The 56,286-nt window shown below is 67.6% G+C and carries 54 protein-coding genes, 1 tRNA gene and 4 pseudogenes (1 of these 59 only partly in view); 25 read left to right on the top strand and 34 right to left on the bottom strand.

Features of this window, described 5'->3' with window-relative positions; all coding sequences use genetic code 11:
- The 3 genes in view from ABFT43_RS17295 to nth are tightly spaced (each overlapping or abutting the next) and all read right to left on the bottom strand, a layout consistent with a single transcriptional unit that may run on beyond the window.
- Positions 1 to 748, bottom strand: the 5' portion of a protein-coding gene (locus tag ABFT43_RS17295; RefSeq protein WP_347961550.1) for an NUDIX hydrolase. It extends 92 nt beyond the left edge of the window; 748 of the gene's 840 nt are visible here — the first part of the coding sequence; its start codon is at positions 746 to 748; its stop codon lies off the left edge, out of view.
- A complete protein-coding gene (locus ABFT43_RS17290; RefSeq protein ID WP_347961549.1) occupies positions 745 to 1,491 on the bottom strand; it encodes a TlpA family protein disulfide reductase in 747 nt (248 codons plus the stop codon). Before ABFT43_RS17290 ends, ABFT43_RS17295 begins: the two co-directional genes overlap by 4 nt.
- The gene (gene nth / locus ABFT43_RS17285; protein ID WP_347961548.1) at positions 1,488 to 2,264 is read right to left on the bottom strand and encodes an endonuclease III; all 777 of its coding nucleotides are present in this window, start codon (positions 2,262 to 2,264) and stop codon (positions 1,488 to 1,490) included. Before nth ends, ABFT43_RS17290 begins: the two co-directional genes overlap by 4 nt.
- 237 nt (positions 2,265 to 2,501) lie before the next feature.
- Here nth and ABFT43_RS17280 point away from each other — a divergent pair, with 237 nt between their 5' ends.
- A complete protein-coding gene (locus tag ABFT43_RS17280; RefSeq protein WP_347961547.1) occupies positions 2,502 to 2,738 on the top strand; it encodes a hypothetical protein in 237 nt (78 codons plus the stop codon).
- Positions 2,739 to 3,005: 267 nt separating this feature from the next.
- A complete protein-coding gene (locus tag ABFT43_RS17275) occupies positions 3,006 to 3,680 on the top strand; it encodes a Crp/Fnr family transcriptional regulator (protein ID WP_005171581.1) in 675 nt (224 codons plus the stop codon).
- 172 nt (positions 3,681 to 3,852) lie between these two features.
- Here ABFT43_RS17275 and ABFT43_RS17270 read toward each other — a convergent pair whose 3' ends face one another.
- Positions 3,853 to 4,674, bottom strand: coding sequence for an MBL fold metallo-hydrolase (locus ABFT43_RS17270; protein ID WP_347961546.1), 822 nt, complete (start codon positions 4,672 to 4,674; stop codon positions 3,853 to 3,855).
- 132 nt (positions 4,675 to 4,806) lie between these two features.
- Between ABFT43_RS17270 and ABFT43_RS17265 the strand changes: the two genes are divergently transcribed.
- Positions 4,807 to 5,319: a nitroreductase/quinone reductase family protein gene (locus ABFT43_RS17265; protein WP_347961545.1), complete on the top strand. Its 513-nt coding sequence runs from the start codon at positions 4,807 to 4,809 to the stop codon at positions 5,317 to 5,319.
- On the opposite strand, the gene ABFT43_RS17260 is transcribed toward ABFT43_RS17265, so the two are convergent.
- The 7 genes from ABFT43_RS17260 to ABFT43_RS17230 form a co-directional block, all read right to left on the bottom strand.
- The gene (locus ABFT43_RS17260; protein ID WP_347961664.1) at positions 5,306 to 6,448 is read right to left on the bottom strand and encodes a flotillin family protein; all 1,143 of its coding nucleotides are present in this window, start codon (positions 6,446 to 6,448) and stop codon (positions 5,306 to 5,308) included. The two genes, ABFT43_RS17265 and ABFT43_RS17260, sit on opposite strands and share 14 nt — an antisense overlap.
- A gap of 115 nt (positions 6,449 to 6,563) precedes the next feature.
- The gene (locus ABFT43_RS17255) at positions 6,564 to 6,782 is read right to left on the bottom strand and encodes a hypothetical protein (protein ID WP_347961544.1); all 219 of its coding nucleotides are present in this window, start codon (positions 6,780 to 6,782) and stop codon (positions 6,564 to 6,566) included.
- 69 nt (positions 6,783 to 6,851) lie between these two features.
- Complete coding sequence (locus ABFT43_RS17250) at positions 6,852 to 7,049, bottom strand: hypothetical protein (RefSeq protein WP_347961543.1); 198 nt, start codon at positions 7,047 to 7,049, stop codon at positions 6,852 to 6,854.
- A gap of 235 nt (positions 7,050 to 7,284) precedes the next feature.
- Entirely contained in the window at positions 7,285 to 7,608 is a 324-nt protein-coding gene (locus tag ABFT43_RS17245; RefSeq protein ID WP_347961542.1) for a hypothetical protein, read from the bottom strand.
- Positions 7,609 to 7,773: 165 nt separating this feature from the next.
- Positions 7,774 to 8,535, bottom strand: a complete 762-nt coding sequence (locus ABFT43_RS17240) for a TSUP family transporter (protein WP_347961663.1) — start codon at positions 8,533 to 8,535, stop codon at positions 7,774 to 7,776.
- Between the two features lie 4 nt (positions 8,536 to 8,539).
- Positions 8,540 to 9,013, bottom strand: a complete 474-nt coding sequence (locus tag ABFT43_RS17235; RefSeq protein WP_347961541.1) for a RidA family protein — start codon at positions 9,011 to 9,013, stop codon at positions 8,540 to 8,542.
- A 2-nt stretch (positions 9,014 to 9,015) separates the two neighbouring features.
- Positions 9,016 to 9,180: a DUF4177 domain-containing protein gene (locus ABFT43_RS17230; RefSeq protein WP_006901589.1), complete on the bottom strand. Its 165-nt coding sequence runs from the start codon at positions 9,178 to 9,180 to the stop codon at positions 9,016 to 9,018.
- A gap of 43 nt (positions 9,181 to 9,223) precedes the next feature.
- Here ABFT43_RS17230 and ABFT43_RS17225 point away from each other — a divergent pair, with 43 nt between their 5' ends.
- Together ABFT43_RS17225 and ABFT43_RS17220 are read left to right on the top strand one after the other, a co-directional pair.
- A complete protein-coding gene (locus tag ABFT43_RS17225; RefSeq protein ID WP_347961540.1) occupies positions 9,224 to 10,294 on the top strand; it encodes an ArsA family ATPase in 1,071 nt (356 codons plus the stop codon).
- Positions 10,294 to 11,388 (top strand): ArsA family ATPase, encoded by a 1,095-nt coding sequence (locus tag ABFT43_RS17220; protein WP_347961539.1) that lies wholly within the window; start codon positions 10,294 to 10,296, stop codon positions 11,386 to 11,388. Before ABFT43_RS17225 ends, ABFT43_RS17220 begins: the two co-directional genes overlap by 1 nt.
- 158 nt (positions 11,389 to 11,546) lie before the next feature.
- Here ABFT43_RS17220 and ABFT43_RS17215 read toward each other — a convergent pair whose 3' ends face one another.
- The gene (locus ABFT43_RS17215) at positions 11,547 to 11,858 is read right to left on the bottom strand and encodes a WhiB family transcriptional regulator (RefSeq protein WP_040527269.1); all 312 of its coding nucleotides are present in this window, start codon (positions 11,856 to 11,858) and stop codon (positions 11,547 to 11,549) included.
- Positions 11,859 to 12,198: 340 nt separating this feature from the next.
- Here ABFT43_RS17215 and ABFT43_RS17210 point away from each other — a divergent pair, with 340 nt between their 5' ends.
- From ABFT43_RS17210 to ABFT43_RS17195, 4 genes are all read left to right on the top strand, one after another.
- On the top strand, positions 12,199 to 14,649 hold the full coding sequence (locus tag ABFT43_RS17210; protein ID WP_347961538.1) for a penicillin-binding protein: 2,451 nt from the start codon (positions 12,199 to 12,201) through the stop codon (positions 14,647 to 14,649).
- A gap of 126 nt (positions 14,650 to 14,775) precedes the next feature.
- On the top strand, positions 14,776 to 15,783 hold the full coding sequence (locus ABFT43_RS17205; protein ID WP_347961537.1) for a metallophosphoesterase: 1,008 nt from the start codon (positions 14,776 to 14,778) through the stop codon (positions 15,781 to 15,783).
- Between the two features lie 76 nt (positions 15,784 to 15,859).
- Positions 15,860 to 16,570, top strand: a complete 711-nt coding sequence (locus tag ABFT43_RS17200; RefSeq protein ID WP_457590174.1) for a haloacid dehalogenase type II — start codon at positions 15,860 to 15,862, stop codon at positions 16,568 to 16,570.
- 30 nt (positions 16,571 to 16,600) lie between these two features.
- Complete coding sequence (locus ABFT43_RS17195) at positions 16,601 to 16,792, top strand: hypothetical protein (RefSeq protein ID WP_347961536.1); 192 nt, start codon at positions 16,601 to 16,603, stop codon at positions 16,790 to 16,792.
- Between the two features lie 101 nt (positions 16,793 to 16,893).
- Here ABFT43_RS17195 and ABFT43_RS17190 read toward each other — a convergent pair.
- Positions 16,894 to 16,967 (bottom strand) — tRNA-Pro (locus ABFT43_RS17190).
- A gap of 207 nt (positions 16,968 to 17,174) precedes the next feature.
- Between ABFT43_RS17190 and ABFT43_RS17185 the strand changes: the two genes are divergently transcribed.
- Positions 17,175 to 17,600 (top strand): DUF7144 family membrane protein, encoded by a 426-nt coding sequence (locus tag ABFT43_RS17185; RefSeq protein WP_347961535.1) that lies wholly within the window; start codon positions 17,175 to 17,177, stop codon positions 17,598 to 17,600.
- A 106-nt stretch (positions 17,601 to 17,706) separates the two neighbouring features.
- A complete protein-coding gene (locus tag ABFT43_RS17180; protein WP_347961534.1) occupies positions 17,707 to 18,321 on the top strand; it encodes a lipocalin family protein in 615 nt (204 codons plus the stop codon).
- 72 nt (positions 18,322 to 18,393) lie between these two features.
- On the opposite strand, the gene ABFT43_RS17175 is transcribed toward ABFT43_RS17180, so the two are convergent.
- Positions 18,394 to 18,822, bottom strand: a complete 429-nt coding sequence (locus ABFT43_RS17175; protein WP_457590173.1) for a helix-turn-helix domain-containing protein — start codon at positions 18,820 to 18,822, stop codon at positions 18,394 to 18,396.
- A 230-nt stretch (positions 18,823 to 19,052) separates the two neighbouring features.
- On the opposite strand from ABFT43_RS17175, the gene ABFT43_RS17170 reads away from it, so the two are divergent.
- Entirely contained in the window at positions 19,053 to 20,120 is a 1,068-nt protein-coding gene (locus ABFT43_RS17170; protein WP_347961533.1) for an acyl-CoA dehydrogenase family protein, read from the top strand.
- A 20-nt stretch (positions 20,121 to 20,140) separates the two neighbouring features.
- Here the strand turns inward: ABFT43_RS17170 and ABFT43_RS17165 are convergent, their stop codons facing one another.
- The 4 genes and pseudogenes from ABFT43_RS17165 to ABFT43_RS17150 form a co-directional block, all read right to left on the bottom strand.
- Positions 20,141 to 21,502 carry a dipeptidase gene (locus ABFT43_RS17165; protein WP_347961532.1) on the bottom strand — a complete coding sequence of 454 codons (1,362 nt, stop codon included), beginning with the start codon at positions 21,500 to 21,502 and terminating at the stop codon, positions 20,141 to 20,143.
- A 97-nt stretch (positions 21,503 to 21,599) separates the two neighbouring features.
- On the bottom strand, positions 21,600 to 22,664 hold the full coding sequence (locus ABFT43_RS17160; protein WP_347961660.1) for a DUF2252 family protein: 1,065 nt from the start codon (positions 22,662 to 22,664) through the stop codon (positions 21,600 to 21,602).
- On the bottom strand, positions 22,546 to 22,938 hold the full coding sequence (locus tag ABFT43_RS17155) for a DUF2252 family protein (RefSeq protein ID WP_347961531.1): 393 nt from the start codon (positions 22,936 to 22,938) through the stop codon (positions 22,546 to 22,548). Before ABFT43_RS17155 ends, ABFT43_RS17160 begins: the two co-directional genes overlap by 119 nt.
- Before the next feature lie 43 nt (positions 22,939 to 22,981).
- A pseudogene (locus ABFT43_RS17150) lies at positions 22,982 to 23,872 on the bottom strand (hypothetical protein); the annotation flags it as partial.
- A 231-nt stretch (positions 23,873 to 24,103) separates the two neighbouring features.
- Here ABFT43_RS17150 and ABFT43_RS17145 point away from each other — a divergent pair.
- Entirely contained in the window at positions 24,104 to 24,697 is a 594-nt protein-coding gene (locus ABFT43_RS17145; protein WP_347961530.1) for a hypothetical protein, read from the top strand.
- Between the two features lie 83 nt (positions 24,698 to 24,780).
- Here the strand turns inward: ABFT43_RS17145 and ABFT43_RS17140 are convergent, their stop codons facing one another.
- The 7 genes from ABFT43_RS17140 to ABFT43_RS17110 form a co-directional block, all read right to left on the bottom strand.
- Positions 24,781 to 25,257 (bottom strand): Dps family protein, encoded by a 477-nt coding sequence (locus ABFT43_RS17140; RefSeq protein ID WP_347961529.1) that lies wholly within the window; start codon positions 25,255 to 25,257, stop codon positions 24,781 to 24,783.
- 102 nt (positions 25,258 to 25,359) lie between these two features.
- Entirely contained in the window at positions 25,360 to 25,791 is a 432-nt protein-coding gene (locus ABFT43_RS17135) for an organic hydroperoxide resistance protein (RefSeq protein ID WP_347961528.1), read from the bottom strand.
- 168 nt (positions 25,792 to 25,959) lie between these two features.
- Positions 25,960 to 26,649 (bottom strand): hypothetical protein, encoded by a 690-nt coding sequence (locus tag ABFT43_RS17130; protein WP_347961527.1) that lies wholly within the window; start codon positions 26,647 to 26,649, stop codon positions 25,960 to 25,962.
- An 87-nt stretch (positions 26,650 to 26,736) separates the two neighbouring features.
- Entirely contained in the window at positions 26,737 to 28,029 is a 1,293-nt protein-coding gene (locus tag ABFT43_RS17125) for a lipase family protein (protein ID WP_347961526.1), read from the bottom strand.
- Positions 28,030 to 28,148: 119 nt separating this feature from the next.
- Positions 28,149 to 29,567 carry a two-component regulator propeller domain-containing protein gene (locus tag ABFT43_RS17120; protein ID WP_347961525.1) on the bottom strand — a complete coding sequence of 473 codons (1,419 nt, stop codon included), beginning with the start codon at positions 29,565 to 29,567 and terminating at the stop codon, positions 28,149 to 28,151.
- A 124-nt stretch (positions 29,568 to 29,691) separates the two neighbouring features.
- Positions 29,692 to 31,083: a GntP family permease gene (locus tag ABFT43_RS17115; protein WP_457590172.1), complete on the bottom strand. Its 1,392-nt coding sequence runs from the start codon at positions 31,081 to 31,083 to the stop codon at positions 29,692 to 29,694.
- Positions 31,077 to 31,589, bottom strand: a complete 513-nt coding sequence (locus ABFT43_RS17110; protein ID WP_347961524.1) for a gluconokinase — start codon at positions 31,587 to 31,589, stop codon at positions 31,077 to 31,079. Before ABFT43_RS17110 ends, ABFT43_RS17115 begins: the two co-directional genes overlap by 7 nt.
- A gap of 125 nt (positions 31,590 to 31,714) precedes the next feature.
- Between ABFT43_RS17110 and ABFT43_RS17105 the strand changes: the two genes are divergently transcribed.
- Positions 31,715 to 32,455: a FadR/GntR family transcriptional regulator gene (locus ABFT43_RS17105; RefSeq protein WP_347961523.1), complete on the top strand. Its 741-nt coding sequence runs from the start codon at positions 31,715 to 31,717 to the stop codon at positions 32,453 to 32,455.
- Here the strand turns inward: ABFT43_RS17105 and ABFT43_RS17100 are convergent.
- Positions 32,452 to 33,477, bottom strand: a complete 1,026-nt coding sequence (locus ABFT43_RS17100) for an aspartate-semialdehyde dehydrogenase (protein WP_347961522.1) — start codon at positions 33,475 to 33,477, stop codon at positions 32,452 to 32,454. The genes ABFT43_RS17105 and ABFT43_RS17100 overlap by 4 nt on opposite strands.
- Positions 33,478 to 33,479: 2 nt before the next feature.
- Positions 33,480 to 34,745, bottom strand: coding sequence for an aspartate kinase (locus ABFT43_RS17095; RefSeq protein ID WP_347961521.1), 1,266 nt, complete (start codon positions 34,743 to 34,745; stop codon positions 33,480 to 33,482).
- Positions 34,746 to 34,914: 169 nt separating this feature from the next.
- Here ABFT43_RS17095 and ABFT43_RS17090 point away from each other — a divergent pair, with 169 nt between their 5' ends.
- On the top strand, positions 34,915 to 36,243 hold the full coding sequence (locus ABFT43_RS17090) for a hypothetical protein (RefSeq protein ID WP_347961520.1): 1,329 nt from the start codon (positions 34,915 to 34,917) through the stop codon (positions 36,241 to 36,243).
- Positions 36,244 to 36,268: 25 nt separating this feature from the next.
- On the opposite strand, the gene ABFT43_RS17085 is transcribed toward ABFT43_RS17090, so the two are convergent.
- On the bottom strand, positions 36,269 to 36,943 hold the full coding sequence (locus ABFT43_RS17085) for a TetR/AcrR family transcriptional regulator (protein ID WP_347961519.1): 675 nt from the start codon (positions 36,941 to 36,943) through the stop codon (positions 36,269 to 36,271).
- A 126-nt stretch (positions 36,944 to 37,069) separates the two neighbouring features.
- Here ABFT43_RS17085 and ABFT43_RS17080 point away from each other — a divergent pair, with 126 nt between their 5' ends.
- Entirely contained in the window at positions 37,070 to 38,566 is a 1,497-nt protein-coding gene (locus ABFT43_RS17080) for an MFS transporter (RefSeq protein ID WP_347961518.1), read from the top strand.
- A gap of 10 nt (positions 38,567 to 38,576) precedes the next feature.
- Here ABFT43_RS17080 and ABFT43_RS17075 read toward each other — a convergent pair whose 3' ends face one another.
- The gene (locus ABFT43_RS17075) at positions 38,577 to 38,993 is read right to left on the bottom strand and encodes a DUF2628 domain-containing protein (protein ID WP_347961517.1); all 417 of its coding nucleotides are present in this window, start codon (positions 38,991 to 38,993) and stop codon (positions 38,577 to 38,579) included.
- Positions 38,994 to 39,133: 140 nt separating this feature from the next.
- On the opposite strand from ABFT43_RS17075, the gene ABFT43_RS17070 reads away from it, so the two are divergent.
- Complete coding sequence (locus tag ABFT43_RS17070; protein ID WP_347961516.1) at positions 39,134 to 39,706, top strand: nitroreductase family protein; 573 nt, start codon at positions 39,134 to 39,136, stop codon at positions 39,704 to 39,706.
- A gap of 258 nt (positions 39,707 to 39,964) precedes the next feature.
- Here the strand turns inward: ABFT43_RS17070 and ABFT43_RS17065 are convergent, their stop codons facing one another.
- On the bottom strand, positions 39,965 to 41,395 hold the full coding sequence (locus ABFT43_RS17065) for an MFS transporter (protein WP_347961515.1): 1,431 nt from the start codon (positions 41,393 to 41,395) through the stop codon (positions 39,965 to 39,967).
- A gap of 398 nt (positions 41,396 to 41,793) precedes the next feature.
- Between ABFT43_RS17065 and leuA the strand changes: the two genes are divergently transcribed.
- Entirely contained in the window at positions 41,794 to 43,644 is a 1,851-nt protein-coding gene (leuA, locus tag ABFT43_RS17060; protein ID WP_347961514.1) for a 2-isopropylmalate synthase, read from the top strand.
- A 160-nt stretch (positions 43,645 to 43,804) separates the two neighbouring features.
- The gene (locus ABFT43_RS17055; protein ID WP_347961513.1) at positions 43,805 to 44,416 is read left to right on the top strand and encodes a TetR/AcrR family transcriptional regulator; all 612 of its coding nucleotides are present in this window, start codon (positions 43,805 to 43,807) and stop codon (positions 44,414 to 44,416) included.
- A gap of 48 nt (positions 44,417 to 44,464) precedes the next feature.
- Here ABFT43_RS17055 and ABFT43_RS17050 read toward each other — a convergent pair whose 3' ends face one another.
- Positions 44,465 to 45,544, bottom strand: coding sequence for an ABC transporter ATP-binding protein (locus ABFT43_RS17050; protein ID WP_347961512.1), 1,080 nt, complete (start codon positions 45,542 to 45,544; stop codon positions 44,465 to 44,467).
- A 258-nt stretch (positions 45,545 to 45,802) separates the two neighbouring features.
- Between ABFT43_RS17050 and ABFT43_RS17045 the strand changes: the two genes are divergently transcribed.
- The 5 genes from ABFT43_RS17045 (at position 45,803) to ABFT43_RS17025 (ending at position 52,146) form a co-directional block, all read left to right on the top strand.
- A complete protein-coding gene (locus ABFT43_RS17045; protein ID WP_457590177.1) occupies positions 45,803 to 46,987 on the top strand; it encodes an acyl-CoA dehydrogenase family protein in 1,185 nt (394 codons plus the stop codon).
- A 20-nt stretch (positions 46,988 to 47,007) separates the two neighbouring features.
- Positions 47,008 to 48,219 (top strand): acetyl-CoA C-acetyltransferase, encoded by a 1,212-nt coding sequence (locus tag ABFT43_RS17040; RefSeq protein WP_347961511.1) that lies wholly within the window; start codon positions 47,008 to 47,010, stop codon positions 48,217 to 48,219.
- Between the two features lie 33 nt (positions 48,220 to 48,252).
- Positions 48,253 to 50,409: a 3-hydroxyacyl-CoA dehydrogenase NAD-binding domain-containing protein gene (locus ABFT43_RS17035; protein ID WP_347961510.1), complete on the top strand. Its 2,157-nt coding sequence runs from the start codon at positions 48,253 to 48,255 to the stop codon at positions 50,407 to 50,409.
- Positions 50,410 to 50,800: 391 nt separating this feature from the next.
- Positions 50,801 to 50,944: a hypothetical protein gene (locus ABFT43_RS17030; RefSeq protein ID WP_347961509.1), complete on the top strand. Its 144-nt coding sequence runs from the start codon at positions 50,801 to 50,803 to the stop codon at positions 50,942 to 50,944.
- Positions 50,945 to 51,327: 383 nt separating this feature from the next.
- Positions 51,328 to 52,146: a hypothetical protein gene (locus ABFT43_RS17025; RefSeq protein ID WP_347961508.1), complete on the top strand. Its 819-nt coding sequence runs from the start codon at positions 51,328 to 51,330 to the stop codon at positions 52,144 to 52,146.
- Positions 52,147 to 52,929: 783 nt separating this feature from the next.
- Here ABFT43_RS17025 and ABFT43_RS17020 read toward each other — a convergent pair.
- A pseudogene (locus ABFT43_RS17020) lies at positions 52,930 to 54,636 on the bottom strand (FAD-dependent oxidoreductase).
- A gap of 86 nt (positions 54,637 to 54,722) precedes the next feature.
- Between ABFT43_RS17020 and ABFT43_RS17015 the strand changes: the two are divergent.
- Positions 54,723 to 55,052 (top strand): annotated as a pseudogene (locus tag ABFT43_RS17015) (transposase); the annotation flags it as partial.
- Here ABFT43_RS17015 and istB read toward each other — a convergent pair.
- The gene (istB, locus tag ABFT43_RS17010) at positions 55,050 to 55,886 is read right to left on the bottom strand and encodes an IS21-like element helper ATPase IstB (RefSeq protein ID WP_168702525.1); all 837 of its coding nucleotides are present in this window, start codon (positions 55,884 to 55,886) and stop codon (positions 55,050 to 55,052) included. The pseudogene ABFT43_RS17015 and the gene istB sit on opposite strands and share 3 nt — an antisense overlap.
- Positions 55,883 to 56,286 (bottom strand): annotated as a pseudogene (locus tag ABFT43_RS17005) (hypothetical protein); the annotation flags it as partial. The gene istB and the pseudogene ABFT43_RS17005, both read right to left, overlap by 4 nt.

Raw genomic sequence — 56,286 nt, 5'->3', positions numbered from 1 at the left:
GGCGGCTGCCGGCGAGTTCGATCATCTCGTCGAGCGGCCGGATGTCGTCCTTGTCCCACGGCCGGTCCCAGCCCGACGCCTCGCTGATCGCGGCGATGAGTCCGCCGGTGAAACCCCACACGAGCAGGCCGTCGACGAAGAAGGCCGGTCCCTGGTAGAGCCGGCCGCCGAGTACCGAGCGGCGCACCTGGAAACGGTTCTCCGGGGCGAGGAGGTCGCGCAGGCGGATGCGGTCGACGCGGGCCGTCTCGCCCGGATCGACCGCGCGGACCTCGCTCGGCTCGTGCCACCAGCCGATGACCGGCACCACGTCGAATCCCGAGGGCGGCACCGGGAAACTGGGCAGGTTGGCCAGGATGTGCACGCCCGACGCGTCGAGCCCGGTCTCCTCCGTCGCCTCGCGGAGCGCGGTGCCGACCGGGAAGTCGTCACCGGGGTCGGCGGCGCCACCGGGGAATGCGACCTGCCCGCTGTGCTGGCGCAGGGTCGCGGCACGTTCGGTGAGCAGCACCTCGGCGTCGTCGGGGACACCGCCGGGATGGTCGTCGGCGGCGTCCCACGAGCCGGCGAACAAGACCAGCACCGCGGCCGACCGGCGGTCGCGGCGGAACATCTGCGCCCAGCGGGTGCGGTCGCCGCCCCGGTTGTTGACCGCCTCGGTCACCGCGGTGACGTCACGGGTCAGCGTCCGCAGCCAGGGCGGGATCGAATCCTCCTCGACGAGGGGCCCGATGTGCGGCTCGGTCATACGGCCACCTTGACGCCCAGGTACTCGTCGACCTTCTCGGCGATCTCCTGCGGGCTGTCGAAGACCCCGGGGTAGACCTTCGCCACCGTGCCGTCTGGGCGGAGGAAGACGGTGGACGGAAAGACGCGCGGCGCCTGGATGGCGGCGGCGACGCGGCCGTCGGGATCGAGCACTGCCGGCAACTGGACTCCGATCTCGGTCAGCAGGGTCAGCGGGAAGAACGGGTTGGTGCCGCCCTCCTTGGCATGCAGTGCCAGCACCGTCACGCGGTCGCCGGCCGCGGCGGCGAACTCCTCGAAGTACGGCAGCTCGGTCTTGCAGGGTGCGCACCATTGTGCCCACACGTTGACGACCAGTGGTCTGCCCGCGGTCGCCGTACCGAGATCGTAAGGCGCGCCGGTACCCAGGCAGGGTTCGACGATGCCCTTCAGCACCGACTCCGGGCTCTCCGGCAGTCCGGTGACCGGGCAGTCGGGCAGCGCGGCGTCGGCGCGGGCCTTGGCGACCCGTTCGGGGTCCTCCGGGGCGTCGAACGGACGCTGGCCGCTCACCGACGGCGGTGCACCGGTCATCGGGGTCGTGTCGTCGCCGCCCCGCGGCCAGATCGCGACGATGAACGCGATCATCACGACGATGAAGACCAGCGTCCACCGGGCAGCAGGCGGGAACCGCCCGCCCTGCGGCACGGCCGGTGTGGTCGGATCGGGCTCGCCGTCCGCCGGACGGTCGTCGGCGTCGGTCACGGCTCGGCCAGTCCCGCCAGGTTCAGGAGATGTTCGCGCTCCGGCCCCTTGACCAGCGCCGCGGCCTCGATCTTGTCGGTCGGCCCGATCCCGTACGACGGGCAGTCCTTGGCGAGGATGCACACGCCGCACGCGGGCTTGCGTGCGTGGCAGACACGCCGGCCGTGGAAGATCACGCGGTGCGAGAGGTCGGTCCACTCCTTGGGCTCGAACAGCTCGCCGATCGCACGCTCGACCTTGACCGGATCCTCCTCGTCGGTCCACTGCCAGCGGCGGACGAGGCGGCCGAAGTGGGTGTCGACGGTGATGCCGGGGACGCCGAACGCGTTGCCCAGCACGACGTTCGCGGTCTTACGGCCGAAGCCGGGCAGCGTGACCAGCTCTTCCAGCGTGTCGGGCACCTCGCCGTCGAAACGGGCGACGAGTTCCTGGCCGAGGCGGATGATCGAGTTCGCCTTGTTGCGGTAGAAGCCGGTCGGGCGGATCAGCTCCTCGAGTTCGGTGCGGTCGGCCTCGGCGTAGTCGCGGGCCGTGCGGTACCTGGCGAACAACGCCGGGGTGGTCTGGTTGACCCGCACGTCGGTGCACTGCGCGGACAGGATCGTGGCCACCGACAACTCGAGCGGGTTGGTGAAGTCGAGTTCGCAGTAGACGTGCGGAAACGCGACCTCGAGGGCGCGGTTCATGCGGCGCGCGCGTCGAACCAATCCCAGACGGGTCTCCTGCTTGCGCGCCGGGGCCTTGCCCACGGCCGCAGCCTTGCGTGCGCTCACGGGATTCAGGTTAGCGATGTGACCGGCGATCCCGGCCCACCCGGCCGACGGCCCGGGATGTCGAGCGTCCGCCCTGAGCAGCATCTACGCAGGTCAGGGCAGGATCAGGCGGATCGTCATGGTCCGGTCTCGCCCGGTTTCGCAGGACCGTGTGCCAACCTACGGTCAGGTAACAAGTCAGTGACGGCGGCCATTCCGATGCGGAATCTACGGGGCCGATTGTGTTTACTTGTCCCCATGCATGGTCTCGCAGCGCTGCTGTTTCCGGCCGTACTCATGCTCTTCGCCATGGGCATGGACAAGTTGCAGGCCCGGGTCGACCGCGTTTCGGTCTCCAACGACGAGGTCGACGATTACATCGACCGGGCCGGCGCGCAGAACGCCGGTGCCCCGTCCCGCTCCACGAGCGATCTGCACGAACTGCGCCCGCACCGCTTCCAGCCGTCGTCGGACGCCCGCCGCGCCGCGTCCTGACGCGTCGCCGCCGGCCGGTCAACCGGTCCGCGACACCATTCTCTGCTGGGACGGCCCCGGTTCGGCAAACCTACGCTTCCGTAACTACACTGGTGTGGTGTCCAGATCGCCCGTTGTTTGCGAGATCAAGCCGCAGCGTTACGCAGACACACGCCGCAATGCGCTCTCAGTGACCCATTCAACACATATGCTGGTGCGCGGGGTAGCGTATCCAAGGGCGCGATCTCACACGTGGCTGTAGCAGAGTTTTCGAGAAAGGTTCCCTAGGTGGAAGAAGTACTGGCGCGGGCAGGCATTTTTCAGGGCGTCGAGCCTTCTGCCGTCGCGGCGCTGACCAAGCAGCTTCAGCCCGTGGATTTCCCTCGTGGACATGTGATCTTCCATGAAGGCGAACCCGGTGATCGTCTCTACATCATCCTGTCCGGCAAGGTGAAGGTCGGCCGCCGTTCACCCGACGGCCGCGAGAACCTGCTGACGATCATGGGTCCGTCGGACATGTTCGGCGAGCTCTCCATCTTCGACCCGGGCCCCCGCACCTCGTCGGCGACGACGGTGACCGAGGTCCGCGCGGTGTCGATGGACCGCGACGCGCTGCGTGCCTGGATCAAGGACCGCCCGGAGATCGCCGAGCAGCTCCTGCGCGTGCTCGCACGCCGCCTGCGTCGTACCAACAACAACCTCGCCGACCTGATCTTCACCGACGTGCCCGGCCGCGTTGCCAAGCAGCTGCTGCAGCTCGCGCAGCGCTTCGGCACGCAGGAGGGCGGCGCCCTGCGCGTCACCCACGACCTGACCCAGGAAGAGATCGCCCAGCTCGTCGGCGCCTCCCGCGAGACCGTGAACAAGGCCTTGGCCGACTTCGCGCAGCGCGGCTGGCTGCGACTCGAGGGCAAGAGCGTGCTGATCGCCGACTCCGAGCGTCTGGCGCGCCGCGCACGCTGAGCACCGAATCCACAAACAGCGAGAGAGCCGCTCGTCCTCCGGGACGGGCGGCTCTCTCGTCGGCACGGCTCGTCGTCGACGTCTGCGGAGTCGGGGGCGGAGTCGCAGGTACCGACCCAGATGCGCGAGCCACAAGTCGCGAGTGTGACGTGAACCCGCGATTCTGCGGGCGTCAGTAGACCTCGCGCAAGTACTCCAGCTGCGCCTTCACCGACATCCGCGCCGCCGGCCACAGCTTCTTGTCGACATCGCGGTACACCTTGCGCACGACCTTCATCGGCTTCGCCTCGTGCGGGCTCATCTTCATCTCGTCGAGCGCCGCGACGATCTGGTCTATGCGCTCCTCGCGATGCGACTTGTAGTACCGGGCGACGGGCCCGAGGTCGGGATGATCGGGACCGTGTGCCGGAAGCAGCCGCGCCCCTTCACCTTCGACGATGAGCCGGTTCAACGAGTTCAGGTAGTCACGCAGGCCGCCGTCCTCGGGGTCCAGGACGGTCGTGCCACTCCCGAGGATGGTGTCGCCGGTGAGCACCGCACGCTCGTCCTCGTGCTCGACGAGGAAGCTGACCGAGTCGCCCGTGTGGCCGGGCGTGTGCAGCACGGTGATCTTCAGGCCGGCGGCCTCGATGACCTCGCGGTCCTTCAGCGGCGGCGCGTCACGGCAGTACTCGTCCAGTCGCGCGCGCACGGGAACGCCGGTGCGCTTGTGGAGCCGCTTGATCCCGCCGGTGTGGTCGAAGTGCCGATGGGTGACGAGCGTGAGCGCGACGCCCGGGAGCTCCGCGAGGCGCCGCGCGTGGTGCTTGTACTTGGGTGGACCCGGATCGACGACCACGCACTCGTCGCTACCCGGTGCCCGCAAGATGTAAGTGTTGGTGCCGTCGAGCTCCATCATCCCGGAGTTGTCGCACAACAGAACCGAGGCGAAGGGCGTGACCTCGCGCAACACCCCGTAGGCGGGATGGGCGGGGGCGTCGTTCGGTGCGCTCATGCCCCCGAGCCTATCGACTGATCGCGCCGGGAACAGGTCGCCACGACCTTCCCGGCCGTCATGGGCTGATCTCGCGGGCGCCGATGCCTCGAGGGCCTTGCGCGGATACTGAAGGTTCCTACAATCGCGACCGTGGCATCCGCAAAGCGAAGAGCGGCCGATGCCGCCGGCCGACTCAAACGGTTCCTCTACCGCGACGGCAGACCGGGGCGCATCATGCGCTGGGCCAACCGGTTCGACGCCTGGCTCTACGCCCGCGGGGTCTCATCCGTGCCGCAGGCGGCGGTGCTGCGGGTGCCGGGACGACGGTCCGGGCAGCCGACGTCCGTGCCGATCGCGGTAACCGACCTCGACGGCGAGGAGTACCTCGTCTCGATGCTGGGACGTGAGGCGAACTGGGTCCGCAACGTCGAGGCCAACGAGCGCCGCGCGACGCTGCTCCGGCACGGCGACGTGGAACCGATACGACTCGAAGAGATACCGACCGCCGAGCGTCCCCCGGTCCTGCGGCGCTATGCGGCCGTCGCCCCTGGAGCCCGACCGCATCTCGGTCTCGGCCCCCGCGCCTCACTCGAGGAGTTCGCCGGGATAGCTCCCCGGCACCCGGTCTACCGAATCCTCGCCGACGGCGTCAGCTCTCGCTGACCGGGGTGCCGTTGACCGGCGCGTGGCCGAAGGTCTCGTCCGCCACGGCCGGTGCCACCTGCTCCTGCAGGCTCTTGAGCAACGCGGCGCCCTGGGTGATGACACCGGTCATGAGTTCGTTGACGCCCTCGGCTCCGTTGAACACCGTCAGGTTGGCATTGCCCAGCCCCTTGGCGACCTCGCCGACGAGTGTCGGCAGCGCCTCGATGAGCTGCTGGTCGAGCGCGATCCGGTTGTGCTGGGCGATGGCCGCCGACTGGATCTCGGTGGCCTTGGCCTCCGCCTCGGCCAGGATCTCCCGACGACGCGCCTCGGCCTCGGCCGGCTTCACGACCTCCGAGATGAGCTCCTGCTCGCGGAGTTCGGCCTGGGCCTGCGCCAACACCGACCGCTCCTTGATGACCTCCTGGTTGACGCGCGCCTCGGCGAGCGGACCGGCCTGTGCGGCCTCGGCGTTCGCCTTGTCGGTCTCGGCCTTGATCGCGGCGCGCTTGATCGCGGTCTCGCGTTCGTAGTCGGCCTGGTTGCGCAGCGACTCCTGCTGAGCCTTCGCCGATTCCTGGTCGGCACGGGCGCGCTCGACGGCCGCCTCCCGCTGGACCTTCGCGATGTTCGGCGCGGCGAGGGCGTTGATGTAGCCGGAATCCATGTCGTCGATCGACTGGATCTGGAAGGAGTCGACGACCAGGCCGATCGACGCCATCTCTCGCTTCGACGCCTCGAGCACCTGCCGGGCGAGGGTGTCGCGTTCGCGGATGATCTGCTCGACGGTCATCGAACCGACGATGGAGCGCAGGTGGCCCGAGAAGATCTGTCCGGTGAGCTGGTTCATCTCGTTCTCCTGCTCGGAGATGAACCGCTGGCCGGCGTTGACGATCGACGCGACGTCGTTGCCGACCTTGTGCGCGATCACCGCACGCACGTTGAGCTGGATGCCCTGGGTCGTGACGCACACCTCGCGGATCGATGCCTCGTGCAGCGCCAGCGACAGGAACCGCACCTTGCGGAAGAAGGGCATGACCCACTTGCCGTGTCCGACCACCACGTCGAACGGCGCGCCGTCGATCTGGGTCTTGCCACCCGAGATGAGCATCGCCTCGTCGGGTTCCGGAACGTAGTAGCCGAGCATGATCTCCCCCTGTGTCTCTTGTGCGCCCCACATCCTGCCGCATCCGGGGGGCGTCGACGATCGTTCATCCACATGCCCTCACGTCGGTCGGCGTGTCGATCGGCCGACGTGTCCGCTACATACCGGGAAGCCGGGTCCAGCGTTCGACGTCGACGATCCGGCCGGGCAGTTCCCCGACGACGAGCACCGGGACGTCGGTCTCGATCTGCTCGTTGGCGCGGGCCAGGAAGCGTTCGGTACCGCCGGCGAAGGACAGCTCGACCTCGCCGAGGTCCTCTCCCCCGGGAATCGACAACGTGACGATGCCGGTTCGTCCGACGAGTTGCTGCGACACGATCCCCTCTCCTGCTCGGCCGATGCTCCGCCTCGGGCGCCAGAACCCGAACACCCTGGCCACCGAACTCTATGCCACTGCGGCCGCACGACGCCCGCGCGCGCCGTCGACGACCACGTAGCGGGCGGAGAGGACCGCGATCGCCGCGGCGGAGGGCACCAGAGCCGGATATCCGAACGCCCCGGCCACCACTCCGGCGAGCGCTCCCGCCCCGGCGCCGGCGAGGCTCATGGCGTACACCCCGGCGATGTGCGCGCTGATCGACATCCGCCGAGGGTCACCGACGCGCCGCCGTGATGCATGTGCACCGGTGTCAGCGCCATGACCCCGACCATGACCGGGTCGTCGGGCCGCAGCCCGGCGACGAGGAGCATTGCGGCACAGACACTCCGATCCCGCCCAGCAGGAACTGCCCGGCGAGCGAGGTCGGCCATCCCGAACCAGCCCGCCATCGTCACGCCGACCGGCACCAGCGCCGGACCGGCGACAGCACCCACCATCGTCATCCACACCACCAGGGAGACGTCCCTGCCGCGCGTGTCCGGCGTGGCGAGATCTGTTGCGGCGAAACGCAACCGGAGACCGCCGCGGGGGCCGACATCAACGGAAACGAGGAGAGGTGCACGCCGAACGCGACGATCAGCGCACCTGCCCCGGCGATCGGCAGGCCGGTCGTCAGCGCGGGACGACGGCCCCGTCGCGACGCCAGCGGCAGACCGGCCGCTGCCGCACCAAGGGTGAGCACGGTCGTCGGGACGCCGGCCGGCGACTCGCTGCCGGACGGTTCCTCACCGAGAATCGGCCCCCACGCCAGGGCGCCGCCCATCGACACCCCCGGCCGGCACCTGCACCAGGCACAGCAACACGACGGTTCGGCGCTGGATCGCGATCCGATCGTCACCGGGAACGGTCCGGGAGGCAGTCACCTCCGCGGCCTCGTGGGTCCGTCGGCAACTCTCAACACCGATTCCGCGGCCCATATGGCGCGCGGTCAGCCCGCGACCAGGTCGTATCCGAGCTTCCCGACCATGACCACCACGACGACCAGCAGGACCCATCGCACGAACGAGCTGCCGCGCCCGATGGCCATGTGCGAGCCGATCTGGGCGCCGACGATGTTCGCGACCGCGAGTCCGAGCCCCAGGAGCCACAGCACGTTCCCCTGCAGCCCGAACACGGTGAGCGCGCCGAGATTGGTACCGGTGTTGATGACCTTGGCCATCGCCGAGCTCTCCAGGAACGACGTCCCGACCAGCGCGGTGAGGCCGATGATGAGGAAGGTCCCGGTGCCCGGCCCCATCACCCCGTCGTAGAAGGCGACGACGACGCCGGCGATCACCAGCCCGGCGGTCGTCGACACCCGTGACCGCGGCCCGGCCGACAGGTCCCCGCCGAAACGGGGGTTCAGCGCCACGAACAACCCGACGCCGAGGAGCATCACCAGCACGATCGGGGTGAAGATCTCGGTCGGCAACGAGATCGCCACCAACGCACCGAGAGCCGAGAACACGAGCGCCGCGGCGAAGACCGGTAGCAGGCGGCGCAGGTCCACCCGCACGTGACGCACGTAGCGCCAGGCCGCCGAGGCGGTCCCGAAGACCGCCGCGAGCTTGTTGGTACCGAGCGCGGTCGCAGTCGGCAGGCCGGGCTGGGCGATCAGCATCGCGGGGATGAGGACCAGGCCCCCGCCACCGACGACCGCATCGACCCATCCCGCTGCCGCGGCGGCCGCGATCAGCAGCGCGACGTCCAGGGCGTCAGGCCACTTCGACGATCAGCTCGACCTCGACGGGCGCACCCAGCGGGAGTTCCGCGACGCCGACGGCCGAACGCGCGTGCACGCCCGCGTCCCCGAAGATCTCGCCCAGGACGTTCGACGCCCCGTTGATCACCTGCGGCTGGCCGGTGAAGCCGGGCGCCGAGGCGACGAAGCCGACGACCTTGACCACACGCACGATCGAGTCGATGCCGACCAGTGCGTCGACCGCGGCGAGCGCGTTGAGCGCGCAGATGCGGGCGGCCTCGGTGGCCTCCTCCGGACGGACGACCCCCTCGGCGCCGTCGGACACCTTGCCGCGCACCGAGAGTTCACCGTCGACCATCGGGAGCTGACCCGACGTGTAGACGAGGTTCCCGGTACGCACGGCGGGGGTGTAGGCCGCCAGCGGGGTCACCACGCCGGGCAGCGTGATGCCGAGTTCGGCGAGACGATCGGTCCAGGTAGATGCCATGTTCAGCCCTTCGGTCGCTTCATGTAGGCCACGTGCTGCTCGCCGGTCGGGCCGGGCAGCACCGCGACCAGCTCCCAGCCGTCGGCGCCCCACTGATCGAGGATCTGCTTCGTGGCGTGCGTCAGCAGCGGCACGGTCACGTATTCCCACGCGGTCACTTCACTCATGGACTCAGCCTATCCGCAGGCGATCAATGGATATGGTGTTGCGGTGGCCAACGAAACAGGCGCACGTTCCGGGGCGGGGGGACCCCTCGATTCCGGCGTGACAGACAGCTCCTCCGTCACCGCGGACAACGAGTGGCCGGACGCGGCATCGCGTGCGCGGCTCCACTTCGTGTCGGGCAAGGGCGGAACCGGTAAGACGACCATCGCGGCAGCGCTCGCACTGGCGCTCGCCGCCGACGGCAAGAAGGTGCTCCTCGTCGAGACCGAGGGGCGGCAGGGCATCGCGCAGGTCTTCGACATCCCGCCGCTGCCGCCGACGGACACCCGGATCGCCACCGCCGAGGGCGGCGGCGAGGTGTCCGCACTCGCCATCGACATCGAGCACGCGCTGCTCGAGTACCTCGACATGTTCTACAACCTGGGGTTCGCGGGCCGGGCGATGAAGCGCATCGGCGCCATCGACTTCGTGACCACCGTGGCTCCGGGCCTGCGGGACGTGCTGCTGACCGGCAAGATCAAAGAGCGCGTCATCCACAGCGACAAGCAGGGCAATCGGGTGTACGACGCGGTCGTGGTCGACGCGCCGCCGACCGGCCGGATCGGCAACTTCCTCGACGTCACCAAGGCGATGGCCGACCTCGCCAAGACCGGCCCGATCCGCAACCAGAGCGAGGGCGTCGTCCAGCTGCTGCATTCCGAGGAGACCGTCGTCCACCTCGTGACGCTGCTCGAGGCGATGCCGATCCAGGAGACGATCGAGGCGATCGACGAGTTGCGCGGCAAGAACCTCAATCTCGGCAGCCTGATCATCAACCGGGTCAGCCCGCCGTACCTGCCGGCCGACACGATCGACGACATCGCCGAGGGCCGGATCGACGCGGCGCGGATCGAGGAGAACCTGAAGGCGGCCGGGCTCAGACTCGCCGACGGCGACCTGTCCGGCCTGCTCACCGAGACCATCGAGCACGCGACCCGGCTGCAGGCGCAGCAGATCGCGAAGGCGCAGCTCGACGAGGTGGAACTGCCGATGCTCGAACTCCCGTCGCTCGGCGACGGCGTCGACCTCGGTTCGATCTACGAGCTGGCCAACCTTCTCCAGAAAGCGGGGGCCTGATGCCACTCGACCTGAAGATGGGGGCGGTGCTCACCGACCCCGCGACCCGCGTCGTCATCTGTTGTGGCGCAGGCGGTGTCGGCAAGACGACGACCGCCGCCGCGATGGCGATGTATGCCGCCGAACAGGGACGCACCGTCGCCGTGCTGACCATCGACCCGGCCAAGCGCCTCGCGCAGTCGCTGGGCATGAGCGAGCTGACCAACGAGCCGCAGCCGGTGCCGATCGACGGCAAGGGCAGCCTCGACGCGATGATGCTCGACATGCGCCGCACCTTCGACGAGATGGTGCTCGAGTACTCGACCCCCGACCGCGCCGAGGCGATCATGCAGAACGCCTTCTATCAGACGGTCGCGTCGTCGTTCTCCGGCACGCAGGAGTACATGGCGATGGAGAAGCTCGGCAAGCTGCTCGAGCAGCAGCACTGGGATCTCATCGTCGTCGACACCCCGCCGTCGCGGAACGCGCTGGACTTCCTCGACGCCCCGCAGCGTCTCGGGTCGTTCCTGTCGGGCCGACTGATGAAGATGCTCGTCGGCGGTGGCCGTGGCGTCGGCCGCATGGTGACCGGCGCGATGAGCCTGGCGATGCGCGGCGTCTCCACGATCATCGGTGGCGACATGCTGCGCGACGTCGCGACCTTCGTGCAGTCGCTGGACTCGATGTTCGGCGGCTTCCAGGATCGGGCCAAGAAGACCTACGAGCTGCTCAAACAGCCGGGTACCCAGTTCGCGGTGGTCGCGGCCGCCGAGGCCGATGCGCTGCGCGAGGCCGCGTTCTTCGTCGATCGCCTGTCGGAGGAGTCGATGCCGCTGGCCGGGCTGATCCTCAACCGGACCCATCCGAACCTGACGTCGATCCAGGAGGAGGCGGCCCTCGTCGCGCTCGAGTCGGTCACCGATGACCTGACCCGCGGGGTGCTGCAGATCCACGCCGACCGCGCCGCCACCGGCAAGCGCGAACTCCATCTGCTCCAGCGGTTCACGGCGTCGCACCCGAAGGTGCCGATCGTCGGCGTGCCGGCACTCCCGTTCGAGGTCGCCGATGTGACGGCGCTGCGCGCGGTCGCCGAGCAGATCACCGGCCGGGGCTGAACGCCCGTACCGTTCCACGACGACGCGACTCGAACGACACCGACTCGAACGACACCGACTCGAACGACATCGGCTCGACCGGGATCGCCCGGTCGAGCCGATGTCGTTGCTGGTGGAGTTGTCGAATGTGCGGACCCGCCGGCCCGCCGGCCGCCCGTCTAGACCGCGTCGGCCCGCTGGCGGCGTCGCTGCGCCTCGAAGAACGCCGCCCACGAGGTCACCTCGGGATGCTGGCGGAGAAGCGCACGGCGCTGACGCTCGGTGAGACCGCCCCACACGCCGAACTCGACGCGGTTGTCGAGCGCATCGGCACCGCATTCGAGCTGAACCGGACAGTGCCGGCAGATCGTCGCAGCCTTGCGCTGGGCTGCGCCTCTCACGAACAGATCATCCGGGTTCCCTCCCCGACACCGTGCCTTGGCCACCCAGGCCAGACGATCTTCTCCGCTGGAAACTGCAGCTGTCGCCATCCGCCACCCCTAGTCGTCGTGTTGTGCATGGCCTCGAAGTCGAGACTCAACGCGCTGCTCAGACCACATTTACAACAAACTGTTATGTGAGTCACATTCTGCACTCAATCTAGGGATCTGTGCATTGCCGCGCAACCCCTGCGCCGGAAGAAAGTGGGACAACCGTGCAAACTCATCCGATCGGACGGTTGCGCGTACGGCGCCGGACTTGCTTCGGGCGGCCGGTTTCGTGGGCGTTTGCGGTCGGTCGGGCGTCCCGCTCCCGACATCTCGTGAGGCGACGGCCCCGGTGGCGAGGCTGGGCGATGTTCGTCGTGATCGCACGTATCCTGGCGGGGTGATGTCGAAGAAGCTGTGGTCACTGGCGTGGGCGAGCCTGTTGGCCGGCATTCTCGTCGCGGGCCTCCTCTACCCGGTCGCCAGCGGTGTCGGTGTCGTCTCCAACAGGGCGGCCGCCGCGGTGGAGAACGTCTCCTCCGAACTCCTCAACGGAACGTTGCCGGAGGTCACGACGATGACCGACGCCAACGGCAAGCCGATCGCGATGCTGTTCGACCAGTACCGGATGCAGGTCGGCTACAACGACATCTCCCCGGACATGATCCGCGCGATCATCTCCATCGAGGACCGTCGCTTCCTGGAGCACGACGGCGTCGACTGGAAGGGCACGATCCGCGCCGCGCTGAAGAACTCGTCGTCGGGTGAGGTCCAGCAGGGCGCGTCGACGCTGGATCAGCAGTACATCAAGAACTACCAACTGCTCGTGCTGGCGCGGACCGAGGCCGACCGCCAGGCGGCGGTCGAGACCACCCCCGCCCGCAAGCTGCGCGAGGTGCGCATGGCGCTCACGCTGGAGCAGAGCCTCATCGACCAGGCCAAGCGCGACAAGGGGCTCGACGACGCCGCCGCCAAGCAGGAGGCGAAGAAGCAGATCGTCACCCGCTACCTGAACGTCGTGCCCTTCGGCAACAACGCCTACGGCATCGAGGCCGCCGCGCAGACGTACTTCGGCATCCCGGCCAAGGATCTGCAGGTCGAGCAGGCCGCGATGCTGGCCGGCATGGTCCAGTCGAGTTCGGCGCTGAATCCGTACAGCAACCCCGAGGGCACACTGGCCCGCCGGAACGTCGTGCTGGACACGATGATCGCGAACTTCCCGGAGCGCCGCGCGGAGCTGATGGCCGCCAAGGACAAGCCCCTCGGCGTGCTCCCGCGCCCGAAGATCCCGACCCAGGGATGCATCGCCGCCGACGACAAGGGCTTCTTCTGCGATTACGTGCTGCAGTTCCTCGCCGAGAACGGGATCTCCCGCAACTCGGTGATGCGCGGCGGCTACATCATCCAGACCACGCTCGACCCCGACGTCCAGCGCGCCACCGACCGGGCGGTGAAGTCGCAGGCCAGCCCGACCGCCGACGGCGTCGCCGACGTGATGAGCACGATCCGTCCCGGCGACAAGAGCCACGACGTGCTGTCGATGGCGTCGAGCCGCCGCTACGGCCTGAACCTGGCGGCCGGCGAGACGATGCAGCCGCAACCGTTCTCGATGGTCGGTGACGGCGCGGGCTCGGTGTTCAAGATCTTCACCGTCGCCGCGGCCATGGAGAAGGGCCTCGGCGCCGGGTCGAACATCCCCGTACCGGGCTTCGTCGCGGTCGAGGGCATGGGCAACAGCGGAGGCGCATTCGGCTGCCCGGAGAACTCGTACTGCGTGAAGAACGACGGCCGGTACCCGGCATCGATGTCGGTGACCGATGCGCTCGCACAGTCGCCGAACACCGCGTTCGTGAAGCTGCTGCAGCAGGTCGGCGTGAAGCCGGCCGTCGACATGGCGGTCCGCCTGGGCCTGCGCTCGTACACCATCCCCGGCTCGTCGGGCTACGGCGAGAAGTCGATGGCACAGTACGTCAAGGACGGCAACTTCGGTTCCTTCACGCTGGGGCCGCTGCCGCTGAACGGACTCGAGCTCGCGAACGTCGCCGCCACCCTCGCGTCGGGCGGCGTGTGGTGCCCGCCGAACCCGATCAAGTCGATCAGCCGCGTCAAGCGTGACCAGTACGGCAACCCGGTGATCGGGCCCGACGGCCAGCGCGCCCTGACCTCGGTGCCGTTCACCGCCCCGGGCTGCGAGCAGGTCGTCGACAAGGGGCTGGCCGACTCTCTCGCCAACGCGCTCAGCAAGGACCACCTCAGCCCAGGCACCGCCGCCGCGGCCGCGGGCTCGGCCGGCTGGACGCTGCCGATGGCGGGCAAGACCGGCACCACCGAGGCGCACCGCAGCTCGGCGTTCGTCGGCTTCACCAACCAGATCGCGGGCGCGGCCTACGTCTACAGTGACGGCCCGAACCCGCAGGGCGTGTGCAGCAGCCCGCTGCGCTCCTGCTACGACGGCGATCTCTACGGCGGCATGGAACCGGCACGCACCTGGTTCCAGGCGATCAAGCCGGTGGCCACCAAGTTCGGACCGGTCCGGCTCCCTCCGATCGACCGCGCGTATTGGAACGGCACCGACCGCGGACGCATCCCGCAGGTCAGCGGCCTGACCGCGAGCGAGGCGACCTCACGCCTGCAGCAGGCGGGCTTCAAGGTCAACGAACTCGAGGTCGACAGCGGCCGGCCGAAGGGCACGGTCGTGTTCACCGCGCCGTCGGAATCGGCGATGCCCGGCAGCACCGTGACGATCTACGTCAGCAACGGCAACCGCGCCGGCGGTGACAGCGGCAACGGCCCGACCGAGACGACGGTCGTCGTGCCCGGTGTCGGACCGGTCGTGATCCAGTTACCCGGGTAGCACGGCCACCGGCACCGCCAGACCGGCAGTCGCCACCTCCCCCCGATCGACGATCGGCGGCCCGAGGTGGCGACTGTCGTATACGAGGCGGGTCGGCGCGCCTCGTGGAATGCGTATCCTGAACAGATGCAGCACTCCGACTTCGATTTCGCACAACTGCGCCGTTCGCGCCTCGGTTCGTCCGGTTCCGGGGTCGGCTCACGCGCACTCGTGGGTGCCGCAGGACTCGCCGCCGCCGGTCTCGTCTACTCGACGGTCATCGAGCGCAACGCCTTCGCCCTGCGCCACACCACCATGGCCGTCCTCGAACCCGGCGCCTCTCCGCTGAGGGTTCTCCACATCAGCGACATCCACATGCTTCCGCGGCAGCGCCTGAAGCAGGCCTGGATCTCCGAGCTCGAGGCCCTCGAGCCGGACCTGGTGGTCAACACCGGCGACAACCTCGCGCATCCGCAGGCGGTGCCCGCGGTCATCCAGGCTCTCGGCGGGTTGCTGTCGCGACCGGGTCTGTTCGTCTTCGGGTCCAACGACTACTTCGGACCCAAGCCGAAGAACCCCTTCAAGTACTTCAAGACCGACCACCAGCGCACCCACGGCGAGCCGCTGCCGTGGCAGGACCTGCGGGCGGCGTTCACCGAACGCGGCTGGCTCGACGCCACGCACACCGTCCGCGAACTCGAGGTCGGCGGTGTGCGCGTGGTGGCCGCCGGTGTCGACGACCCGCACATCGAACGCGACCGCTACGAGACCATCGCCGGCCGGCCGAACCCGCTCGCCCACCTGCGCCTGGGTCTCACCCATTCGCCGGAGCCACGGGTCCTGGACCGCTTCGCCGCGGACGGCTACGACCTCGTCATGGCCGGGCACACCCACGGCGGCCAGCTGTGCCTGCCGTTGTTCGGTGCGCTCGTCACCAACTGCCACATCGACCGGTCGCGGGTGAAGGGCCCGTCGAACTGGGGCGCGTCGATGAAACTACACGTGAGCGCCGGCCTGGGCACGTCGCCCTACGCCCCGGCACGTTTCTGCTGCCGTCCGGAGGCGAGCCTGCTGACCCTCACGCCGGTCTCGCACGGCGACGCCGACCACGACGCCGACCAGTCACTCCCGCAATTGGCCCGCGAGACCCTGTGAGCGAGGGGCGGCGATCCGAGGGCACCCGCCGCCGATGAACGCCGCCGCCATCCGCCCCGACATGAAGGATGCCGACATGAACGGTGCCGACATGAAGGGTGCCGACGTCAGGGTGCTGGCGTTCGACACCTTCGGCACGGTCACCGACTGGTTCACCGGGATCTCCGGGGCCGTCGCACAGACCGTGCCGGGGGTGGACGCCGCCGGGTTCGCCCGCGAGTGGCGTCGGCGCTATGGCCCGATCCTGGCACGCGTCGAATCCGGCGAGCTGCCCTGGCGCGGCCTCGACGACCTGCAGACCGAGACCCTCGATGACGTCGCGACGCTCTTCGATGTCGCGCTCGACGCCGACCAGGCCCGTACATTGGTGCGCGCCTGGCGGACGATCCCCGGCTGGCCCGACGCCGCCGAGGGCATCCGTCGTCTCAAACGCGACTTCATCGTGTGCGCGCTGTCCAACGGCAGCGTGGCACTGCTGACCGAGATGGCCCGCCACAACGGCTTCGCCTGGGACGTCATCGGCGGCTCCGATCTGTGGCGCCACTACAAGCCGGCCCGCGAAACCTACTGCGGGCTGGCCGAACTCCTCGAGTCCCAGCCGGACGAGGTGATGATGGTGGCCACGCACCAGACCGACCTCGACGCGGCGCGCTCGTTCGGTCTGCGCACCGCGTTCGTCGAGCGCCCCGACGAATGGGGCGGTACCCCGAAGGACGACTCCGGTTCACCGGACAACGATCTCCACGCCACCGATCTGCTCGACCTCGCGCGACAGCTGGGCTGCTGAGCCGCCACGAGACGACGATGCCCCCTCATCATGACCCTCGACGATCTACGCCGCTGGGAGGATTCTGGGGCCGGTTGGCGGGTGGTCCATCGCGGCCCGGCCGGCCTGACCGTCGCACTGATGCGCTGTGACGGCGGCGAGGAGGTGGAGCGGTTCGTCACCGACGACCCGGAGATCCTCGACCACATCGGCGATCGGGGCTCCTCGGAGGAGGACAGCTGAGGGCCCCGCGAAACGAGGAGACCCCGGTCGCTCTCGCAACCGGGGTCTCTCTGCTGTGTCTCAACCAACACATCTTGTTCGACCGGATTCCCGGTCTCTTGTCGGGGTGGCGGGATTCGAACCCACGACCTCTTCGTCCCGAACGAAGCGCGCTACCAAGCTGCGCCACACCCCGTGGCCGTTTAGCCTGCGATAGCTTATACCCGACCCCGCCCAAGTACTAAATCGCCTGGTCAAAGATGTGCCGGAAGTGTCCGAAACGCTGCGAAGAGCCTGACTGAGCGCCCATGCTCGATTATGTTCGACCCGCTTCATCACCGCAGCGCCGTCGTCCGAGGTCTCGAGGAGGACGGCGCCCCGTCAGAGAGTGAAAGGACGCCTCATGAGCTCCTCGACCGACAAGCAGATCGACTCGTCGGCGAAGCAGGGATTCGCATTCGGCATCTCGATCGTGGCCGCCGCCCTGTTGTTCGTCGCCGGCCTGGTCTCGATCTTCCAGGGCATCGCGGCCCTCGCCAACGACGAGATCCTGGTCGTCGGCGCGAACTACATCTTCGAGTTCGACCTCACCGCGTGGGGCTGGATCCACCTGATCCTGGGCATCATCGGCGTGCTGATCGCCGGCGGCCTCGCCTTCGGTGCCGACTGGGCCCGGGTCGCGGCGATCGTGATCGCATCGCTGTCGATCATCGCCCAGTTCCTGTGGCTGCCGTACTACCCGGCGTGGGCGATCCTGATCATCGTCCTGGACCTCATCGTCATCTGGGCGGTGTCGACCTGGAACCCCAACAGCGCATACAACATGTGATCCGCTGACACCGGACGATGCCGGCGACGAGGTCGCCGGGTGCACGACCCATCCGCCCGTGCGGCCGGTCCGAACCCCTGAGGACTCGGCCCACGAAAGGATCATCATGCGCGTCGCACGCACCCTGGCCGCCCTGGTCGCCGGCATCATCGTCTCCACCGGCTTCGTCGCGGGCACCGGCGCCGCCCAGGCCGCTCCCCTGGCACCCGTGGCGGAACTCGAGGTGGACCGCTATCTCGGCAAATGGTGGCAGCTGGCCACCGTCCCGTCGTTCTGGGGCGTCACGTGCGCCCGGGACACCAGCGCGTTCTACACGCGCATCGACGACAAGACGATCGGCGTCGACAACCAGTGCACCGGCCCCACCGGCATGCGCGGCGGAGTCATCGGGCGGGCGACCGTCGTGGACACCAACTCCAACGCGGCGCTGAGCGTGCGGTTCCCGCAGACGCCGGCGAGTATCAACCCGAACGGCGCGCCGAACTACATCGTCGCCCATCTGGAGGACGGCGACACCCCCGACGCCCCGTACGCGTACTCTATCGTCGGTGACCCGTCGCGCGCGTCGGGCTTCTTGCTCTCCCGCGACAAGGTGGTGCCGAACTCCGAATTGCGTCGCCTCGCCGGCGAGATCGAGCACGTCGGGTTCAACCCGTGCACGTTTCTCGTCTCACCGACAACCGGTGGGCGCAGCGACTATTCACCGCTCTGCACGGTGTGACACCGCACCGGGTCACAACCGGATGCCGACATGGTTCAGGGCAAGCACCGAAAGTGCTTGCCCTGACACGTCTCAGCTGGCTTCGGCGTTGGTTGCCGCGGCAGCCCTGCGGAATTCGTCCGGCGTCATCCCGTACTTCGCACGGAAACGGTTGCGCATCGTCGCGGTCGACGCGAAGCCGGAGGCGTGCGCCACGGCCTCGAGCTTGAGATTTCCGGGACCGGTGAGGAGCTTTCGCGCCCAGTCCAGACGTCGCTCGGCGATCATCTCCGCCAGCGAAGTCGGGCTTCCCGCGAGCACCCGGTACAGGTGACGCCGGCTCACGTGCAGGTGACGTGCGATGACCTCGACACTGAAATCCGGATCGCGGAAATTGCGCTCGATGAGGTCGGTGACGGCGGCGCGCAGATACCGCTCACTGGTTCGCAAGTCCGACACCCCGGCGCGAGAAACCGGTTCGCTGTGCGAAACGGCAACTGCCACAGGGCTCGCCAACTGCAAGTCACGACCATTGGGACCTGGACCCACGTGAATCCCTTCCATGAGAGAAGTTATGCTCCCACCCGATTTGAGACACTACCGACGGGCCGTGGTCCCGGTCTTGGGCCTTAGGTCCCAAATCATCGGGACCTTGTCACGCGATTGTGCTGCGAAAACCGGGGATTCCGTACTCGATCACGAGTCGAACTGGGTCAGGCGTCCGTCTGCCATCTCGTCGTAGGGTGATGATCGTGAGCACCCAGGACCCGTCCGCACGCCGGAGCGCACTCCGAGCCGAGGCGTACCGGATCGCCGACGAGATCCTCTACCCCGCGTCCGGGGAGGTCGACCGCACCAGCGCCATCCCCGGCTCCCACTGGCGAGCCCTTGCCGACGCCGGACTCTTCGGCATCGCCGCCCCTCCCGAGGTGGGCGGTCCCGACCTCGAGTTCGCCGAGGTCATCGAGATCCTCGAGGTACTGGCCAGCGGCTGCCTCCCGACGGCCTTCACCTGGCTACAGCACCACGGCGTGGTCATCTCCCTGTCGCGGTCACCGAACGCCCCGCTGCGCGACGAGTTGCTCGACGCCACGATCTCCGGCCGGCTGCGCGCCGGTGTCGCCTTCTCCGGCGCGGTCCGGACCCCACCGCGGATGACCGCCCGGCGCGTCGACGCCGGCTGGGTGTTCAACGGCCACTCCCCGTTCGTCAGCGGCTGGGACATCGTCGACATCTTCCAGATCTCCGCGCGCGACGTCGACACCGACGACGTCGTCGCCGCGATCCTGCCCGTCGCCGACCTGCGCGGCCGCGTGCGGGTCATCCCGATGCAGCTCACCGCCGCCAACGCCACATCGACGGTGTCTCTGCAGGTGGCCGACCTGTTCATCCCCGACGCTCGGGTCGTCACCCGGGTGACCCGCGACGAGTTCTTCGCCAACCAGAGCGTGGGCATCCGGATCAACGGCACCCTGCCGTTCGGACTCATCCGACGCTGCGCGGCGTTGCTCGATGCGTCCGCCCTGCCCGAGGCCGCCCGGAGACTCCGCGCGCGGGCCGACGCCGCCCGTTGCGCACTCGACACCGCGATGACCGCGGACGCCGTCGGCCTGGTCGCGGCGCGCGCCGATGCGGCCCAGCTCGCGCTCGACGCCACATCGGCGCTGGTGGCCGCGCACGGCGGGTCGGCCCTGATCCGCGGATATGCCGCCGAGCGACTACATCGCGAGGCGGCATTCATCCTGGTCGCGGCCAGCCGCGCCGAGGTGAAGGACCTGCTGTTGCGGCGCTTCAGCGGCCTGGAACCGTCCGGCGGCTGAGGCCGACGCCCACGCCCGCGCTATTGCGCCCGGCCCACCCGCTCGGCGTAGTCCCGCAGGAAGATGGCCTCGGCGAGCGCGATCCGCTCGATCTCGCCCGGGTCGACGCTCTCGTTGGGTGCGTGGATCAGGCATTGCGGCTCCTCGACGCCGAAGAGCATGATCTCCGCGTCGGGGAAGGTGGTCTGCAGGACGTTGCACAGCGGGATCGATCCGCCCTGACCCTGGATGGCGACGTCGGTGCCGTACGCCGTGGACAGTGCGTCGGTCAACGTGTCGTAGGCCGGACCCGAGGTCGACCCGACGAACGGCGATCCGACCGCCTCCCGCTCGAACGACACCCTGGCGTTCCACGGGGTGACCTTCTCCAGGTGTGCGATGAGCGCGTCCTGCGCCCGGGTCGGGTCCAGGCCCGGCGGCACGCGCAGGTTGATGCGGGCCCGCGCCCGGGGCTGCACCGCCGCCGACGACCCCACGACCGGCGGGCAGTCGATACCGAGCACGGTCACCGCCGGACGCGCCCACACCATGTCCGACACCGTGCCCGAGCCGACGAGATCAACCCCATCGAGAACCGTTGCGTCCGAGCGGAATTGTTCAGGCGGATACTGCACGCCGGGCCACTTCTGGTCGGCGTCGAGACCGGTGACGGTGGTGTTGCCGTACTCGTCGCGCAGGGTCGCGAGCATGCGGATGAGCGCGGCGAGCGCATCCGGTGCAGCGCCGCCGAACATGCCGGAATGCATTGCCGATTCCATGGTCTCGACGGTCACGTCGATGTTCGCGATACCACGCAGCGTCGTCGTGAGGCTTGGCTTGCCGACGGCGAAGTTGCCGGAATCGGCGATGAGGATCGCATCGGCGCGCAACAGATCCGGGTTCTCGACGACGAAGTGCTCGAGGCCGCCGGTCCCCTGTTCCTCCGATCCCTCGCCGACGATCTTGACGGTGACGCCCAGCTCGCCGGCGAGCGCGCGGAGCGCGGTGAGATGGACGGCGATGTTGCCCTTGCAGTCGGCGGCGCCACGGCCGTACCAGCGACCGTCACGCTCGGTCAATTCCCATACGGGAGAATCCCATTCGTCCTCACCGAGTGGAGGCTGCACGTCGTGATGGAAGTACAGCAGGACGGTTGGCGCGCCCTCGGGACCGGGGATCTGCCCGGTCACCGCCTTGGACCCGTCACTGGTCACATGCGCTGCGACGTCGTCGAAGCCCAGTTCGCGGAACGCGTCGAGCAGCCAGTCGACGATCCCGTCGCACTCCTCCGGCGGGAACTGCTGCGGATCGTGGACGGACCGGAACGCCACCATCTCCGCCAGGTCCGTCTTGGCCCGAGGCATCAACTCCCGCACCCGATCCCGCAACGTCGCGTCATCCATGCCCGTCTCTCCTCTGTCGTTCGGCGGCTCGGTTCACCCGAACGCCTGTGTATCACAACCGGCGACGTTCTTCGCCGATCCCCGCGGGGCAATCCGGTCACACCACCAGGTCGCGGACCTCCAGCTCGCCGCGGTTGATCGCGGCGGTCATCTGCACGTGGTCGACTTCGTTCAGATCGGCGTAGGACACCGAGAAGTCGGCGATCGCGTCCGCGAAACCCTTCGTCCGCTCCAGATACCCGGCGATGTCGAAGCGGGTACCGGTCCGCGCGTGGGCCTGCCCGAGCGCCAGCCCGCACAGCCGCGCATACCGGGTCATCCCGTCCGGTTCGGGCTCGACCACCACCGACCCCTTGCCGTCGCGCAGTTGCCGCACGGAGAAATCCCGACGCTCGCCGTGCTCGTCGATCCCGGACGACCACCCCGGGAACAGATCGCTCGCCGCCTGCAGGAGGCGCTGCCCCTCGACGACGCGCTGCCCCTGGTTGTCGAACCCCGAGGCCGGCACATGGCCTGCGAGCACCGACCGTTGGGCCTCCTTGACCTGCAGGAACAGTGGATCGTCGAGGTTCTTGCCGTCATCAGGACGATCCACGCCCGCGTGCCGACGCTGCCCACACCCGACCACCTTGAAGGCGATGTCGACGATGGTGAACCGGGCCGGCAGGGATTGCACGTGCAACGGCAGGGAAGCGCGATAGGAATCGATGCGCTCACGCACCCGCTCGCCGAGCACCGCCGCGGTGTGTTCGGGGAACCGTTCGCTCAGCGGCACCAGCAAGGGCGGATCGCTGCGGATGTGCGCGGAGCCGTCCGAGTCGATTTCGCAGAGTTTCGCCAGGGCCTGCGCGCTGTCGCGGTGGCGGGCCGTGCGCAGCGCCTTCCGTGTGCGCTTGGTCATCGAGATGTCCACATCGGCCCGATCTCGGCGAGCACCGACTCGACATCGATCCCGGCGTACCAGCACTCGAGCGTGGTCATCGAGACACTGCGCCTGAGGGTGCGCCGGTAGGTCTTCGCGACGGTCTTGGCGATCTTGCGGTTCACCTTGTCGTCGAATCCTTCTGTTGCGTCCGGCGATCACGAAACTCGCCGCCAGTCGTTTGACGTCCCATTCGAAAGGGCCGACGTGGCTCTCCTCGAAGTCGTTGAGGTCGAACACCATTCGACGTTCCGGACTGAAGCAGCAGGCCCAGGTTGCCCAGATGCGCGTCGCCGCACTGCCGGGTGATGATGCCGGTGTTCGGAGTGCGGGCGAGATCGTCGGCCATCAGCGCCGCGACGCCCCGATAGAACGTGAACGGGGTCGCCGCCATGCGGGCGTGTCGGACCGAGATCAGCTCGGGTACCCGGGTACGGGCCTGGGCGGCGAGGATGGCGAGCGGGTCGGCCCGTTCCCCGCGCGTCGGGCAGGCGGCGAGGTCCACGGCGGTCACTGCTGCTCCTCCTCACCCCCGCGGGCGATCCCGGGCGGGCGCGTCACTGGTACGAGATGAACCAGGGCGTCGGGCGGACCGCCATGGTCGCCGCGGGCGAGAAGGGCGGTGAGTCCTCCGTGTAGAAATTCTTCCAGCCCATCCACACGCCCGCGGGCAGATCGATGAGCAATCTGCGCCAGGTCTCGAGCTTCACGCCGGGTTCACCGTGACCGTCGGCGTGCAGCACGACCTGCAGTTCCGGACGGTCGGTGACGATCCGCTCGCGGTGGACGAGCATGTCGGCGTCGAACTGGTGCAATACGAACAACTTCTGTGGCAGTCGGCGGTCTCGGACGAGTCCCGCGAGCCACTCCGACGTCCGGTTGACCTCGTCGGCCTCCACCGAACCGATCTGGGTGAGGTGGACCTGGTCGGGTTTCAACCGCCATTCGGGGTCGAGGGCCAGCCCTACGTGCGGCTGCGCCAGCAGGTCGGCGTACCGCTGAGCCTGCGCCAGGAAGTCCATGCGGCCGGGCTGCAGGTCGAGGGTCACGTACACGCCCGCACGTCCGGCCGCCTCGACCCATGGCCGCAGCGTCTCCGGATCGATCATGTTCGTGTAGTTCGATCCCTCCCCCGGCTCCGACGATGCGACGGTCGCGATGATCTCGAAGGCCGGCACGACGGGTTCGGCGGAGAACCGCTGGTACTGCGCGGCGAGTGCACGGGCCTTCGCGATCGACTCGTCGACGCCCTGCCGTCCCAGAGGCCCGAGCGCGGGCGCACCGGGTGACCCGTAGAGCGCCACCATGCGCCGTCCGGGGAACACGGTCCGTCCGCCACCGGGCAATTCCGTTGCCTTACGAGCCGGTTCGACGGCGGCGTCGTCATGGCCGGCCGTCTCCGGCAGCGCCCGCAACGAGGTCGGCGGGCTGCCCGACCCGGCGATGACCGGACCGACCAACACGCAGATGATCATCACGCCGATCACCCTGAACGTCACCGGGCATCCCTCCGTCCGTGAAGCCTGTGGGAGCTGCCGGTCCGCTGGGCACCCACGGTCGCCGAACGTAGCAGCGCGGGCCGGTCACGACGACCGTCTGGCGGGCACCGGTGTCCTCACCGGCGACGACAGCGGAGTCCTGTGACCTGGTTCACCAGCGCGTGAACCCGTCGTTGTAGCGTGTGTGCCGTGGACTATTGGGGTGTGTTGGTCGGGTTGGGGCTCCTCGCGTCGGTGATCGCGACGGCGGCGTTCGTGCGCTATCGCGAACGCGAGGCCACGACCCTGCAGAAGCAGACTGTTCTCGCGCGGGAGCTGCGCGATCTCGCCGGGGACGACGAGGTCCGTCTGGCCGCGGTGGACGAGTTCTCCCTCACCGTCTACCAGCGCCTGTTCTACGCGTCGGTGGTGTCACCGTGGATTCGCAGCGCCGCGTGGGCGTTCCTGGGTGCCGGGATCACCGCCGTGGGCGCCCTGGCGGTGGACTCCCTCGACGGTGTGTACGCCGCCGTCGTGACCATCGTCCTCATGGCGGCGTCGGCGATCTTCGGGCTCGCGACACTGGTGTTCGCGGGGATCGCGCTCTACCACTCGGCGGCAACCCCGCGCGTCTCGTTCCCGGACTCCTACGCCGTCGACGACGAACCCGCGACACCGGCGACCACGGCGACACCGGCGGTCACGGCGACACCGGCCGCCACCGAGAAACCGGTGGCCACCGAGAAACCGGCCGCCACTGAGAAATCGTCGACCTCCGCCGAGGTCGACGACTGAACCTCTCCGACATCCGGACGCAACGAACCCCGCTGGGAGACCAGCGGGGTTCGTTGCCTGTGAGAGGTTCTGCGCGCGAGGCGTCAGGCGACCTGCGCCTGCCACATCCAGTGGAGCTGCTCCAGCTTGGATGCGAACGAGATGAGCAGGTCCTGCGTCACCGGGTCGGCCTCTTCGGTGGCGGTGATGCGCTCACGGAGACCGTCGATGACCGCCTTGAGGTTGGCGACCATGGACTCGACGACATCGGTGTCCTTGGTCCACCCCTCGCCGAATCCCTTGGTGCCTGCGGTCTTGGCCACGGTCTCGGCGCGGCCGTCGGGGCTCACGCCGATGGCGGTGGCGCGCTCGGCCGCCGCGTCGGTGAACTCACGCGCGACCGTCACGAGCTCGTCGAGGTCGAGGTGCACCGAACGGAACTGCTTGCCGACGACATTCCAGTGCGCCTGCTTGGCGATGAGGGTCAGGTCGATGAGGTCGACGAGCGTGTCCTGGAGTGCCTTGCCGGCGACGGCCTTCTGCTCGTCGGTGAGAGTGCTGGTGATCGGGTTGGTGGCCATGATCAAAGACTTCCTTTCGTGTCTTCATCTGGGCTGATCGAAGTCCGCACCGACGCCGGGTGGGCGGCGACCCGGACCTCGGATGAGGAAAGACCGGTCGGATCAGACGACGACGGTCACCTTGTGGTCGATGTTGCCGCGGGTGGCCTTGGAATACGGGCAGAACTCGTGGGCCTTGTTCGCGAGTTCCCGGGCCTCGGCCTCGTCGACGCCGGGGATGTAGGCCTCGATCTCCACCGTGAGCCCGAAGCCGCCGTCCGACGGGTCCTTGCCGATGCCGACGGTGACCTTCACGGTCGACTCATCGGGCACCGGACTGCCCGCCTGCTTCGACGTGGCGCGCAGGGCACCGAGGAAACACGCCGCGTACCCGGCGGAGAACAGCTCCTCCGGATTGGACCCCTCACCGCTGCCGCCCATCTCTTTCGGCGGGCGCAGATCGAGGTCGATCTGGCCGGTGGCCGAGACCACCTCTCCGTCGCGTCCTCCGCCGGATGCCTTGGACGAGATGGTGTACACCGGTTCGATTGCCATCGGAGATCCTCCTGGTCTGCTGGTGTGGTGTCTCGGTGCCGGTCCGCCCACGGCGCGACGACACGTGACACCGCCGGTGAGAACCAACGTTCTTTCCAACCCACCTGTACCCGGATTCATTCCGGTCAAACCGCCTGGTGGCGGGCGCAACAAGGTCGCGCGAAAGTGTCAGCGGCCGCGGAACACGCGACTCGGGCGCATCCGCGTCGACTCCGGCAGCCAGCGGTTGACCGGCCGGCGCAGGGTCAGCAGCGCCGACACGAGCACCAGCGCGAACTGCAGCCACCCGAGGACCACCATCGCCGACGGGATGTCCGGGTAGCGGAACAGCAGGTCGATGCCGATCGGCACGCAGAGCAGGTGCACCACGCAGACCGCGACGAAGAAGTTCCGGCAGCTGCGGCTGTGGTGGGTGGCCGCCGCGACCAGCAGCGGGTACTCGATCGCCAGGATCAGCACGATCGCGACCAGCATGACCGGGGGAAAGAACCCCGCCAGCGAGTCGACCTCGTCCTGGGGGGCGGAGTTGACCGGATCGTTCGCGATGCCGTCGAGCAATCGCTGCCGCAGATCGTCGGTGATGGTGCCGAACTCGAGGAAGCCGTAGACGGTGAGGATCAGGCCGATGACCGCCGCACCCCACCACACGACGCGCGCATGCAGGGCGAGCGCGGCCGGAGGCGGCCCCGGGTCGGTGGGGCGGGGCGGGTACAGGGTGTCGTGGTCACGGTCGCGGGAGGAGCGTGCCAGCGCGGCGAGATCCTCCGCGTCGAGTTCTGCCTGGGTCGGGATGCGCTCGGGGTCACGGTCGGAGTGCTCCCCGGATGCACCGCCCGCCGGTCCGTGCGGATCGTTCATTCCTCGATCCTGCCATCCGGGTTCGCCGAAGGGACAGGGCCCGGCGAACGCATTCGCCGGGCCCCGTGGACGTTCGACGACGGGTGTCTACTTCCGGAACTCACCGAGCATGAACTCCATGCCGGGCACGAAGGTTCCGAGCATCGGGATCACATGGTTGACGATCGACTTGGTCAGGATCGGTGGCGTCGGGTCGGTGACGAACCGGACGTCGGCGCCCTGGGCACGCCAGTCGGCGGCGAGCTGCGCGACCTGGCCGTGCGGGATCACATCGTCGTTGAGACCGCCCTCGAGGAACACCGGCGCGTTCGGCCTGAGCCGCCCGATGCGCTGCTCGTCGACGATCTTCTTGACGCCCGGCGACCGTGCGATGACCGCCGACAGCGTCTCGCCGGTCCGGGTCCAGTTCCTGGTCTGCTGGAACCCGAACGCCGGGATGATGTCGGCGATGCAGCTCGTGGCGAGCTGCTTCAGCGCACCCTTGCCCGCGTTGTTGGTCTCCCGCGCGACGACCTCGGCGACCTCGGGATAACGCTCGGTGAGGCCGTTGATCGCGAACCCGATGGCGCCGGCGATCGTGGAACCGTCGATGGCCGGGATGACCCGCTCGAGGTCGGCGGGCGGCGCCCCCGCGTAAGTGGCCCTGACGTTCAGGTCGGGTGCATAGGTCGCGGCGAGTTCCGCAGCCGACGCCGCGGCGCCACCGCCCTGCGAGTAGCCGGCGAAGCCCACCGGCGCGTCGGCCGGAGCACCCGAGATCCGAAGCGCCGCACGGGCGCCGTCGAGCATGGCGTGTCCGGTCTCGGCACGGTTGACGTAGGTGTGGATGCCCGGAGTGCCCATGCCGATGTAGTCGGTGATGAAGACCCGGACACCGTTGAGCAGCATGTAGTACATCTCCGGCGCCGTGTAGTTGACGCCCAGGCTCGGCTTGGTGACGTCGATCGACACGGGCAGGCTCATCAGCCGCGACGCCGCACACTGATCGCCCTGCCCGATCGTGCCCGGGCCGATGACGACGGTCGGGCGAACGCCCTTGCCCCGCCACGGGGCCGTCGGTTCGACGACGGTGCCGGTCACCGCGGCCGGCGAACCGTCCTGGTAGGTCGAGGTGTACATGACCTTGCGCGCGGTTCCCGGCCACTGTCCGGGTGCGCCCGGGATCTGCAGGAGCAGCGGGATCTGCTGGCTCCGGATGACCGACCCCGGTTCGCCGGCGAGGGTCGCCGGCGGCGTGTAGAAATCGGCCGCGTGTGCGACCGGAGTGCTCGGTGTGATCACCGCGGCCGCGCACGCGGCCACGGCTGCCCCCGCGATCACGCCCGTACGCAGGCGTGACCTGCGCAGGGACGCGATCCTGATTCCCGACTTCAGCTTCATGGGCGAGTAACCTACCCCACAGTAAGTTCGGATGGGTGACTGGGTCCATAACCAGGGACCGTCGTGAGTGAATCCGCACGTCGGCGACGCTGTGGCGGCGAACCGGAACCGACCGGCGATCACCGGCCGGGCACGACCTTGAGCATCCGACCGACGGTCCCCTGCCACATGGTCCCGTCGGCGGCGATGGTCCCGGTCAGCTCCAGCGGCTCGTCGAGCGGCGCGGTCCCCACCTGACGGGTCTCCACTCGACGCCCGGTGGCGAAGTCGGTGGCGACATAGGCCACGGGCCCCACCTGCTGCGGGAGTCCCGGCACCACCGGGCCGTAGCCGAGCGCATGGATCAGCCCATCGGCCCGCGAGAGCTTCGGGAGCGTGGCGATCCGGTCTGCGTTCTCCCAGACCCGCCGGCATCCGTCCGGCGAGACGTCGATGCGGGTCATGCCGCCGACGAACGACGCGTCCGCCGGGATGGCGGGTCCGGTCACCGCCATCGGCGGGTACTGGTATCCGTAGGTGCTGGGGATGACCAGCGAATAACCCCACGCCATCGGGGAGTTCTCGGTTCCCGGTCCCGATCGGGCGAATGCCGGCATGCGACACACCTCAGACCCGTCGTCGCTGCGGAAGACCCGCAACCGCGGGCGGTCGGCGTTGTCGACGATGGCCACCCAGCCGTCTCCTCCGGGACCGAAATACGTTGGCGTGGTCCCCGATCCCCAGGTGAGCTGACCCGGCTTCCGCCCCGGCCCGCGGTCGTAGGCGCGCCGCCACACCACCCGCGGGGCTTCGCCGGCGTCGGCCCTCATCTCGTAGAGCGCATGCGTGGTGAGGATCGACGCTCCGGCGCGCCTGACCGACAGTCCGTTGCCGAGCTCCTCACCCGCGGGAAGTCTCGTGGTCCGCACCGTCCGGCGCCCGTTCGGGTCCACGACGCCGATGACTCCGCGCGTCGTGGCGAACCAGATGCGGCCATCGGGGTCCGGCGCGAGACCGGTGATCGCATCGCCGGACGGGATGTGCCGCGCGACGTCGATCCGGTCGTCGACGTACACCTGCCACACCGCGGACGTCTTGCGGTGCGCGACAAAGAGAATCGAGCCGGAACCATCCGCGACCACGACGCGGTCACGATGGTCGAGGTACCCGTAGACGCCGCCGAGGAGTCCGCCCTTCGTGAGCTGCCGCGACACAAGCGGCTGTGCGGTGCGCGGATCGAAGAGGACCACCGACGGCGCCGCAAACGCCGGTGGCGTCGTACCGATGAACCGGGTGCACAGCGCGACCGGCATACCGTCGCCGCCGACGAACGTCGCCGCACAGGCGCCGCCGGGGATCGACGACGCGGCCAGGCGCGCACCGCGTCCCGGCCCGCGGTGCCCGGTCGAGTCGGTGGACCCGAGGTCGCCGTGCATCAGGGAGGTGCCGGACGGGCCGAGCCCGGTGACCGGCGAATCGGGTTGCGCTGCTGCGGGATGGGCGATGAACGCCGAGGTGAGCAGAACAGCGGCGACCATCCACGTGCCAACTCGCGTCATGAGTCGTCAAGCTACTGGAGAACGCCCCTGGGATCCGCCCTCTCGAGCAGGCCGGCCGACCATATGTCGACAGCCCCTTTCCCGAGGGTCGATTCCAGGGGCGCTTGTGCGCGGACGCGGTCGGTCAGATCACCAGCCCCAGCAGGAGCACCACGATCAGACCGCTGACCGACAGCAGGGTCTCCATCATCGACCACGTCTTGAACGTCTGGCCGACGCTCATCCCGAAGTACTCCTTGACCAGCCAGAACCCGGCATCGTTGACGTGCGACAAGAACACCGAACCCGCACCGATCGCGAGGACGACCAGGGAGATCTCACCCGAGCCGAGGTTGTCGACGAGACCGAGCATCAACGACGACGCGGTGATGGTCGCGACCGTGGCCGAGCCGGTCGCCAGGCGGATCAGGGCGGCGAGCACCCACGCGAGCACCAGGACCGGGACGTTGGCGCCGGTGGCCCAGTCCGCGAGCAGCGTTCCGACGCCGGTGTCGACGAGGACCTGTTTGAAGCCGCCGCCTGCGGACACGATCAGGAGGATGCCGGCGATGGCGGGCAGGGCCGCGCCGGTGGTGTTGGAGATGGTCTGCCGGTTCATGCCCGACCCGACGCCGAGGGTGAACATGGCGACGACGACGGCGATGAGCAAGGCGATCAACGGGGTGCCGAGGATGTCGAGGACACGTCGCACGACCTGGTCCTCGTCGTCGATGAAGATCTCCGCGAGCGCCTTTCCCAACATCAGCACCACGGGCAGCAGAACGCTGAACATGGTGATCGCGAACGACGGTCGCCTGGTGGTCGGCCCGTCATCGGGATCGACGTCGAACGTGCGCGGGGCCTCGACCTGCACCCACCTGCCGGCGAGCGTGCCGAACAACGGGCCGGAGACGATGATCGTCGGGATCGCCACGCCCACACCGAGCGCGAGCGTCAGGCCGAGGTCGGCCCCGAGCGCGTCGATCGCGACGAGCGGACCGGGGTGCGGCGGCACGAAGCCGTGCATCGCCGACAGGCCGGCGAGCGCCGGGATGCCGATCGGGACGAGTCCGAGACCAGAACGTCGTGCGACGAGGTAGATGACCGGCATCAGCAGCACGAGACCGATCTCGAAGAACATCGGCAGTCCGATGATCGCGCCGACGAGCGCCATCGCCCACGGGAGCATCCGCGGCGAGGCGTGTCCGACGATCGTGTCGACGATCTCGTCCGCACCGCCGGAGTCGGCGAGCAACTTGGCGAACATCGCGCCGAGCGCGATGAGGATTCCGACACCGGCCGCGGTCGAACCGAATCCGGTGGTGAACGACTCGAGGACGGTCGGGATCGACTCACCCGCGACGATGCCGACGGTCGCACCACCACCGACGAGCGCCAGGAACGGGTGGACCTTGGCGACCGTGATGGCCACGACGATGAGCGCGATGCCCGCGAGGGCCGCGACGACGAGTTGCCAGCCCGGTGCGACCGGTTCGGGCAGGTCGGCGCCGGCCGCGACGACGGTGGACGTCAACATGATCGGTTCTCCTCGCCGACCGGAAGGGCGCCGACGAGTTCGTCGACGATGTCGTCGACGCTCTGGTCCACGTCGACGGTGAGGCCGCGCTCCGCGGCGGCAAGCGGTTCGAGGGTGTCGAACTGGGACTGGAGCAGGGCGGTGGGCATGAAGTGGCCGGGCCGGGAGGCCTGGCGGCGTGCGATGACCCCGAGCGTGCCGTCGAGGTGGGCGAAGGTGACCGTCGGGACGTGCTCGCGGAGCAGATCACGATACGCGCGTTTCAGCGCGGAGCAGCTCATCACCCCGCCGTCGGCGTGCTCGGCGAGCCAGGTGCCGATGGCCTCGAGCCAGGGACGGCGATCGTCGTCGTCCAGGGGCTGACCGGACGACATCTTGGCGATGTTCTCCGGCGAGTGGAAGTCGTCGGCGTCGGCGAACGGCACGCGCAAACGCTGGGCCAGGGCGGCACCGACCGTCGACTTGCCGGACCCGGATACGCCCATCACGACCACTGGAGATCGCATGTCCACTCCTCACATCGCTGTGTTGCTGATCACGCAGCCTGCCGCAATAGTCGTACTTTTGCAAGCACCTACCCGGATAACGTAGTCACATTGGTTACCGGGGCGCTGAATGAGAAGATGTTTCCGTGAGTCAGAGCACACGAGGGGTCGGTGAACGGCACGACGACGTCCTCGCCGCGATCGGGAGGCGCATCGTCTCCGGGGCGCAGCCGGCGGGCAGCGTGCTGACCCTCGACGGCATCTCCACCGAGTACGACGTGTCGCGCACGGTGGCCCGCGAGGTGATCCGGGTGCTGGAGTCGATGGGTCTGGTGGAGTCGCGGCGCCGCGTGGGGATCACGATCCAGCCGCGGACCAACTGGAGCGTCTTCGATCCGCGACTGATCCGCTGGCGCCTCGACGGCGCGGACCGCGCCGAGTTCCTGGCCACCCTCTCCGAGTTGCGGCGGGGCTTCGAGCCGGTGGCGGCGGCACTGGCCGCCGAGCGTGCGAACGAACACCAGTGCCGCATCCTCGCGGCGGCGGTGTCGGACATGGTGGTTCACGGCCGCAACGGCGACCTGCAGTCATATCTGTTGGCCGACACGGTCTTCCATCGAACCCTGCTCGAGGCGAGCGGGAACGAGATGTTCCGGTCGCTGGCCGATGTGGTGGGCGAGGTCCTCGCCGGACGGACCCATCACGGGATGATGCCGGACACTCCGAATCCGTCGGCGATCGCGTTGCACGACGACGTTGCCAGGGCAATACGCCTCCGCGACCCGGAGGCCGCGGAGGCGTCAATGCGAGAGATCATCACGGAGGCGGCCGAAGCCGTCTCCGCTCCGCCGCCCGCCGGGTCGGCGGAGCCGGCCCCGAAGGCCTAGACCAACAGCTCGGCGATCTGGATCGTGTTGAGGGCAGCACCCTTTCGCAGGTTGTCACCCGAGACGAACAGCGCGAGGCCGCGACCCTCCGGCACACCCGGGTCCTGACGGATGCGTCCGACGAGCGACGGGTCCTTGCCCGCGGCGGCCAGCGGGGTCGGGACGTCGGTGAGCTCGACACCGGGTGCCGAAGCGAGGATCTCCTGCGCACGCTCGACCGACAGCGGGTTGGCGAACTCCGCGTTGATCGACAGCGAGTGGCCGGTGAAGACCGGCACGCGAACGCAGGTGCCGCTCACGAGCAGGTCGGGCAGGCCGAGGATCTTGCGCGACTCGTTGCGCAGCTTCTGGTCCTCGTCGGTCTCGCCGGAGCCGTCGTCGACGAGCGAACCGGCAAGTGCCACGACGTTGAACGCGATCGGGGCGACGTACTTGTTCGGCGCCGGGAACTCGACGGCAGAACCGTCGTGAACCAGTTTTTCCGCGTCGTCGGCGACGGCGCGGACCTGGGAGGCGAGTTCCTGCACGCCGGCCAGTCCACTTCCGGAGACCGCCTGGTAGCTCGAGATGACGAGGCGCTGGAGACCTGCCTCGTCGTGCAGCGGCTTGAGGACCGGCATCGCGGCCATGGTGGTGCAGTTGGGGTTGGCGATGATGCCCTTCGGCGGGTTCTTCGCCAGCTCGCCGTTCACCTCCGAGACCACCAGCGGCACATCGGGATCCTTGCGCCACGCCGACGAGTTGTCGATGACGGTCACGCCGGCGGCGGCGAACCGCGGCGCCTGCTCGCGCGACATGGTGGCGCCGGCCGAGAACAGCGCGATGTCGAGGCCGGTCGGGTCCGCGGTGGCCGCGTCCTCGACGACGATCTCGCCGCCCTTCCACGGCAGCTTCTTGCCCGCCGAACGCGGCGAGGCGAAGAACCGCACCTCGTCGGCGGGGAAGTTGCGCTCCTCCAGGAGGTTTCGCATGACGGCGCCGACCTGACCGGTCGCGCCCACGACTCCGATTCGCACGCCCATGTCTATCGCCCCGTTCCGGCGTAGACGACGGCTTCCTCGTCGCCACCGAGATCGAAGGCCTGGTGCAGTGCGCGCACGGCGTCGTCGAGCTCGGTGTCGCGGCACAGCACCGAGATACGGATCTCCGAGGTGGAGATCAGCTCGATGTTGACGCCGGCCTCGCTGAGCGCCTCACAGAACGTCGCGGTGACACCCGGGTGGGACTTCATGCCCGCACCGATGAGCGAGACCTTGCCGATGTGATCGTCGTAGAGCAGATCGGTGAAGCCGATCTCTTCCTTGAGCTTGTTGAGCTTCTCGACCGCCACCGGACCCAGCTCGCGGGGCAGGGTGAAGGTGATGTCGGTCTTGCCGGTCTCGACCTTGGAGACGTTCTGCAGGACCATGTCGATGTTGATCTCGGCGTCGGCGACGGCGCGGAACACCCGGGCCGCGTAACCCGGCTTGTCGTCGAGGCCGACGACGGTGACCTTGGCCTCGCTCCGGTCGTGTGCGACGCCGGTGAGAATGGCTTCTTCCACGGGAATGTCCTCCATCGATCCGGCCACGATGGTGCCGGGTTTGGTCGAGTACGACGAGCGCACGTGAACGGGAACGTTGTATCGGCGCGCGTATTCCACGCAGCGCAGCATCAGGACCTTGGCGCCGCAGGCGGCCATCTCGAGCATCTCCTCGAAGGAGACCTTCTCGAGGCGCCGGGCGTCGGGGACGATGCGGGGATCGGCGGTGAAGACACCGTCGACGTCGGTGTAGATCTCGCAGACGTCGGCGTCGAGCGCCGCGGCGAGCGCGACCGCGGTGGTGTCGGAACCGCCGCGGCCCAGGGTGGTCACGTCCTTGGTGTCCTGGGACACGCCCTGGAAACCCGCGACCAGGACGATCCTGCCCTCGTCGAGGGCGCTGCGGACCCGGCCCGGCGTGACGTCGATGATCTTCGCCTTGCCGTGGCTGCTGGTCGTGATCACGCCGGCCTGCGAGCCGGTGAACGACTGGGCCTGCGCACCGAGCGAAGAGATGGCCATCGCGACGAGCGCGTTGGAGATGCGCTCACCGGAGGTCAGCAACATGTCCATCTCGCGCGGCGGCGGGGTCGGATTCACCTGCTGTGCCAGATCGAGCAGTTCGTCGGTGGTGTCGCCCATCGCCGAGACGACGACAACCACGTCGTTGCCCTGCTTCTTCGTCTCGACGATGCGCTCGGCAACGCGACGGATGCGTTCGGCCGTTGCGACCGAGGATCCGCCGTACTTCTGCACCACGAGGGCCACGTCGAGTTACCTCCCGCCGGCTTTCTCGCCGGTTCGATAGACGTCAGCTTGCTTTGGTCAACCTTACCGGGCACTTTCGAGTGGCTCTGACCTGGTCACCCATGCCACTGTGATCGCCCGCACCCCTGGGCCCGGGCGGCGTGTCGGGGCACGCCCTAGGATCGCTGCCGTGGCCACCCGAACCGACGTCGACGATGCGGGGCGTCGTGACGATCCCGACCGGCGACGCGCCGAGCACCGCGACGGAACCACGGGGACCTCGTCTGCGACCGCGCCCGATCGGCCCGGCGCCACTCCCCCGTTCACCGACCGGATCCGGCGCCACCGCTGGTGGATCGACGCGCTGGCGGTCTATCTGGTCGTCCGCGCGATCGGCATCCTCACCCTCGCGCGCTTCGCGGACCTGCGGGACACCACGCTCGGCCACGCGCTCACGGTGTGGGACGGCCAGTGGATGCTGGCCATCGCCACCCACGGATACGGCGGGGTGCCGGCGACGCTGACCGACGCCCGCGGAATCCACACCTCCGACACCGCCTACGCCTTCTTCCCCGGCTACCCGTATCTCGTCGGGTTCCTCGCGAAGTTGCCCGGGGTGACACCGTTCGGCGCGGCACTGACCCTCAACCTCGTGCTGGGATGCGTCGCCGCGGTCGGCGCGGCGCGACTCGGCATGGTGTGCGCGCGGATGATGGCGGACCGCTCGCCGATCGGGCGGGCGCCGGAACGCACGACCGGACTGTTCCTGGTCGTATTGTTCGCCGCGACCCCGATGTCCATCGTGCTCAACATGGCCTACACCGAGGCGATGTTCTGCGCGCTCGCGACGTGGGCGCTCGTCGGCATCCTGGAGCGCCGCTGGCTGCTGGCCGGCGTGATGGCCGCGCTCTGCGGACTGTGCCGGCCGACGGCCGCCGTGATCATCGGGGTCGTGGTCCTCGCCGCCGCGGTGTTCCTGTGGAAGACGCGGGGCGACAACGACTCCGCGAACACCGCCACCCGGGTCCGCGCCCTCGTCGCGATCATCGTCAGCCCCGCCGGGTATCTCGCCTACCTCGGCGTGGTGTGGGCGCACACCGGCTCGCCGACCGGGTGGTTCCGCATCCAGACCGAGGGGTGGGACACCGAATTCGACTGGGGCGTGGCCGCATTCAACTTCGTCAACGAGCAGCTGGTGAACGCCTCCGACGTCGCTCCGGTCGCGACGTCGTGGATCGTGCTGAGCACCTTGCTGATGCTCTGCGTCGGCGTATGGGCGCGGTTGCCGTGGCCGGTGCTGCTGTTCGGTTCGCTCCTCGTCGCCCAGATCGTGCTGTCGAGCGGGCTGATGATGAGCCGCCCGCGGCTGCTGCTGCCCGCGTTCGTGCTGCTGATCCCACTCGCGATGGCGCTCGCCCGCATGCGACGCGTCACCGCGGCACTCGTGGTCGTGCCGATCGTGGTGGGTAGTTCATGGTTCGGCGCGCACATGCTGACGGTGTTCCCGCACGCCATGTGATCCCGGGACGACGCGGCGTCGCGGATCAGCGCGCGGCGGCCTCGAATCCTGCGCAGAGATAATCGATCCCGGCGTCGAGCCGCGCGCGCGGATCGAGCAGCCGTGCGGCATCGGGTCGGCCCGCGAGGCGGGCGAGATGCGGCGGCACGTCGGCGTCGGCGCCCCCGGAGATGACGTCGATCAGGCGTGTCGAGTCGGGGGCGGCCTCCCCTCGGACCTGCTGGGCGAGCAATTCGTCACCGACCGCGGCCAGCGCGACACCCTGCACGAAACTCCACACCGACAGCGCCATGTCGGTGGCCTGCTCGATGTCCACGCCGAGTTCGAGGAAGCCCGCCGACAGCCAGTCCAGGCATCCCAGCGAGTCCTCGCCGTAACTGTTGCGCGGCGACGAGTAGGCCAGCACCACCCACGGGTGCCGGGCGTAGAGCTCCCAGTCGACATCCACCGCGATCCGGACCCGCTCCCGCCACGGCGGTGATGTCTCGACCGGGTAGGGGTACTGGCGCCCGATCTCGGCGGTCATCGCGAGCAGCAGCGCTTCCTTGTCGGCGACGTGCCGGTACAGCGACATCGCCCCGACCCCCAGGGCATCGGCGACCCTGCGCATCGACAGACCCGCCAGCCCGCCCTCGTCGGCGAGCCGGATCGCCGCGTCGACGATCGTCGACCGGGACAGCTTGGTCGTGCCGGAAGTCACCTGTGCGCCCTCTCTCACCGAACCGGGAATAACGCGATTGCGTACAGCGTACTCATCATCGTAACCTGATCCGCGTACACCGTACGCGGCTGCGTACGACCCCGCGAACGAGTCCGAGGAGATCCCGTGTCCACCCACCTCGCACCGTCCGATCGGCAGGTCCCGGAAACCGCCGACCGGCGCACGTGGCTGGGTCTCGCGGTGCTCACCCTGCCGGTACTCCTGGTGGCGCTCGACGTCTCGGTGCTCTACCTCGCCATCCCGTCGATCACCGACTCGCTCGCCCCGTCGGCGGCCGAGCAGCTGTGGATCCTCGACATCTACGGCTTCCTCATCGCCGGCCTGCTGATCACGATGGGTAACCTCGGCGACCGGATCGGTCGCCGGCGCATCCTGCTGGCGGGGGCGACGGTGTTCGGTCTGGCGTCGATACTCGCCGCCTTCGCGCCGACCGCCGGAGTCCTCATCGCGGCCCGAGCCCTGATGGGGATCGGCGGCGCGACGCTGATGCCGTCGAGCCTGTCGCTGATCGCCAACATGTTCTCCGATCCCCGCGAACGCGGCCGGGCGATCGGTGTGTGGACCGCCGCGTTCGCGGGCGGCAGCGCGATCGGCCCCGTCGTCGGAGGCGTTCTGCTGCACCACTTCTGGTGGGGCTCGGTCTTCCTGATGAACGTCCCGGTGCTCGCGGTGTTGCTGATCCTCGGCCCGCGGCTCCTCCCCGAGTACAAGGCGCCCTCGAGCGCACGATTCGACGTCACCGGCGTGGTGCTGTCGATGGCCGGCATCCTGCCGGTCGTCTACGCCGTGAAAACGCTCGCGAGCGAGGGCGTTGATGCGACGGCGCTGGTGATCGGGGTCGTCGGCGTGGCGATGCTGGCCGCGTTCATCCTGCAGCAGCGTCGTGCGGCTGCGCCGCTGCTCGACCTGAAACTCTTCGGCAACCCCCGATTCGTGGGTGCCATCTCGGTGTCCCTCGTCGGCATGATGGCCCTCGGCGGGATGTCCTACCTGACCGGCGTCTACCTACAGTCGGTGATGGGCCATGACGTGCTCGCCGCGGCGATCGCCGGACTCCCGATGGCGGTCGCGGTCGCGGTCTTCTCGGTGGGCGCGACCCGGGTCGCCGCGATGCTCGGCACCCGGACGGCGTTCCTCGTGGCGATCGGCCTGGCCGCAGTGGGCAACCTCGGCCTCCTGGCACTGACCACGTCGTCGCCGATCTGGGTGTACCTCGTGTTCACCTCGATCGCCGGCGTCGGCTACGGCATCCAGTTCAGCCTGGTGTCGGTCGTCGCCATCGGGGCGGTCCCGCCGGAGCGCTCGGGATCGGCATCGGGCATCTCCGAGACCACCTTCGAACTGGGCAACGCCCTGGGGCTCGCACTCCTCGGCTCACTGGCCACCCTGGTCTTCCGCTCGCATGAGAACGGACAGGGCTTCGGCGACACCCTCGGCGAGACCCTCCTGCGCGCCCTCGACCTGGGCCCACGGGGCGACGGTCTCGCGACCGCGGCGCGCCAGGCCTACGTCGACGGCATGCACGCGGCGTCCCTGACCGTCGGAATCGCGCTGATGATCCTCGGCGTCGGGGTCTTCTTCGCCATGCGCGCGCCGAAGTGACCCGCGCGGGTCAGGACCTCCTGCGGCTCATGCCCTCGAAGGGATTCCACGATCGGCTGTTCCGCCTCACGTGGAGATACCACTGGTGGTTCGCGGTCGTCGCGCACACCGCACTCACCCCGTACCCGATGGCGAGGTCGACCTGCGACGGCGTGTCGAAGGGCAGCAGGACGATCGAGACCACCACGACGAATCCGAGGATCGCCAGACCCTTTCGCCACATGCCCTTGCACAAGAAGTAGAACGCCCCGAAGAAGAACGCGAGCGGGTTGAACGCGATCCGGCAACGCAGTCCCAAGGGCGACTGCCGTAACGCCTCCCGATACGCCGTTCCCGCCGGTGACCCGTGTGCGTCGAAGAAGGCGAAGCGACTCTGCCAACTCGCCGGAATCCGCTGCGCCCGCGTATGCCCATCCGTGAAGGCCACGGTCCCCCCTTTCTTGCTCGTGGACGATGTCGTCGTGCTCCCCCCTGGCGACATCGCGTCCAACATACCGAATCGCCAATTCGACATCATGCATGGTCGGCGGTCAGGCCTCCCGGAAGCACGCCGCTACCCTCGGACGCGTGCATGAACTCATGGAGGCTCGCTGGAGCGCACGCGGTTACGACCCGGCCGCCACCATCTCCGTCGACGATCTCGAGACCATCGTCGACGCCGGGCGCTGGGCCCCGACCTGGGGGCGGATGCAGCCGGTCCGGTTCATCGTGGGCCGTCGCGGGGACGACACCTTCGAGGCGCTCACCGGGGTCCTCACGCGCGGCAACGCCGGATGGGCGCCGCGGTCGGCGGCACTCGTCCTGGTGTGCACCACCGACCGGCCCGACGACCCCAAGGAGCACACGTACGCCGCGGTGGACGTCGGGCTGGCCGTGTCGCAGATGATCCTGCAGTCCGTCGCACTCGGCTTGAACGCGCACCCGATGGCCGGATTCGACGCGGACGCCGCGGTCGAGGCATTCGGGATCCCGTCGGACAAGCGGCCGCTGGTGTTGCTCGCGATCGGCGCACTCGCCGACCCCGACTCGCTGCCGAACGAGATCCGCGAACGCGACCAGCGCCCCCGCACCCGACTCCCGTTGAGCGAGGTCGCCTTCGCCCGGCGCTGGGGCACGCCTGCATTCGATGCGAGGCCGTGAGCGAGGAGACGCACGGCCACGCCGTCCGGGTGACCGCCCGATTGCCGAGGGCGGCGTGTTCGGACGGGCACTGTCCGACACCGACTCACCGTGCGGTGTTGCCGACGACGACGAGCCACGAAGACCCGGCGACGTCATGTCACCGACCCCTCGTGGCTCGCCTCGTCCGCTCGCCGGGGGGCGACGCGGGCCCAAGGCGCGCGGCCGGTGCGGCCGTGCCGCATGCCGGCTGCGCGGGACCCGGCTCGGCCGACGTCGCTAGCCGACGAGGACCGGCTCCGCCTCTGCAGCCACGGCCTCGGCCCCCATCGCCTTGTCCTTGGTCTCGACGATCGCGATCGTGCAGATCACGCTGATCGCGGACAGTCCGGCGAGCAGGACGCCGACCCAGATCGCACCGGGACCGGCGATGAGCGGCGCTGCGATCAGCGGCGGGATGGCGCCGCCGAGGATGCCGGCGAGGTTGTAGCCCATGCCCGCGCCGGTGTAGCGGTAGCGGGCCTCGAAGAGTTCGGGCAGCAGCGCGCCGGCCGGCCCGTAGGCGATGCCGAAGATGAGCAGCGTGCCGACCAGACCGACGACGAAGGCGATGCCGCCGCCGATCTCGAGGATCGGGAACAGGACCAGCACCCACGGGACCGCGACCGCGCAGGAGGTCAGGATGACGCGGCGTCGACCGACCCGGTCCGACCACATCGCCGACGCGGCGGTGGACAGGCCGAAGATGATCGCCGCGATCATGCCGGCACTGAGCACGAAGGTGCGGGACAGATCGAGGCTCTTGGTGCCGTAGTTGGTGAGGAACGCGGTGCCCATGTAGAAGAGCGAGAACAGGCTCGCCAGCGCACCGCCGGCGATCAGGATCTCCTTCCACTGGTAGCGGAAGGCGTCGAGGAACGGCAGTGCGGGTTCGTTCGACGAGCCCTCGATCTCCTTGCGGCGCTGCGCTTCCCGGAACACAGGGGTCTCGGCGACGGCGAGCCGGACCCACAGGCCGACGGCGACCAGCGCGAACGAGAGGATGAACGGGATGCGCCAGCCGTAGTCGAGGAAGGCCGAGCTGGTCTCGCCGAGGGTGAGTGACGCGATGAGGAACGTGAGGCTGGACAGGAAGAAGGCGAAGGCCGGTCCGAGCTGCGGGAACATGGCGTACAGGCCGCGTTTGCCGGCAGGCGCGTACTCGGCGGTGAGCAGCGTCGCGCCGGCCCATTCGCCGCCGACCGCGAAGCCCTGCAGGAACCGCAGTGCCACAAGGGTTATCGGTGCCGCAATACCGATGCCGGAGTCCGCGAAGCCGAAGACCCCGGTCTCATAACCCGGCAGGAGGCCGATCGCGACGGTCGCGATGCCCATGATCAGCAGCGTCCACACCAGGGTGCGCTTGCGCCCGATGCGATCTCCGAAGTGCCCGAAGAGCATTGCGCCGACCGGGCGCGCGAAGAACGCGACGGCGAACGTCGCGAAGGAGGCGATGGTCCCGGTCACCTCGTCGGCGGCCGGGAAGAACACGGTCGGGAAGACCAATGCCGCGGCGGTGCCGTAGATGAAGAAGTCGTAGAATTCGATGGTCGTGCCGATCGAACTGGCGGCCGCGACGCGCTTCAAACTGGTCTTCTCCCGCGCGGCGGGTTCGGGTACGGAGGTCGGCGGGTCAGCGGGGGTCGGCGGGTCAGCGGGGATCGTGGTCACTGAGGTCGTCCTTCGGGTGCGGGCGGCCGCGTCTTCGGTTGCACGGCCGTCGTCGGATCCGGGCTGGGTGGCCCGTGCATCCACCGACCGAACCCCAGTGGTCACAGGAATGATCTCTGTCACTCGATCGATCGGATGAGATGTGTGTCATATCCTGTGGTGGGGGGCTCGACTGTGCCACCCTCCGAAGTGGGGTCGGGGTGGATCTACACAAGGGGGGATCGATACGCTTTCACCTGCGATTTTTTGTCTCATTGGCGCCGGGGGGTACAGTCGCACGTATGCAGCGTGCACTCCTCCTCGGTTGCCGCGGCGGGGTCTGATACGACCGGCCCTCCGTCGCGGGGCCCTTTCATGCGCCGGTCACTTTCCACTCAGACACGGAGAATGACCCCGAAATGTCACCTGCAGACAACTTTTCGTCCGGCGCGAGCCGCATCGTAGAGCCCTCCGGCCCGATCCCCGCCGACCAGCCCTCCTGGAATCCGCAGCGCAATTCCGCGATGCCGGTCCACCGCTACCGGCAGTTCGCCGACGAGGTCGAGAAGATCTCGCTGCCCGACCGCACCTGGCCCGACAAGGTCATCACCAAGGCGCCGCTGTGGTGCGCGGTCGACCTGCGCGACGGCAACCAGGCCCTGATCGATCCCATGAGCCCGGCCCGCAAGCGACGCATGTTCGACCTGCTGGTCCGGATGGGCTACAAGGAGATCGAGGTCGGCTTCCCGTCGGCGAGCCAGACCGACTACGACTTCGTCCGCGAGATCATCGAGGACGACGCGATCCCCGACGACGTCACCATCCAGGTCCTGACCCAGTGCCGTCCGGAACTGATCGAGCGCACCTTCGAGGCGTGCCGCGGTGCCAAGAACGTCATCGTGCACTTCTACAACTCCACCTCGGTGCTGCAGCGCCGCGTGGTCTTCCGCGCCGACAAGCCGGCGATCGTGAAGATCGCGACCGATGCCGCGCACCTGGTCCTGGAGGAGAAGAAGAAGTACCCGGACACCAACTGGCGCTTCGAGTACTCGCCCGAGTCCTACACCGGCACCGAGCTGAGCTTCGCCAAGGAGGTCTGCGACGCGGTCACCGAGATCATCGCTCCCACCCCGGAGAACCCGATGATCATCAACCTGCCGGCCACCGTCGAGATGGCGACGCCCAACATCTACGCCGACTCGGTGGAGTGGATGCACCGCAACCTGCAGCGTCGCGACTCCATCATCCTGAGCCTGCACCCGCACAACGACCGCGGGACCGCCGTCGCCGCGGCCGAGCTGGGCTACATGGCCGGCGCGGACCGCATCGAGGGCTGCCTGTTCGGCAACGGCGAGCGCACCGGCAACGTGTGCCTGGTGACCCTGGGACTGAACATGTTCAGCCGGGGCGTCGACCCGCAGATCAGCTTCTCCGACATCGACGAGATCCGTCGCACCGTCGAGTACTGCAACCAGCTGAACGTCCCCGAGCGGCACCCGTACGGCGGCGACCTGGTCTACACCGCGTTCTCCGGCAGCCACCAGGACGCCATCAACAAGGGCCTGGACCAGATGAAGTTCGACGCCGACGCGCAGGACGCGGACGTCGACGACATCATCTGGGCCGTCCCGTACCTGCCCATCGACCCCAAGGACGTCGGCCGCAACTACGAGGCCGTCATCCGCGTCAACAGCCAGTCCGGCAAGGGCGGCGTCGCCTACATCATGAAGGCCGACCACGGCATGAACCTGCCGCGGCGCCTGCAGATCGAGTTCAGCCGCGAGATCCAGAAGATCACCGACGGCGAGGGCGGCGAGGTCAGCCCGAAGGAGATGTGGGACGTCTTCGCCGAGAACTACCTGCACCCGATCTGGCCGCTGGAGCGCATGCGCCAGAGGGTCGACGCGGCCGAGGTCGACGGCGGCGAGGACCACATCACCGCGGTGGTGAAGGTCGAGGGCACCGAACGCGAGATCACCGGCTCGGGCAACGGCCCGCTGGCGGCCTTCGTCGACGCTCTGAGCACCGTCGGCTACGACGTCCGGGTCCTGGACTACAGCGAGCACGCACTGACCGCCGGCGGTGACGCCAGCGCCGCGGCCTACGTCGAGACCGAGGTCAACGGCGAGACCGTGTGGGGCGTCGGCATCGCGTCGTCGATCACCACCGCGAGCCTGCGAGCCGTCGTCTCGGCGGTCAACCGCGCCTACCGCGTCACCTCGACCCCGGCCGCCGAGGACGGGGCCGCACCGCGGACCTGGGCGCCGTAGGCCCCACCGAACACTAGATATCTCTGGCCGACGGGCCGGGACCAGCGACGGGCGATCCTCGTCGGGTCACGGCCCGTTCGCGCATCTTCGTGCCGGTGACCAGACAAAAACGGCACAACGCCGATATCCAAACCGGCAGGTATTTGTATACGGTTGCCGCATGGCACCGACAACGACCCGTGAGTTGTATCTGGAAACCGGCCTGACGATCCTCGCCGACTCCGGATACAGCGCGCTCAAGTTGTCCGAGGTCTGCAAGCGACTCGGCGTCACCAGCGGCTCGTTCTATCACTTCTACAAGAACTGGTCGGACTACACCGGCCAGCTGATCGAGCACTGGCTGGCCTCGCGCACCGAACTCGAGGTCGCGGCCGTCCAGTCGGTCTCCGACCCGCTGCAGCGGATGAAGGACCTCATCGAGTTCGCGGTCGCCCTGCCCCATCAGGCCGAGGCGGCGATCCGCACATGGGCCAACATGGACCCGGACGTCCGCAAGGTCCAGGAAGCCGCCGACCATGCGCGCTACAAGGTCGTCTACGACATCATGCTGGAACTGCTCGGCGACCCGGTCGCGGCGCACCGGTACTCGTGCTGGCCGAACTACGTGCTGACCGGCTTTTCGCAGTCGACGCTCCCCGAGGACCGGGAGACCCTGCGGTGGACGGCCCAGCAGTTCATCGACTCCCTGGAGAAGGAGATCGAGCGTCGTCGTGCGCAGGTCCCGACGATCGACGGCCGACCTGCGCAGATCAGCGCGGAGGCGCGGGACTGACCCGGGGCCGGTGTGCCGCCGGCGGGCGTCTCCGCTCGGGACCGGGCCTCAGATCTGTGGCAGGACCTCGGTGGGCGTGTCCCGCCAACCGGCAGCGCCGGCAGCGACATTCGAGGCATGCGCGTCGCTCTCGGCGCGGATACGGTCTTCCTCTTCCATGCTGCGCAGGATCGCCTCCTGGGCCTGCGGCGGCAGGGTGTGCAGCATCGCCATCACGCGCTCGCGGTGACGCTTGACCGCCTTGCGCTCGGGCATGCCCGGATTCGGCTGCACCTGCGGGATGATCTCGGTGAAGTCCTCCTTGGTACCACCACCGGAGATACCCGCGGCCTGCATCGCCTCTTCCTGCTTCTGGACCGCCTCGTCCTTCTCCTCCGACATGCCGATCGGACCGAAGCGGTCGCCGGCCAGGAACTGCTTGACCACCGGCTGCTCCGAGGTCAGCAGCTGCTCGCGAGGACCGAACATCACCAGCTCCTTGCGGAACAACATGCCGATGTTGTCCGGGATGGTGCGCGCGATGTTGATGTTGTGGGTCACGATCAGGATCGTCGCGTCGATCTGCGCGTTGATGTCGATCAACAGCTGCGAGATGTACGCGGTACGAACGGGATCCAGACCAGAGTCCGGCTCGTCGCACAGGATGATCTGGGGATCGAGCACGAGGGCGCGCGCGAGGCCGGCACGCTTGCGCATACCGCCGGAGATCTCACCGGGGAGCTTGTCCTCCGCACCGGTCAGACCGACCAGGTCGATCTTCTCCATCACGATGTCGCGGATCTCGTGTTCCTTCTTCTTCGTGTGCTCACGAAGCGGGAAAGCGATGTTGTCGTAGAGGCTCATCGAGCCGAACAGCGCGCCGTCCTGGAAGAGGACGCCGAACAGCTTGCGGATCTCGTAGAGCTCCTTGGCCGAGCACTTGGTGATGTCGGTGCCGTCGATGATCACCGAACCCTGCTCCGGGTGCAGCAGACCGATCAAGGTCTTCAGGAACACCGACTTGCCGGTACCCGACGGACCCAGCAGCGCCGACACCTCGCCCTCCGGCAGGGTCAACGTCACATCACGCCAGATGTTCTGCGAGCCGAACGACTTCGTGAGCCCCTCGACACTGACCTCTACACCCATTGTGACCCGCTCTCCCTCCGGTGATACCACTCGATTAGTTGACAGTATGTCAGCTTAGACACCACCAAATGGTGCCGACACTGTTTCAGCACGCTCCCATATCCGCCAACCGCGAGTCGCACTTACGCAGGCCAGTTGGCTATTCGTTACGCAAATTCGCGCTGCGTCGTTGACAATCTGTCAACAACAGTGGCAATGTCCCTAGAAGACGTGAGTGACCGCACCTCACTCGATACCCATGGACTCAGAGGTAGGACGATGACAGCTGCCCAACTCAACCGCCCATACATGCAGTCGGCCTGGATGACCGAAGACGTCACCGCGGTCGCCGCACTCAGCAGAGACTTCTTCGCCACGGTGGTGACGCCTCAAGCCGAGAAGTTCGCTGCACAAGGTCATCCAGACAAGGAGGCTTACCGGCGCGCCGGTGAACTCGGCCTGTTGTGTATGTCGATCCCGGAGGAATACGGCGGTGGCGGTGGCACGTTCGCGCACGAGGCGGCGCTGCTCACCGAGCAGACCCTGGCAGGCGACACCTCACTACATCTCGGCGTCCATTCGATCATCGTCCCGCATTACATCAACGCGTACGGGTCCGAAGAGCAGAAGAAATACTGGCTTCCCCGAATCGCGTCCGGCGAGGTCGTCGCGGCGATCGCCATGACTGAACCGGGCGCCGGTTCGGATCTGCAGTCGATGACGACCCGGGCAATCAGGACCGCAGATGGTTACCGGATCACCGGTGAGAAGACCTTCATTTCCAACGGCTACAACGCCGACGTCGTGATTGTTGCGGCCAAGACCGACCCCGAGGCCCGCGGCGCCGGTATCTCGCTGTTCATCGTCGACCTGGTCGATCCTGTCACCGGCGACCTGGTGGCGGGGTTCTCTCGGGGCAAGCCGATGCACAAGATCGGCCAGCGCGGCCAAGACACCACCACCCTCACCTTCGATGAGGTATTCGTACCGGCAAGTGCGCTGCTAGGACAGGAGAACACGGGCTTCCGCCAGTTGAAGACGCAACTCGCGTCCGAACGCCTGATCCTCGCGGTCGCGGCGACTGCGGCCATCGAGAAGGCCGTCGACCTCGCCATCGCCTACGCGAAGGATCGAGAGATGTTCGGGCAGCGACTATTCGATTTCCAGAACGCACGGTTCGAACTCGCCGAGTGCACCACCGTCGCGCGGGTCGCACGCATCTTCGTCGACGACTGCATCGACAAGCACCTCGCCGGCGAGCTCGACGCGACGACCGCCGCTATGGCCAAGTACTGGCTGTCGGATCAGCAGTGCTCGGTCATCGACCGTTGCCTGCAGTTGTTCGGCGGATACGGCTACACCCTTGAGTATCCCATCGGCCAGATGTACGCCGATGCACGCATCCAGCGGATCTACGCCGGCGCGAACGAAGTGATGAAAGAACTGATCTCCCGATCACTCTGACGAGAGGATTCTGAAAGAACATGTCCGAAGCGGCCTACATCTACGACGCGATACGCACACCTCGAGGCAAGGGCAAGAATGGTTCCCTACACGGCACCAAACCGATCTCGCTCCTCGTCGGCCTCATCGACGAGATCCAGCGGCGCAACCGGTCCCTGGATCCGCAGACCATCGACGACATCGTCCTGGGCGTCGTGTCCCCGATCGGGGAGCAGGGCGGCTGCATCGCACGGACCGCCGCGCTCGCTGCCGGACTCCCGGAAACGGTGGCCGGCGTCCAGCTCAATCGGTTCTGCGGCTCCGGGCTCGAAGCCGTCAACCTCGGTGCGCAGAAGGTCAAGAGCGGCGACGAGCAGTTGATCCTCACCGGCGGTGTCGAATCGATGTCACGGGTGCCGATCGGCTCCGACGGCAGCGCTTGGGCGAACGATCCCGCCACCAATTTCAATGCCTATTTCGTGCCTCAGGGCATCGGCGCCGACCTGATCGCCACCATCGAGGGATTCAGCCGCGAGGATGTCGACGCGTACGCGGCACGCTCGCAGCGACTTGCCAAGCAGGCATGGGACAATGGCTACTTCAGCGGTGACGTGGTGCCGGTGCGCGACGACAACGGCATCGTCGTGCTCGACCGCGACGAACACATGCGGCCGGAGACCACCGTCGAGAGCCTCCGCAAGCTCCGTCCTGCTTTCGCCGACATGGGTTCTCAGGGCGGCTTCGACGCCGTCGCGTTGCAGAAGTATCACTACGTCGAAACCATCAACCACGTTCACACCGGCGGTAACAGCTCGGGCATCGTGGACGGTGCCGCACTCGTCCTCGTCGGTAGTGAGAAGGCCGGTGAGGCAAACGGCCTGACCCCGCGTGCGCGTGTGGTCGGCTCCACTGTATCCGGCTCCGACCCGACCATCATGCTCACCGGCCCCACCCCCGCCACTCAGAAGCTCCTCGCCCAACACAACCTGACGGTCGACGACATCGACCTGTTCGAGATCAACGAGGCCTTCGCATCCGTAGTACTGCGCTACCAGAAGGACCTGAAGATCCCGGACGAGAAGCTCAACGTCAACGGCGGTGCGATCGCCATGGGGCATCCGCTGGGCGCCACCGGGGCCATGCTCACCGGAACGGTGATCTCCGAGCTCGAACGCCGCAACCAGCGACGGGCCGTCGTGACGCTGTGCATCGGCGGCGGCATGGGCATCGCAACCCTGATCGAACGCGTCTGACCACCGATCTCTCCCAGGAAAGAATCTCGAGAAATGACCGACAACAACATCATCCGCTGGGATCGACGTGAGGACGGGATCGTCGTGCTCACCATCGACGACCCCATCAAGTCCTCCAACACCATGACCCGCGACTACATCGCATCCATGGGAGCAACCGTCGACCGGCTCCATGCCGAGGTCGACTCCATCACCGGTGTCGTCCTCACCTCGGGCAAGGAGACCTTTTTCGCCGGCGGCGACCTCAATGACATCCTGGCCCTGAAGCCCGATGATGCGGAGGAATTCTTCACCTCCGCCGAGACGATCAAGGCTGATCTACGTCGTCTCGAGACACTCGGTCGCCCCGTCGTCGCCGCGATCAACGGCGCCGCACTCGGAGGTGGTCTCGAGATTGCCCTCGCCTGCCACCATCGCGTCGCGCTGTCCTCTGCTCCGGTCGGACTTCCCGAGGTCAACCTCGGCCTCCTCCCCGGCGGGGGCGGGATCACCCGCACGGTCCGCATGTTCGGGGTTACCAAGGCCCTGACCGAGATCCTGATGACCGGTAAGGCGTTCCGCGGCGAGAAGGCCGTCGGAGTGGGCCTGGTCGACGAGGTCGTGGATACCCCGGAAGCACTCATCGAAGCCGCGGTGAACTGGATCCGATCCAATCCCGAAGCCGCCCAACCCTGGGATTCGAAGGGCTTCCGAATCCCTGGCGGAACTCCGGCCACCCCTGCTTTCGCGGCGATCCTACCCTCGCTGCCGGCCACGCTCCGCAAGCAGACCAAGGGCGCGAATCTCCCTGCACCGATTGCGATCATGTCGGCAGCGGTAGAGGGTACCCAGGTCGACTTCGACACCGCGTCGACGATCGAGTCTCGGTACCTGACGAAGCTGGCGACCGGACAGGTCGCGAAGAACATGATCTCGACGTTCTTCTTCGATGCCAACCGCATCAAGTCCGGCGGCTCGCGGCCGGATGGATACCCGACCCGCACAGCATCCAAGGTCGTCGTCCTCGGCGCCGGTATGATGGGAGCGGGCATCGCCTACGTCTGCGCGAAGGCCGGCATCGATGTGGTCCTCAAGGATGTCACCGTCGAGCGTGCCCAAAAAGGAAAGGCGTACTCGGAGGGCATCGTCCGCAAAGCCATCGAACGCGGCCAGGTGACCGAGGCGAAGGGCCGGGCGCTCCTCGACCGCATCCTCCCCACCGACCGAGTCGAAGATGCAAAGGGCGCCGACCTGCTCATCGAGGCCGTTTTCGAGGATCCCGCATTGAAGAAGACCGTCATCAACGAGGTGGTACCCCACCTCACCGACGACGCGCTTCTCGGGTCGAACACGTCAACCCTTCCGATCACCGGCCTGGCGGAAGGAGTCGAACGTTCGGATGCATTCATCGGACTGCACTTCTTCTCACCGGTGGACAAGATGGATCTGCTGGAGATCATCGTCGGCAAGCAGACCAGCGACGAATCTCTGGCGCGCGCATTCGATTTCGCCCAACAGATCGCCAAGACACCGATTGTCGTCAACGACAGCCGCGGGTTCTTCACCAGCCGTGTCATCGGCAAGTTCCTCGACGAGGCCATCGCGATGGTCGGAGAGGGTATCGAACCCGCCTCGATCGAGCAGGCCGGCATGCAGGCAGGATACCCCGCGCCACCGCTGGCGCTCTACGACGAACTGACCCTGACGCTCCCGCGCAAAATCCGTGAAGAGACCAAGGCGGCGACCATCGCGGAAGGCAAGGAGTGGATCACGCACGGCTCCGAGGCGGTCGTCGACCGGCTCATCGATGAATTCGACCGCAGGGGTCGCTCCTCCGGCGCAGGCTTTTACGACTACGCCGACGGCAAACGCGTCAGGATCTGGCCGGGGCTGCGCACTGCGTTCGGGTCGGCTCCCCCGACCATCCCCTTCGAGGATATGAAGGAACGGATGTTGTTCGCCGAGGCCATCGACACCATCCGCTGCCTCGATGAGGGTGTGCTGCGGTCGGTCGCCGACGCGAATATCGGCTCGGTCTACGGCATCGGCTTCCCCGCCTGGACCGGCGGCGTGATCCAGTACATCAACGGATACCCCGGCGGCCTGAAGGGATTCGTCGAGCGTGCCGACGAACTCCACAAGAAGTACGGCCCGCGGTTCGAGCCGACCGAATCGCTGCGCGCGAAAGCCGCTACAGGCGAGAAGTTCTGATATGAGTGGACCGGCTGGGATCCCGCACCGTACGTCTGCCGACTTCCAGCCGGTCCACTCGGACCACAGGTAAACGGAAAACATGCGACCCGTCGTGACACATCAATCTGTTCGTATGAGGATCGACAGAACCACACCGACCTGTGCGTCACGAGCGGCCTCCTGCCTGCCGAGGTCAGCGAGATCCTCTGCGCGCGCCAAGACGGATTCGCCGACGGCGCTTGAGCGTTCGTCAGATCGCTGTGGCTGTGCGACCTGCCCACGGACCGCGCATGGGTGACAGGGGGCGTGGAGGTGTTCCCGTTCACGGAGAATCGCGGCCGGTTCGACGGCGTCTACCACAAACCGAGGTTCCGACGAACCTCGGCCGGATCGGCCCCCCCTCTCGTAGGTGGGGTCTGATGCTCCCGCAGCACGACGAGTTGCAGAGGCTGCCGAGCAGGCGGTACTGGTCACCATCACCGTCATCGCCTTCGTGCTGGGCCTGTTCGTCCTCATCGTCGCTTATCCCACGAAGCTAATCATGCGTTCGTGAGACGCCCGGGAGCGAGACGCTCTCGAGTAGCCCAGAGTCGCCGATGTTTATCGAGCGGCTGCGAGTGGCACGAACCGCCTTCTCTCGCGGGTGACCCGGGGTTCAACGCGAGCGGAGACGATCACTGTTCGTCCAAGGAAAGCCGTCAGCGAACAGACAATAGGCCACCCAGCCCAGTTTGCCGAATGCGCACTCCACAATCGGGTATGCGGCGGATAATTGCCTACATTGTGGACTCATGAGAACTTTCGACACCTTCGGAGGGCCATTCCTACGCACATGACTACTAGCCATCCAACGCAGACGGGACGCGAGACGCGCGGTCGCGTCGCATCAGAGTTTGAGAGGGAACAGTGATCACAACTCCAAGGCCGTCATCGACCGTGCTGGCGATCATGGACACACGACCGGTCGAGCTCGAAGCATCCGGCGCAGCTTGGGTGTTCACCGCCATCGTCGCTGCCGCATTCGTCGTGGTTGCGATTTGGTGCTGCATCTACTCCATCCGCAACAGGGACGCGATCCCGCTTCTCATGCTCGGTAGCGGCCTGCTGTCGGTAGGGCTCGAGTCGGTGGTCGACACCATGGGCAAGGTCTGGTACGCAACCGACAATCCATGGGTCGTGTACACCGCGATCGGTGTCCCCCAGCCAGCCTTTCTCCTGCTGGGTTACACCCTCTTCTGGGGTGGGACCGTGTACATCGGGTCACGCTTCGTTCAGCGGGGAACAGACCTGTGGAGGATCTTCGCCGTGGTCTTCGCGATGGACCTGTTCGTCGAGTACGTCGGGGCATCGATGCTGAATGTCGGTGTCTACTATGACTTCTCACCGTTCACTCTCTTCGAGTTCCCGCTGTGGTGGGCGTTCGTCAACGGCGCGGTCGCATGCTTCGGCATCTGGCTGCTGATCACCCTCGAGGACGTGTTGCACGGGTGGCGCCGACTGGCGATCCTCGTCGTGGCCCCTACCGCGTTCGGCGGAACTCATGCGATTTGCGCCTGGCCCGTCTGGGTAACCTTGCATTCGGACACTCCGCAGTGGCTCGGGTGGCTGGCCGGCGTCTATGCCATCGCCATGGCGTTCGGGGTGGTCGCACTGGCCAAGAAGCTGATTTCCGATCACAACGAACTGATTGCGCTGCGGTCGCGGGCCACTGCTGACGCGCCCGTCCGCCCGGCGACACAGACTGCGACACCATAGGCTGGACCGTCCGCTCAGATCCCAGGCGACGAACAAACCACCGGAGTCGAACAAATGATGGGGAGCGTTCCGCGGAACGCTCCCCATCTATTTAAGCGAAGATCTGTGCGTCGCGATCACGCATCAGAACCAGTCAGCACCTCAGCCCTCCCGTCGTCACCGTCGACTCGAATCTGGTCCCCGGTCCCAGGCGCTTGGTCGTGAGCGTTCACAGACTGTTGCCGCCGGTGACACACGAAATCGTGCCAACGTCGTCGGGAATCAGCTGAGCGCACGCACCGGCCTCAGATCGCTGCCACACGACCGAGGACAGTTCACCTTCGAGCGGCACTGGCGCTGAATGAAGTCCGAAATTTCCTCGTTCTCTACGATATCTCCCACAGATTCTCGAGCATCTACCTCTCATAGCGAGCCGTAATCGGCGGCGTGATCGATTCCCAGTCCGGGGAGCTCCGCTACCATCGCGGTTGCCCAGCCCTTGGAAAGCGACTAGGTCGCGCCCGAGGTTGATGGAAGTCGCACAAGGCACCATCGCGGCCCTACCTGGCGTCGGTGCGGCCGAGATCATGGAGATCGTGGCCGCACCGAAACATGTCTATACGTGGGCCAGGGTCCGGCCGCCCGCGTCGGACCACGACCGGACCTGAGCCATCTGTACCCGGCTCGAAGGTTCGGTACGCGGCCGGCTGGTGGACGCCCGGAATTCGGTGCGAGGGCGGTAGAGGTCAGAACGAAGGGTCATCGTCGGCGCGGGCCCAAGACTGCCGCGGCACACGTCAATCGTCAGTGGGCCGGCCGGGAATCGACCGGGAGCGCAGCACCTTCCGGCCCCGTCGCCGACGCAATCAGTGCCGCACGCGTCGTGAACTTCGATCTGGGACGTCCCCGCATGCGTCCACGCTCCACTTCGGCGGCATCGATCGTGGTCCAGTCGCTCTTTCCCAGCACGCGAGGCACACGTGAGGTGATCAAGTCGTACACCTGGGTCGCGGATGTCTGCGGTGCCGACAGCTTGTCCGCGGCGAGGTCGTCGAGCAGTTGCGTCACGGTCTCTTGGGCGCAGAGTTTGTTCGTCCCGATGACGCCACGGGCTCCGCGTTTGATCCAACCGGTGACATAGGTCCCAGGCACCGGACGACCATAGCTGTCGAGCACCCGGCCACGATCGTTGGGCACGCCCCCCGGGCCGCGTCGAACGGAAGGCCGGGGACCGGCTGGCCGCGGAACCCGATGGCGCGTATCAGCAGGCCGGCCTCGATCGTCTCGAATGCCGGCCCCCTCGACAGGTCGGCCCCTTCGGTGTTCTCAACGGTTCTGTTGAATCGGACGGCGCGAACCCGGTCGTCGCCGATGAGCTCGGCAAGTGCCAGGCCGTATCTGAAGTGGATACGTCTGCGGTCCGGATCGTCCGTCGACCTACCGGCGTACTCTCGAGCGAGAGTCAACTTAAGGCTGTCGACCTCCCCCTCTGCTGACTCGCCGTTCTTCAGGCTCCCCATCTCGGTCAGGATCTGCAGTTCGCGTTCATCGACGACCGGATCCACGGCGGGCAGGTTACCCAGCGCCATGAACTCGGGCGCCGTGTACGCCGCATATTGCGGGCCGCGACGCCCGACGACCACCAAATCCCGAATGGAGCTACTGTCCAGAGCGTCGACGACGTGATCCGGAATGTCGGTGGCCAGCAGCTCATCACGCGACATTGTGAGCACACGTGCGATGTCGAGCGCGACGTTTCCATTGCCGATGATCACCGCAGTGCCGCTGGAAAGGTCGAAGCTCCGATGAGTGTGGTCCGGGTGGCCGTTGTACCATCCGACAAACTCCGAACCCGCCACCGAACCCGTGAGATCAGCACCAGGGATGTCAAATTCGCGGTCAACCGACGCCCCCCACCGAGTAGATCACGGCGTGATAGTGCTCGAGCAATTCCTCGTGACTGATATCGCGACCAACCTCGACGTTGAGCAACAACCGTAAGGACGCATCATCCAGCACGGAGTCGAACATCGTTGCTACACCGCGGGTCTCGAGGTGGTCCGGGGCGACGCCGTACCGAATGAGTCCGTACGGTGTCGGCAACTTCTCGAACATGTCGACCCGGACATTGCCCTGCCGAAGGAGTTCCTTCGCGCTGTAACAACCCGCCGGTCCGGAACCGACGACCGCCACACGCAACGTTTCCTGCGTCGGCTCCTTCCTCAGGGGCGCTATGGGTGGGGTCGGGCGCAGTGGATGCTGGGCGAAGTAATCCGCGTTGACGGACTTGAAACGGCCCATCTCCGGCGACAGGTCGTCTTCGAAAGCAATTGCGTCAGTGGGACACACGTAGGTACACGCAGCGCAGTCGATGCACGTTTCGGGGTCGATGTGGAGCATCTCGGCGGTTGCGAACTCGGGTTGGCCCGGTGTGGGACGAATGCAGTCGACCGGACACTCCGGTACGCAGCTCGCATCATTACAGCAGCGCTGGGTGATGACATTCGCCATGACGTGGTGGCCTGGGGCCTGACCCCGGTTCTTGGACACGCTGAATCCAGCACTTGGTGCTGGGGAAGCGAGATGATCCGAGAACCATGGCCAGGAAGAACTACTCCGAAGAGTTCCGTCGTCAGGCCGTCGACTTGTACGAGTCCACCCCGGGCGCGACGCTGAAGGGCATCGCCGCCGATTTGGGGGTCGCGCGGGGCACCCTGAAGCACTGGGTGGACCAGTACGGCACGGGCAAGAAGACCGCACCCGACGGCACCACGATCCCGCGTCTCACGAGTCCGAGCGGGACACCGTCGCCGGACGGACCGGAGACGCCCGAGCAGGAGCTGGCCCGGCTCCGGGCGCGGGTGACGAGGCTCGTCGATCTTCCCCAGGTGTGCTCACTGAAATTCCCCACCCAAAGGCGGCTTCTACTCTAGCGTTCGTCGGGTCGGTGTGGTCGCGGTGCGCTGGTTTTGGGAGCGGGCGTGGTGGTCGCGTAGGCGGTAGGAGTCGCCGTCGAGTTTGAGCACGACGGAGCGGTGCAGTAGCCGGTCGAGCATGGCCGCGGCGACGGTGGTATCGCCGAGGACTTCACCCCACTCGGCCACCGACCTGTTGGTGGTGATCACGATGCTGGTTTTCAAATAGCGTTGTGCGACAACCTGAAACAACGCTGACGCGGCCTCGGCGGGTAGTGGCAGGTAGCCGAGTTCATCGATCACCAGCAGCGTGGGTCCGGCAAAGAACCGCATGCAGGTGGCCCAGCGGCCCTCGATGGCGGCTTTGTGGCAGCGGGCGGCCAGATCGGCGGCGGTGGTGACGTAGGTGCGGTAGCCGGCGTGGACCGCGGCGCGGGCCAGACCGACTGCGAGGTGGGTTTTGCCGGTCCCGGGTGGCCCGATGAGCAGCACGTTGGTCGCTGATTCCAGGTAGGCGCAGGTGCCCAACTCGCGGATGAGCTGGCGATCGACGCCAGGAGCGGCGTCGTAGTCGAACCCGTCGAGGGTGGCCGGGGTGGGTAGGCAGGCGAACCGTAACCGGCCGGCCAGACGGCGGGCTTCGGTCGCGGAGACCTCGATCGCCAGGAGGTGCTCCAGCATCTGGGTCATCGACCACTCTTCGTCGCCGGCGGTCTGCAGCACCGAAGGCAGTGCTTCAGCGGCCGCGTCGAGTTTGAGCACGGCGAGGTGGCCCCGCAACTTCTGATAGGTCGAGACCGCCATCTGGTTCTGCGGCTTGGGTGTCGTGGTGGTGTTGGTGGTCATGGCAGTTGGGTCCTGTTCTGGGCGGCGCGTTCGTACACGCTCATATCGATGACCGATGGTCCGGCATGAACCGATGTGTCCTCGGTCGTGGTTGTTTTGTGGCGCAACTGTTCTGCGGCCTGGAGGGCTTGTTGGCCGGGTGGGATGCGTTCTTTGCGACGATGCGGTCTGCCGCCGGTGACCGCGGCAGCCATGGCTGCCTGATCTAGGGCGACAACATGGCCGTGGTCGCGGATCTGGGCGCCGGTGCCGGGTGCGGCGAGGCGGTGTCGGGCGATGAACCGTCCTGGGTCTGGTGGAGACCGTGATCTCACCAGGAGAATGCCGGTATGGCTGCACCAAGGAAGTTCGATCCAGAGACCCGCGAGCGGGCTGTGAGGATGTATCACGACCACCTCGC

Origin of the sequence: Gordonia aurantiaca, from assembly GCF_039939235.1 — a bacterium.
Taxonomy (GTDB): Bacteria; Actinomycetota; Actinomycetes; order Mycobacteriales; family Mycobacteriaceae; genus Gordonia.
The sequence above is the reverse complement of the archived record's forward strand: the minus strand, read 5'-3'. Positions and strand labels throughout refer to the sequence as shown.

What these genes read in the sequence shown, in the direction of transcription:
- ABFT43_RS17220 (WP_347961539.1), top strand. Translation starts at nt 10,294, where the DNA reads ATGCCACTCGACCTGAAGATGGGGGCGGTGCTCACCGACCCCGCGACC.
- ABFT43_RS17205 (WP_347961537.1), top strand. Translation starts at nt 14,776, where the DNA reads ATGCAGCACTCCGACTTCGATTTCGCACAACTGCGCCGTTCGCGCCTC.
- ABFT43_RS17210 (WP_347961538.1), top strand. Translation starts at nt 12,199, where the DNA reads ATGTCGAAGAAGCTGTGGTCACTGGCGTGGGCGAGCCTGTTGGCCGGC.
- ABFT43_RS17135 (WP_347961528.1), bottom strand. Translation starts at nt 25,791, where the DNA reads ATGGCAATCGAACCGGTGTACACCATCTCGTCCAAGGCATCCGGCGGA.
- ABFT43_RS17115 (WP_457590172.1), bottom strand. Translation starts at nt 31,083, where the DNA reads ATGTTGACGTCCACCGTCGTCGCGGCCGGCGCCGACCTGCCCGAACCG.
- ABFT43_RS17280 (WP_347961547.1), top strand. Translation starts at nt 2,502, where the DNA reads ATGCATGGTCTCGCAGCGCTGCTGTTTCCGGCCGTACTCATGCTCTTC.
- ABFT43_RS17185 (WP_347961535.1), top strand. Translation starts at nt 17,175, where the DNA reads ATGAGCTCCTCGACCGACAAGCAGATCGACTCGTCGGCGAAGCAGGGA.
- ABFT43_RS17110 (WP_347961524.1), bottom strand. Translation starts at nt 31,589, where the DNA reads ATGCGATCTCCAGTGGTCGTGATGGGCGTATCCGGGTCCGGCAAGTCG.
- ABFT43_RS17270 (WP_347961546.1), bottom strand. Translation starts at nt 4,674, where the DNA reads ATGAGCGCACCGAACGACGCCCCCGCCCATCCCGCCTACGGGGTGTTG.
- ABFT43_RS17045 (WP_457590177.1), top strand. Translation starts at nt 45,803, where the DNA reads ATGACAGCTGCCCAACTCAACCGCCCATACATGCAGTCGGCCTGGATG.
- ABFT43_RS17165 (WP_347961532.1), bottom strand. Translation starts at nt 21,502, where the DNA reads ATGGATGACGCGACGTTGCGGGATCGGGTGCGGGAGTTGATGCCTCGG.
- ABFT43_RS17215 (WP_040527269.1), bottom strand. Translation starts at nt 11,858, where the DNA reads ATGGCGACAGCTGCAGTTTCCAGCGGAGAAGATCGTCTGGCCTGGGTG.
- ABFT43_RS17130 (WP_347961527.1), bottom strand. Translation starts at nt 26,649, where the DNA reads ATGAACGATCCGCACGGACCGGCGGGCGGTGCATCCGGGGAGCACTCC.
- ABFT43_RS17180 (WP_347961534.1), top strand. Translation starts at nt 17,707, where the DNA reads ATGCGCGTCGCACGCACCCTGGCCGCCCTGGTCGCCGGCATCATCGTC.
- leuA (WP_347961514.1), top strand. Translation starts at nt 41,794, where the DNA reads ATGTCACCTGCAGACAACTTTTCGTCCGGCGCGAGCCGCATCGTAGAG.
- ABFT43_RS17100 (WP_347961522.1), bottom strand. Translation starts at nt 33,477, where the DNA reads ATGGGCGTGCGAATCGGAGTCGTGGGCGCGACCGGTCAGGTCGGCGCC.
- ABFT43_RS17230 (WP_006901589.1), bottom strand. Translation starts at nt 9,180, where the DNA reads ATGAGTGAAGTGACCGCGTGGGAATACGTGACCGTGCCGCTGCTGACG.
- ABFT43_RS17260 (WP_347961664.1), bottom strand. Translation starts at nt 6,448, where the DNA reads ATGCTCGGCTACTACGTTCCGGAACCCGACGAGGCGATGCTCATCTCG.
- ABFT43_RS17195 (WP_347961536.1), top strand. Translation starts at nt 16,601, where the DNA reads ATGACCCTCGACGATCTACGCCGCTGGGAGGATTCTGGGGCCGGTTGG.
- ABFT43_RS17040 (WP_347961511.1), top strand. Translation starts at nt 47,008, where the DNA reads ATGTCCGAAGCGGCCTACATCTACGACGCGATACGCACACCTCGAGGC.
- ABFT43_RS17235 (WP_347961541.1), bottom strand. Translation starts at nt 9,013, where the DNA reads ATGGCATCTACCTGGACCGATCGTCTCGCCGAACTCGGCATCACGCTG.
- ABFT43_RS17250 (WP_347961543.1), bottom strand. Translation starts at nt 7,049, where the DNA reads ATGTCGATCAGCGCGCACATCGCCGGGGTGTACGCCATGAGCCTCGCC.
- istB (WP_168702525.1), bottom strand. Translation starts at nt 55,886, where the DNA reads ATGACCACCAACACCACCACGACACCCAAGCCGCAGAACCAGATGGCG.
- ABFT43_RS17140 (WP_347961529.1), bottom strand. Translation starts at nt 25,257, where the DNA reads ATGGCCACCAACCCGATCACCAGCACTCTCACCGACGAGCAGAAGGCC.
- ABFT43_RS17245 (WP_347961542.1), bottom strand. Translation starts at nt 7,608, where the DNA reads ATGGGCGGCGCCCTGGCGTGGGGGCCGATTCTCGGTGAGGAACCGTCC.
- ABFT43_RS17055 (WP_347961513.1), top strand. Translation starts at nt 43,805, where the DNA reads ATGGCACCGACAACGACCCGTGAGTTGTATCTGGAAACCGGCCTGACG.
- ABFT43_RS17035 (WP_347961510.1), top strand. Translation starts at nt 48,253, where the DNA reads ATGACCGACAACAACATCATCCGCTGGGATCGACGTGAGGACGGGATC.
- ABFT43_RS17050 (WP_347961512.1), bottom strand. Translation starts at nt 45,544, where the DNA reads ATGGGTGTAGAGGTCAGTGTCGAGGGGCTCACGAAGTCGTTCGGCTCG.
- ABFT43_RS17125 (WP_347961526.1), bottom strand. Translation starts at nt 28,029, where the DNA reads ATGAAGCTGAAGTCGGGAATCAGGATCGCGTCCCTGCGCAGGTCACGC.
- ABFT43_RS17120 (WP_347961525.1), bottom strand. Translation starts at nt 29,567, where the DNA reads ATGACGCGAGTTGGCACGTGGATGGTCGCCGCTGTTCTGCTCACCTCG.
- ABFT43_RS17200 (WP_457590174.1), top strand. Translation starts at nt 15,860, where the DNA reads ATGAACGGTGCCGACATGAAGGGTGCCGACGTCAGGGTGCTGGCGTTC.